The organism is Nocardiopsis listeri NBRC 13360, from assembly GCF_001570765.1.
Lineage (GTDB): Bacteria > Actinomycetota > Actinomycetes > Streptosporangiales > Streptosporangiaceae > Nocardiopsis > Nocardiopsis listeri.
The window spans coordinates 1-57369 of sequence record NZ_BCSH01000019.1; the positions used below are offsets into that span (position 1 = coordinate 1).

General features: G+C 68.9%; 47 protein-coding genes and 3 tRNA genes (1 of these 50 only partly in view). 19 read left to right on the forward strand and 31 right to left on the reverse strand.

From position 1 onward, the window contains the following. Positions 1-34 precede the first annotated feature (34 nt). Genes NLI01S_RS06675 through NLI01S_RS06685 form a run of 3 tightly spaced genes read right to left on the reverse strand, consistent with a single transcriptional unit; the run spans position 35 to position 1743 of the window. The gene (locus NLI01S_RS06675; RefSeq protein ID WP_067600874.1) at positions 35-490 is read right to left on the reverse strand and encodes a hypothetical protein; all 456 of its coding nucleotides are present in this window, start codon (positions 488-490) and stop codon (positions 35-37) included. A gap of 12 nt (positions 491-502) precedes the next feature. After that, a complete protein-coding gene (locus NLI01S_RS06680) occupies positions 503-1279 on the reverse strand; it encodes a PhzF family phenazine biosynthesis protein (RefSeq protein WP_067601034.1) in 777 nt (258 codons plus the stop codon). A 23-nt stretch (positions 1280-1302) separates the two neighbouring features. Then, positions 1303-1743, reverse strand: coding sequence for an Lrp/AsnC family transcriptional regulator (locus NLI01S_RS06685; protein WP_067600877.1), 441 nt, complete (start codon positions 1741-1743; stop codon positions 1303-1305). Between the two features lie 131 nt (positions 1744-1874). Between NLI01S_RS06685 and NLI01S_RS06690 the strand changes: the two genes are divergently transcribed. Genes NLI01S_RS06690 through NLI01S_RS06700 form a run of 3 tightly spaced genes read left to right on the forward strand, consistent with a single transcriptional unit; the run spans position 1875 to position 5295 of the window. Continuing rightward, on the forward strand, positions 1875-2972 hold the full coding sequence (locus NLI01S_RS06690) for a thiamine pyrophosphate-dependent enzyme (RefSeq protein ID WP_067600881.1): 1098 nt from the start codon (positions 1875-1877) through the stop codon (positions 2970-2972). After that, positions 2972-3985: an alpha-ketoacid dehydrogenase subunit beta gene (locus NLI01S_RS06695; RefSeq protein ID WP_067600884.1), complete on the forward strand. Its 1014-nt coding sequence runs from the start codon at positions 2972-2974 to the stop codon at positions 3983-3985. The genes NLI01S_RS06690 and NLI01S_RS06695 overlap by 1 nt, the downstream gene beginning before the upstream one ends. Further along, entirely contained in the window at positions 3982-5295 is a 1314-nt protein-coding gene (locus NLI01S_RS06700; RefSeq protein ID WP_223809140.1) for a dihydrolipoamide acetyltransferase family protein, read from the forward strand. The genes NLI01S_RS06695 and NLI01S_RS06700 overlap by 4 nt, the downstream gene beginning before the upstream one ends. A gap of 73 nt (positions 5296-5368) precedes the next feature. Here the strand turns inward: NLI01S_RS06700 and NLI01S_RS06705 are convergent, their stop codons facing one another. From NLI01S_RS06705 to NLI01S_RS06715, 3 genes are all read right to left on the reverse strand, one after another. Beyond that, on the reverse strand, positions 5369-6253 hold the full coding sequence (locus tag NLI01S_RS06705; RefSeq protein ID WP_067600891.1) for a hypothetical protein: 885 nt from the start codon (positions 6251-6253) through the stop codon (positions 5369-5371). 714 nt (positions 6254-6967) lie between these two features. Further along, positions 6968-8206, reverse strand: a complete 1239-nt coding sequence (kynU, locus tag NLI01S_RS06710; protein ID WP_067600894.1) for a kynureninase — start codon at positions 8204-8206, stop codon at positions 6968-6970. A gap of 61 nt (positions 8207-8267) precedes the next feature. Continuing rightward, the gene (locus tag NLI01S_RS06715; RefSeq protein ID WP_084392373.1) at positions 8268-9179 is read right to left on the reverse strand and encodes a tryptophan 2,3-dioxygenase; all 912 of its coding nucleotides are present in this window, start codon (positions 9177-9179) and stop codon (positions 8268-8270) included. A gap of 203 nt (positions 9180-9382) precedes the next feature. Here NLI01S_RS06715 and NLI01S_RS06720 point away from each other — a divergent pair, with 203 nt between their 5' ends. Then, positions 9383-9850, forward strand: a complete 468-nt coding sequence (locus NLI01S_RS06720) for an Lrp/AsnC family transcriptional regulator (RefSeq protein WP_067600897.1) — start codon at positions 9383-9385, stop codon at positions 9848-9850. Further along, positions 9847-10149: a DUF4031 domain-containing protein gene (locus NLI01S_RS06725; RefSeq protein WP_067600899.1), complete on the forward strand. Its 303-nt coding sequence runs from the start codon at positions 9847-9849 to the stop codon at positions 10147-10149. The genes NLI01S_RS06720 and NLI01S_RS06725 overlap by 4 nt, the downstream gene beginning before the upstream one ends. Positions 10150-10203: 54 nt before the next feature. Here NLI01S_RS06725 and NLI01S_RS06730 read toward each other — a convergent pair whose 3' ends face one another. Both NLI01S_RS06730 and NLI01S_RS06735 read right to left on the reverse strand, forming a co-directional pair. After that, a complete protein-coding gene (locus tag NLI01S_RS06730) occupies positions 10204-10869 on the reverse strand; it encodes a response regulator transcription factor (protein ID WP_067600902.1) in 666 nt (221 codons plus the stop codon). A gap of 54 nt (positions 10870-10923) precedes the next feature. Next, the gene (locus NLI01S_RS06735) at positions 10924-12531 is read right to left on the reverse strand and encodes a sensor histidine kinase (protein WP_067600904.1); all 1608 of its coding nucleotides are present in this window, start codon (positions 12529-12531) and stop codon (positions 10924-10926) included. Positions 12532-12627: 96 nt separating this feature from the next. Between NLI01S_RS06735 and NLI01S_RS06740 the strand changes: the two genes are divergently transcribed. Next, the gene (locus tag NLI01S_RS06740; protein ID WP_067600906.1) at positions 12628-13881 is read left to right on the forward strand and encodes an MFS transporter; all 1254 of its coding nucleotides are present in this window, start codon (positions 12628-12630) and stop codon (positions 13879-13881) included. A gap of 34 nt (positions 13882-13915) precedes the next feature. Here the strand turns inward: NLI01S_RS06740 and NLI01S_RS06745 are convergent, their stop codons facing one another. Continuing rightward, positions 13916-14686 (reverse strand): DeoR/GlpR family DNA-binding transcription regulator, encoded by a 771-nt coding sequence (locus NLI01S_RS06745; protein WP_067600908.1) that lies wholly within the window; start codon positions 14684-14686, stop codon positions 13916-13918. Between the two features lie 229 nt (positions 14687-14915). On the opposite strand from NLI01S_RS06745, the gene NLI01S_RS06750 reads away from it, so the two are divergent. Then, positions 14916-15692 (forward strand): glycerophosphodiester phosphodiesterase, encoded by a 777-nt coding sequence (locus NLI01S_RS06750; RefSeq protein WP_067600910.1) that lies wholly within the window; start codon positions 14916-14918, stop codon positions 15690-15692. 233 nt (positions 15693-15925) lie between these two features. Further along, positions 15926-16546 carry a TetR family transcriptional regulator gene (locus tag NLI01S_RS06755; protein ID WP_067600912.1) on the forward strand — a complete coding sequence of 207 codons (621 nt, stop codon included), beginning with the start codon at positions 15926-15928 and terminating at the stop codon, positions 16544-16546. Positions 16547-16584: 38 nt separating this feature from the next. On the opposite strand, the gene NLI01S_RS06760 is transcribed toward NLI01S_RS06755, so the two are convergent. Both NLI01S_RS06760 and NLI01S_RS06765 read right to left on the reverse strand, forming a co-directional pair. After that, on the reverse strand, positions 16585-18513 hold the full coding sequence (locus NLI01S_RS06760) for a GDSL-type esterase/lipase family protein (RefSeq protein WP_067601047.1): 1929 nt from the start codon (positions 18511-18513) through the stop codon (positions 16585-16587). Between the two features lie 420 nt (positions 18514-18933). Further along, a tRNA-Ile gene (locus NLI01S_RS06765) sits at positions 18934-19007 on the reverse strand. Between the two features lie 262 nt (positions 19008-19269). Here NLI01S_RS06765 and NLI01S_RS06770 point away from each other — a divergent pair. Together NLI01S_RS06770 and NLI01S_RS06775 are read left to right on the forward strand one after the other, a co-directional pair. Then, entirely contained in the window at positions 19270-20262 is a 993-nt protein-coding gene (locus tag NLI01S_RS06770; RefSeq protein ID WP_067600914.1) for a malate dehydrogenase, read from the forward strand. A gap of 155 nt (positions 20263-20417) precedes the next feature. Further along, complete coding sequence (locus NLI01S_RS06775; RefSeq protein ID WP_067600916.1) at positions 20418-22913, forward strand: DEAD/DEAH box helicase; 2496 nt, start codon at positions 20418-20420, stop codon at positions 22911-22913. A 43-nt stretch (positions 22914-22956) separates the two neighbouring features. Here NLI01S_RS06775 and NLI01S_RS06780 read toward each other — a convergent pair whose 3' ends face one another. Then, positions 22957-23442: a dCMP deaminase gene (locus NLI01S_RS06780; RefSeq protein ID WP_067600918.1), complete on the reverse strand. Its 486-nt coding sequence runs from the start codon at positions 23440-23442 to the stop codon at positions 22957-22959. A gap of 2 nt (positions 23443-23444) precedes the next feature. After that, positions 23445-24143 (reverse strand): RibD family protein, encoded by a 699-nt coding sequence (locus tag NLI01S_RS06785; protein WP_067600920.1) that lies wholly within the window; start codon positions 24141-24143, stop codon positions 23445-23447. Between the two features lie 531 nt (positions 24144-24674). On the opposite strand from NLI01S_RS06785, the gene NLI01S_RS06790 reads away from it, so the two are divergent. Then, positions 24675-25562 (forward strand): SAM-dependent methyltransferase, encoded by an 888-nt coding sequence (locus NLI01S_RS06790; RefSeq protein ID WP_067600922.1) that lies wholly within the window; start codon positions 24675-24677, stop codon positions 25560-25562. Between the two features lie 127 nt (positions 25563-25689). Here the strand turns inward: NLI01S_RS06790 and NLI01S_RS06795 are convergent. Further along, a tRNA-Asn gene (locus tag NLI01S_RS06795) sits at positions 25690-25762 on the reverse strand. A gap of 58 nt (positions 25763-25820) precedes the next feature. Further along, positions 25821-25893 (reverse strand) — tRNA-Asn (locus NLI01S_RS06800). Positions 25894-26053: 160 nt separating this feature from the next. On the opposite strand from NLI01S_RS06800, the gene NLI01S_RS06805 reads away from it, so the two are divergent. Next, complete coding sequence (locus tag NLI01S_RS06805; RefSeq protein WP_067600924.1) at positions 26054-26386, forward strand: hypothetical protein; 333 nt, start codon at positions 26054-26056, stop codon at positions 26384-26386. Between the two features lie 2 nt (positions 26387-26388). Further along, positions 26389-26931 carry a hypothetical protein gene (locus tag NLI01S_RS06810; RefSeq protein ID WP_067600926.1) on the forward strand — a complete coding sequence of 181 codons (543 nt, stop codon included), beginning with the start codon at positions 26389-26391 and terminating at the stop codon, positions 26929-26931. 34 nt (positions 26932-26965) lie between these two features. On the opposite strand, the gene NLI01S_RS06815 is transcribed toward NLI01S_RS06810, so the two are convergent. The 7 genes from NLI01S_RS06815 to ppdK all read right to left on the reverse strand — a co-directional run bounded on the left by NLI01S_RS06815 (position 26966) and on the right by ppdK (position 40028). Further along, a complete protein-coding gene (locus NLI01S_RS06815; protein ID WP_067600929.1) occupies positions 26966-29878 on the reverse strand; it encodes an FAD-binding and (Fe-S)-binding domain-containing protein in 2913 nt (970 codons plus the stop codon). Between the two features lie 57 nt (positions 29879-29935). Further along, positions 29936-31279, reverse strand: a complete 1344-nt coding sequence (locus tag NLI01S_RS06820; protein WP_067600932.1) for a glycoside hydrolase family 18 protein — start codon at positions 31277-31279, stop codon at positions 29936-29938. Between the two features lie 116 nt (positions 31280-31395). Then, complete coding sequence (rpoD, locus tag NLI01S_RS06825; protein ID WP_084392376.1) at positions 31396-32514, reverse strand: RNA polymerase sigma factor RpoD; 1119 nt, start codon at positions 32512-32514, stop codon at positions 31396-31398. A 71-nt stretch (positions 32515-32585) separates the two neighbouring features. After that, complete coding sequence (gene dnaG, locus NLI01S_RS06830; protein WP_067600935.1) at positions 32586-34460, reverse strand: DNA primase; 1875 nt, start codon at positions 34458-34460, stop codon at positions 32586-32588. Positions 34461-34765: 305 nt separating this feature from the next. Continuing rightward, complete coding sequence (locus tag NLI01S_RS06835) at positions 34766-36016, reverse strand: deoxyguanosinetriphosphate triphosphohydrolase (RefSeq protein ID WP_067600938.1); 1251 nt, start codon at positions 36014-36016, stop codon at positions 34766-34768. A gap of 23 nt (positions 36017-36039) precedes the next feature. Next, positions 36040-37059, reverse strand: a complete 1020-nt coding sequence (locus tag NLI01S_RS06840) for a YdcF family protein (protein WP_067600941.1) — start codon at positions 37057-37059, stop codon at positions 36040-36042. Positions 37060-37334: 275 nt separating this feature from the next. Then, positions 37335-40028: a pyruvate, phosphate dikinase gene (gene ppdK / locus NLI01S_RS06845; RefSeq protein WP_067600944.1), complete on the reverse strand. Its 2694-nt coding sequence runs from the start codon at positions 40026-40028 to the stop codon at positions 37335-37337. A 433-nt stretch (positions 40029-40461) separates the two neighbouring features. Here ppdK and trhA point away from each other — a divergent pair, with 433 nt between their 5' ends. Further along, the gene (trhA, locus tag NLI01S_RS06850; RefSeq protein WP_223809141.1) at positions 40462-41184 is read left to right on the forward strand and encodes a PAQR family membrane homeostasis protein TrhA; all 723 of its coding nucleotides are present in this window, start codon (positions 40462-40464) and stop codon (positions 41182-41184) included. Positions 41185-41407: 223 nt separating this feature from the next. On the opposite strand, the gene fdhD is transcribed toward trhA, so the two are convergent. The 4 genes from fdhD to NLI01S_RS06870 all read right to left on the reverse strand — a co-directional run bounded on the left by fdhD (position 41408) and on the right by NLI01S_RS06870 (position 48254). Further along, positions 41408-42253 carry a formate dehydrogenase accessory sulfurtransferase FdhD gene (gene fdhD, locus NLI01S_RS06855; protein ID WP_067600950.1) on the reverse strand — a complete coding sequence of 282 codons (846 nt, stop codon included), beginning with the start codon at positions 42251-42253 and terminating at the stop codon, positions 41408-41410. A 205-nt stretch (positions 42254-42458) separates the two neighbouring features. Further along, positions 42459-43847, reverse strand: coding sequence for a glycine--tRNA ligase (locus tag NLI01S_RS06860; RefSeq protein ID WP_190318379.1), 1389 nt, complete (start codon positions 43845-43847; stop codon positions 42459-42461). A gap of 195 nt (positions 43848-44042) precedes the next feature. Beyond that, complete coding sequence (locus NLI01S_RS06865; protein WP_067601053.1) at positions 44043-44336, reverse strand: antibiotic biosynthesis monooxygenase; 294 nt, start codon at positions 44334-44336, stop codon at positions 44043-44045. Positions 44337-44510: 174 nt separating this feature from the next. Further along, positions 44511-48254, reverse strand: a complete 3744-nt coding sequence (locus NLI01S_RS06870; RefSeq protein WP_067600956.1) for a CDP-glycerol glycerophosphotransferase family protein — start codon at positions 48252-48254, stop codon at positions 44511-44513. Between the two features lie 482 nt (positions 48255-48736). Here NLI01S_RS06870 and NLI01S_RS06875 point away from each other — a divergent pair, with 482 nt between their 5' ends. From NLI01S_RS06875 to NLI01S_RS06890, 4 genes are read left to right on the forward strand one after another with little or no spacing between them, the layout of a single operon-like run. Continuing rightward, positions 48737-49087: a DUF6703 family protein gene (locus tag NLI01S_RS06875; protein ID WP_067601056.1), complete on the forward strand. Its 351-nt coding sequence runs from the start codon at positions 48737-48739 to the stop codon at positions 49085-49087. Positions 49088-49147: 60 nt separating this feature from the next. Then, positions 49148-49999: a metal ABC transporter ATP-binding protein gene (locus tag NLI01S_RS06880; protein ID WP_067600959.1), complete on the forward strand. Its 852-nt coding sequence runs from the start codon at positions 49148-49150 to the stop codon at positions 49997-49999. Beyond that, positions 49992-50885 carry a metal ABC transporter permease gene (locus NLI01S_RS06885; RefSeq protein WP_067600962.1) on the forward strand — a complete coding sequence of 298 codons (894 nt, stop codon included), beginning with the start codon at positions 49992-49994 and terminating at the stop codon, positions 50883-50885. Before NLI01S_RS06880 ends, NLI01S_RS06885 begins: the two co-directional genes overlap by 8 nt. Beyond that, the gene (locus NLI01S_RS06890; protein ID WP_067600965.1) at positions 50882-51259 is read left to right on the forward strand and encodes a Fur family transcriptional regulator; all 378 of its coding nucleotides are present in this window, start codon (positions 50882-50884) and stop codon (positions 51257-51259) included. The genes NLI01S_RS06885 and NLI01S_RS06890 overlap by 4 nt, the downstream gene beginning before the upstream one ends. A gap of 82 nt (positions 51260-51341) precedes the next feature. Here the strand turns inward: NLI01S_RS06890 and NLI01S_RS06895 are convergent, their stop codons facing one another. From NLI01S_RS06895 to recO, 4 genes are all read right to left on the reverse strand, one after another. After that, the gene (locus NLI01S_RS06895; RefSeq protein WP_067600968.1) at positions 51342-52181 is read right to left on the reverse strand and encodes an SGNH/GDSL hydrolase family protein; all 840 of its coding nucleotides are present in this window, start codon (positions 52179-52181) and stop codon (positions 51342-51344) included. Between the two features lie 140 nt (positions 52182-52321). After that, positions 52322-53083: an SGNH/GDSL hydrolase family protein gene (locus NLI01S_RS06900; RefSeq protein WP_067601059.1), complete on the reverse strand. Its 762-nt coding sequence runs from the start codon at positions 53081-53083 to the stop codon at positions 52322-52324. Positions 53084-53115: 32 nt separating this feature from the next. After that, positions 53116-53943: an isoprenyl transferase gene (locus NLI01S_RS06905; RefSeq protein WP_067600972.1), complete on the reverse strand. Its 828-nt coding sequence runs from the start codon at positions 53941-53943 to the stop codon at positions 53116-53118. Then, positions 53940-54671 (reverse strand): DNA repair protein RecO, encoded by a 732-nt coding sequence (gene recO, locus NLI01S_RS06910; RefSeq protein ID WP_067600975.1) that lies wholly within the window; start codon positions 54669-54671, stop codon positions 53940-53942. The genes NLI01S_RS06905 and recO overlap by 4 nt, the downstream gene beginning before the upstream one ends. Positions 54672-55035: 364 nt before the next feature. Between recO and NLI01S_RS06915 the strand changes: the two genes are divergently transcribed. Further along, positions 55036-55920 (forward strand): CAP domain-containing protein, encoded by an 885-nt coding sequence (locus tag NLI01S_RS06915; RefSeq protein ID WP_223809142.1) that lies wholly within the window; start codon positions 55036-55038, stop codon positions 55918-55920. Positions 55921-56004: 84 nt separating this feature from the next. Here the strand turns inward: NLI01S_RS06915 and leuA are convergent, their stop codons facing one another. Further along, positions 56005-57369, reverse strand: the 3' portion of a protein-coding gene (leuA, locus tag NLI01S_RS06920) for a 2-isopropylmalate synthase (protein WP_067600978.1). The gene runs 336 nt beyond the window's last position; 1365 of the gene's 1701 nt are visible here — the last part of the coding sequence; the start codon falls outside the window, past its right edge; its stop codon occupies positions 56005-56007.

The following is a 57369-nucleotide window of genomic DNA, read 5'->3' on the forward strand; positions in this document are numbered from 1 at the left end:
CCCACACACCCGACACCTGCCCGACGACCCCTGGTCAGCCACCGACGGTGCCAGCGGTCTCAGCGGTACCGGCGATAGCGGCGCGGAACGCGCGGTCGTGGTCGTCGACGGGCGCGTCCTCCAGCGACGCGACGAACACCGCCACGGCCCGACCACCACTCACCCGGAGTTCCTCCGACACCTCCACCCAGTGGTGATAGTTGGGGTGTTCCATCTCGGTGCATCCCACGGCCGGGGACAGGCCGGCGATGGCCGTGTCCAGCTGCTCGGGGGTGAGCTCGTAGGTGGCGGTCCCGCAGGTGTGCCCGCAGGCACGTCCCAGGGCGATGGCGGGGAGGAGGCGCTCACCGACGTTGATCAGGGTGAAGGTGGTCTCGCCCCCTCGGTGCACGCCGACGGCGTAGGCGGCGGGTCGCTCCCAACCCGGGTGCTCCTCTTCCATACGGGTGAGACCGGCGACGATCTCGTCCCTGGTGTTCCACTGCTCCATGGGGGATCCTTTTCAGACCTTGAGGTCGCCGGTCGCGACGGAGACGGCGTGCCCGCCGATGTGGACCCGCTCACCACGCCAACGCAGCAGCAGGTCGCCACCGCGCGCGGAGGCCTGGTGGGCGGTGAGTTCGGTGCGGCCCAGGCGTTCGCCCCAAAAGGGCGCGAGCACGGTGTGGGCGCTGCCGGTCACCGGGTCCTCCGGTACACCGGAACCGGGGGCGAAGAACCGCGAGACCATGTCGTACCGGTCACCGTGCGCGGTGACGATGATTCCCCGCGCGGGGATGTCGCGCAGGCTGTACAGGTTCGGTGCCAGGCCTCGGACAATGGCTTCGTCGGCGACCTCGACGAGGAGGTCGTCGGTTCCGCCGCGACCGACCCACAGGGGCTCCACGCCCAGGTGTTCGGCGAGTCCTTCGGGGGCGTCGATCTTCTCGGCCGGTCGTGAGGGGAAGTCCAGCCAAAGCCGCCCGTCCTCGGCGGTCACGGTGAGGGGACCGCTGCGGCTGCTGAAGCGGTAGGGCCCCTCGACACCGAGTTCGGTGAGCACGTGTGCCGTGGCCAGGGTCGCGTGCCCGCACAGGTCGACCTCGACTTCGGGGGTGAACCAGCGCAGTTCACGCGTGCCGTCGGCCAGGGGTCGGGTGAAGGCGGTCTCGGAGAGGTTGAACTCGGCCGCCACCCGCTGGGCCCAGGCCTCGTCGTAGGGGCCGTCCACGACGAGTACGGCCGCGGGGTTGCCGTTGAAGGGTCGGTCGGTGAAGGCGTCGACGACTCGATATTCCATACCTTCAGGGTAGGACGTGGCGGTCACTGTAGATGTGGCTCGTCCAGGATGAACATGGTCTGGGTGCTCTTGACCTCGGGCAGGCGTTGGAGGCGTTCGAGGACGAACGTGCGCAGCGCCGCGGCGTCGGTGACGCGTACGAGGAGGAGCAGGTCGACGTCGCCGGAGACGAGGGCGGCGTGGTCGACCTCGGGAATGTCGCGCAGGTATTCGCGGAATCGCTCCCAGGAGTGCTGTTCGATGCGCACCGACACGTAGGCGGACAGGGCTGTGCCGTACTTCTCGGGGTCGATGACGACGGTGAATCCCCTGATCACCCCGTCGTTGCGGAGGCGTTCGAGTCGAGAGTAGGCGTTGGCCCGGGAGATGTGCGCGCGCTCGGCGACGGCGCGGATCGACATACGACCGTCGTCGCGAAGGAGGGCGATGATCCGACGATCGGTGTCATCCAGCTGCACGGCCATGTGTCTTACCTCATACCGTCCAGGTGATGGACATTAGATGTTCTGTATCGAGGGACACCGTGCCGGGCAATTCGTCCAGCATCGGCGTGGAGGGATCGACAATATGGGGTGATTCGGCTCATATTCAAGACATGAAGCACACCGATGAGCGAACTCGTCCGGTTCCTCCCCTGCCCTCCCAGGAACCGGTGCGCCTCGTGGACCGACACGGCGTCCGTCGCGAACACTCCTCGTTCACCGTTCCAGACCCCGCCATGCTCGCCGAACTCCACCGGGCGATGGTCATCGGACGCCGCTTCAACCAGCAGGCCGGCACCCTCGCTCGCCAGGGACGGCTCGCGGTCTACCCGTCCTCCACAGGGCAGGAGGCCGCGCAGGTGGGCGGGGTGCTCGCCCTGGGCGAACGGGACTGGCTCTTTCCCAGCTATCGCGACAGCGTCGCCATGCTCACGCACGGCGTGGACCCGGTGGAGACGCTCACCCTCTTCCGCGGGGACTGGCACTGCGGCTACGACCCGCACCGTTACCGCTGCGCCCCGCAGTGCACCCCGTTGGCCACCAACGCCTCGCACGCCGTCGGCCTCACCTACGCCGCCCGGCACAAGGGCCACGACGTGGCCGCCCTGGTCCTGATGGGTGACGGGGCCACCAGCGAGGGCGACACCCACGAGGCCTACAACTTCGCGGCCGTGTGGAACACCCCGGTGGTGTTCCTGGTCCAGAACAACCACTGGGCCATCAGCGTGCCGCTGCACCGGCAGAGCGTGGCTCCCACCCTGGCCCACAAGGCGGTGGGATACGGCATGCGCGGCTACCACGTGGACGGCAACGACGCCGCCGCCGTGCACTCCGTGGTCGCCCACGCCCTGACCGAGGCCCGCGAGGGCGGCGGCCCGGCCATCGTGGAGGCGCTCACCTACCGGGTCGACCCGCACACCAACGCCGACGCCCCGCAGCGGTACCGCGACGACGGCGAGGTGGAGTACTGGGTCGAGCGCGACCCATTGATCCGCATGGAGACGCTGCTGCGCAACGAGCAGATCGTCGACGACGGACTCCTGGAGGTCTACGAGCGCGACGCCGAACGGATCGCCACCGTGGTCCGCGACCGGATGGCGGGCGAGGACCGACTCGACCCCGCGTCCCTGTTCACCGACGTCTACGCCGAAGTCCCGCCGGTACTGGAGCGACAACGGAACGAGCTCGCCGAGGAGTTGCGGGAGGTCTGATGGCGCACACGTTCCCCACCTCCGAGACCACCATGGGCGCGGCCCTGAACCGTGCCCTGCGCGACGCCTTGGCCGCCGACCCGGACGTGCTGGTCTACGGCGAGGACGTCGGTCCCCTGGGCGGGGTGTTCCGGGTGACCGACGGGCTGACGGCGGACTTCGGCGAGGAACGCTGTTTCGACTCACCCCTGGCCGAGTCGGGGATCGTGGGCACCGCGATCGGGATGGCCGCGTACGGGCTGCGCCCGGTGGTGGAGATGCAGTTCGACGCCTTCTCCTACCCCGCGTTCGAGCAGGTCACCTCGCACCTGGCGAAGATGCGCAACCGGACTCGCGGCGCGGTGACCCTACCCGTGGTGATCCGCGTCCCCTACGGCGGTGGGATCGGCGGGGTGGAACACCACAGCGACTCCTCCGAGGCCTATTACACGCACACTCCCGGACTGCGGGTGGTCACCCCGGGCACGCCCGCGGACGCCTATTCGATGCTGCGCGAGGCCATCGACTGCGACGACCCGGTGCTGTTCCTCGAACCGAAGCGCCGCTACTGGGCCAGGGAGACCGTCGAACTGCCCGTGCGGACCGAACCCATGCAACGTTCGGTCGTGCGACGGTCCGGCTCCGACGCCACCCTGATCGTCTACGGACCCATGGTGGCCACCGCGCTGGAGGCCGCCGAGGCCGCCGCCGGCGAGGGGCGCGACCTGGAGGTGGTGGACCTGCGTCAACTGGCCCCGTTCGACGACGCCACCGTGACCGCTTCGGTGCGCCGGACCGGCCGCGCCGTGGTCGTGCACGAGGCCTCGGTCTTCGGCGGTTACGGAGCCGAGGTCGCCGCGCGCGTCACCGAACAGTGCTTTCACCACTTGGAGGCCCCGGTGCTGCGCGTGGGCGGATGGGACGTTCCCTATCCCCCGCCGAAACTGGAGGAACACCACCTGCCCGGGGTCGACCGGATCCTGACCGCCGTGGACCGTTTGCAGTGGGAGTCCGAGTGGGTGGAGGGCCGGTGAACACCTTCGAACTCCCCGACCTGGGTGAGGGATTGACCGAGGCCGAGATCGTGTCGTGGCTGGTGAACGCGGGTGACGTGATCGTCGTGGACCAGCCGGTCGTCGAGGTGGAGACCGCCAAGGCCACCGTGGAGGTCCCTTGTCCCTTCGGTGGCGTCGTCACCGAACTGCACGGAGCGATCGGCGAGGTCGTCGCCGTCGGCGCTCCGCTCATCTCCGTCGTCCCCGCCCGACCCTCCGGGGCGGGTGGCGACCCTCGGACCACCGTGCCGAGCACACGGGAGGCCCCGGACTCCGTGGGCGGCAACGGCGCCGCCGACCACAGCACGGATTCGGGTGCGGTCCTGGTGGGCTACGGCACGGGAACGGGCGCGCGGCCCTCGCGTCGCGCCGCCCGCGGGTCGGGCGGGCCGCATCGGTCAACGGCGATCGACGGCCCGTCCACGACCTCCGATGGGCCGACCAGGGTGGTATCGCCCCTGGTTCGACGGCTGGCGCGGGAGCACGGCGTCGACGTGTCCGCGCTGCGCGGCAGCGGGGAGAACGGGCTGGTGCTGCGCCGAGACGTGGAGTCACGGATCCCTTCCGCCCGACCATCTCGCACGCCCGAGGAACCCGGGGTACACCGCGCGCCGTTGCGGGGCGCGCACCGGACCATGGCCGAACGACTGTCGCGTTCACGCCGGGAGATCCCTGAGGCCACCGTGTGGGTGGATGCCGACGCCGGCGCGATGATGGAGCTACGTTCGCGACTCAACGAGGCGGCGCCGGACCGACCGGTGAGCGTGCTGGGTCTTATCGCCCGCTTCGCGCTGCTGGGTCTGGCCCACTTTCCCGAACTCAACGGTCACTTCGATACCGAACGCGGTGAGACCGTGCGCTTCGACGCGGTGCACCTGGGGTTCGCCGCGCAGACTCCGCGCGGCCTGGTGGTCCCGGTGCTCGCCGACGCGCACCGTCTCACCACCCGTGGGTTGTCGGCGCGGTTGGGTGAGCGCGCCGAGGCCGCGCGCTCCGGTTCCCTCGGCCCCGGCGAGTTGTCCGGCGGGACCTTCACGGTCAACAACTACGGGGTGTTGGGGGTGGACGGCTCGGCGGCGGTGATCAACCATCCCGAGGTGGCGATCCTCGGCCTGGGCCGGATCCTGCGTCGCCCGTGGGTGGTGGGCGAGGACGTGGTGCCGCGTCCTGTGGTGGAGCTCACCTTGGCATTCGACCACCGTGTGTGCGACGGCGGTGTCGCGGGCGGTTTCCTGCGCTGGGTGGCCGACTGCGTGGAGCGTCCCGAACTCCTGCTCGGCGACCTGTGAGAAAGGGCCGCGCGGTGTGCGCGGCCCTTCCTCTGCCCACTCTCCGGTGAACCGTCCGGGGTGGTGGTCTTGGTTACTCGTCCTTGCCACGCAGACGATCGATGATCGAGGCGATGCCGTGACGGCCCTCGCTCTGGGCCATGAGTCCCTTGCCACTGTCGTCGGTGACGCCGGCGTGGGCGCCGGAGGGACGACGGATCCAAGCGAAGGCCAACGCGATGAGGATGGCGGGGATGATCGCCAGGGTCAGCAGGCCCGCGGCCGAAGGGGTGCCTTCGGCGTTCATCAGTCCGAAACCGGACAGGTCGTTGGCCGCGGTCTCGGCGGTGACGCCGTCGTCCGAACCCTCGTCCTCGGAGGTCGCGGAAGCGGCGTCCTGCTGCTCCTCTTCCTCGGCCTCCTGCTCGTCCTGTTTCTCGGAGGAGTCCTCGGACTCTTCCTCGGCCTGCTCCTCCTCGGCCTGTTCCTCTTCGGCCTCTTCCTCGTCCTCTTCCTCCTGGGGCAGGTGCTCCTCGGGAACCGGGGCGACGGCGTCCTCGCACTTGTTGTCGGGCTGCTGGAAGGGGTGTGGGGCGCCCTCTTCACCGTTGCCGTCGCCCCACTCGGTGATGAAGTACTCGACCTCGGCGTGACCGTTGCCGCCGTTGACGACGAGGCTCTCGTCGTTCCACTCCTCGCCCATCATGTCGGCGAAGGTCTTGCCGTCGATGTCCAGGAGGACGTCACAGTCGTTGGAGGGCTCACCGGGACCGCGGTCGCCGATGAAGAACTCGTGCTGCTCACCCTCGTACTCGATGTAGCCCTCGGTACCCAACGGCCAGCTGGGGCTGGAGAAGAGCCCCTTCTGCATGGGCTCGCCACCTGCGGGAGCACCCGTGTCACCGTTGATGCCGGAACCGTCGTCCCAGAAATAGGTCGCGGTGACTTCGCCGTACTGGATGGGAGTGTCGTTGCTCATGGATTATCAGCCAGGTTGGTGACAGGGCCGAGAAGGCCGCCCAGGACAGGTCGGGGCACACGGGGGCACGCGGAGCGGCACCCGGTGGGTGAGATCAGGTCATGGGGCTTCCCGCGTCGCCTGCGGCGAACGGCGGGTGGGAACGGGGGTCCGGATCGGCTCCGCCGTAACAGCCGGCACTTGGATTCGCGCGGCTCGTTCCCTGAGACGAAAAGAAGGCCTCGTCTTCCCTTCCGGCCTGTGGCCGGTCAAGGGCTCGGCACCGGCTCGTTAAAGATCAATAACGAACCGGTCACGAAGGACACTAACCCAGCGGTTGGCAAAGTACCGAAGGATTCTGGGTAAAATGACGGTTAGTATTCGTGAAATTACCTTATGACGCCACCCGACAAAGGGCCTGAAACCACGAAAACCCCCTGGCGCCAGGGGATTCGGGGACTGAACGAAGGTGGCGAAGGGGGTCGATAGTGACCCTCGCCATAAACCGAGACGCATGGCGCGAGAGCACCGAAAACCCCTCCCAAAGCCCTCATACCGGCCGGTAGGTCACGACACGCCGCACACGTCGGGCTTGGTTTCGGAAGGTGCTGTCGTGGTAAAGGCCACGCAAGTCTGTGACGGCCCGGGGTCAGGTCACATCGATCGAGGTCCATCGGACGTAAAGAACTCCCCGGTGGCTCGTCCCACCGGGGAGTCGAATCCCGGTCATCCGGGTCAGGTCACCTGTGACCTCCGGTTGAAGCGCTCGTCTCGCCACTCACCCGACTCCACGACCTCCACCAGGTGTGCGGCCGCGTCGAAGACGTCCACGTAACGCAGGTACAGCGGCGTGAACCCGAATCTCATGACGTCGGGGGCCCGGAAGTCACCGATCACGCCGCGTTCGATCAGCGCCTGCACGATCGGGTACCCGGCGCCCTCCACCGGTTCGAGCAGGGCCACCTGGCTGCCACGACGGTCGTGTTCGGCCGGGGTGATCGAGGACAGTCCCACCGAAGCCGCACGGGCCAGGAACAGGTCGGTCATGGCCAGACTCTTGGCCCGCACCCGTGCCATGTCGGCCTTGGCCCACACGTCCAGCCCCGCCTCCAGCGCGGCGTCCGCCACCAGGGGTTGTGAGCCGCTGAGGAACCGGGAGACGCCCGGGGAGGGCTCGTATTCGGGGGTGAAGTCGAAGGGGCGGGCGTGACCGTGCCAGCCGCTCAGCGGCTGCTCCGCCGTGGTGTGGTGGCGACGGGCCGCGTACAGGAACGCGGGCGCTCCGGGACCGCCGTTGAGGTACTTGTACGTGCACCCCACGGCGAAGTCCACGCTCTGACCCGAGAGGTCCATGGGGACGGCTCCGGCGCTGTGGCACAGGTCCCAGACCACCAAGGCGCCGTGTTCGTGGGCCAATCGGGTGATGCCGGCCATGTCGCGCAGCACACCACTGCGGTAGTCCACGTGGCTCAGCAGCACCACGCCCACGTCGTCCCGGGCGAGTTCGACTGCCAACGCGGGGCCGTCCGGGTCGATCCGGCGCTGGCGGGCACCGGTCAGGGAGACGGCGCCCTCGGTGACGTACAGGTCCGTGGGGAAGTTGCCCGCCTCCCCCAACACGACCGAGCGGTCGGACAGGCGCAACGCCGCGACCAGGCACTTGAACAAATTGGCGGAGGTGCCGTCGCCGACGATCACCTCGTCGGGGTCGGCGCCCACCAACGGGGCGACCTTCGCGCCCAGGGTGCGCGGCTTGTCCCACCAACCGGCGTCGTTCCAGCTACGGATGAGGTCCCTTCCCCACTCGCGCTCGATCATGTCGGCCACCCGACCGGGGGTGGAACGCGGCAGCGCGCCCAGTGAGTTTCCGTCGAGGTAGATCACCCCTTCGGGCAGGACGAACTCCTCGCGGAGGTGGGCGAGGGGGTCGGCCGCGTCCAGCGCGGCGCACTCCTCACGGGTGGTGGGTGTCATGGGGTCCCGCTTCCTACATAGAGCCGGTGGGCCGGGGTGGTTCGAAATGTTCGGGCCGGCGTCAGACCGTGCTGCGCAGCGACCACAGTTCGGGGAAGACGTCCTTCTCGACGTTGCGGGCCAGCCAGTTCAGTCCGTTGGACCCGCCGCTTCCGGGCTTACCCCCCATGGTGCGCTTCACCGCCATCAGGTGCAGGTGACGCCACCGGGTGACCCGCTCGGCGACGTCCAGCAGTCCCTCGGCCAGCAGGAACAGGTCGTTGCCGGGACGGTCGTCCTCGTAGACCCCGAGCCAGACGCGCTCGACCTCGGCACAGGGTTCGTACTCAGCGGTCCAGTCGCGCTCGGTGACCGTGGTGGGGACCGGCAGACCTCGTCGGCCCAGCAGACGCAGCGCGGCGTCGTACAGACCGGGGCGTTCCAGGACCTCCGCGAGTTCGGCGGCCACGCCGGTCATGCCCTTGTGCGGGCGGATCATGGCGGCGGACTTGTTGCCGAGGAGGAACTCCAGCTTTCGGTAGCCGTAGGACTGGAAGCCCGAGGCCTCGCCGAAGGCGTCCCGGAACCGGTTGAACTGGGTGGGGGTCATGTCGGAGAGCAGCCCCCAGGAGGAGTTGAGCACGTCCTGGACGTTGCACGCGCCGCGAAGCGCGACCAGGGCCGCGGGTACGTCGTCGGTCTCCAGGGCGTCACGTGCCGCCTCCCACCGCCGCTGCACCTGCGGAAAGAGCAGTTCCATCACCTGGGTGGTGACGATGAACGCGGACTCGGCGGGCTCGTCGGTGCGCGGTCGCTCCAGGTCGAGCAGGGTGTCGATGCCCACGTAGTCGACGTAGGGGGTGTTGTGGTCGAAGGCCAGGGTCGGCTCGCCCTTGTTGCTCTCGGCCTTGCGGGCCCGGGCCGTCGCGGCGTCCTCCGTGCCGCCCTCGGCGGGTGCGTAGGGGCACTGCTGGACGGACGTGTTGGAGAGCATGGTCTCTATCCCTCGGGTACGGCGTGGCTTCGGTGTTCGCACGCCCTGCGGCGCCACCGGGTTCCGCCGTGCACGGCGCCGTGAACGTGAGCTCACATGATCGGACATATCACCCAGGGAAGGAATGGCCGATGGCGACGCGGATCCCCCATCGGGTTTACATTCATTACCGGAAAACGATCTCGACCTTGGGAGCGAAAAGTATGACCCCACACACTCCCCTCCCGTTGGACGGCGTTGACCAGCGGATCCTCCACGAGCTCCAACAGGACGGGCGCCTGTCGTTCAACGAGCTGTCCCGGCGCGTCAACCTCTCGGCGCCCGCCGTGGCCGACCGTGTCCGCAGACTCACCGACCGCGGGGTCATCACCGGCTACCACGCACACGTCGACCCGGCCGCCGCCGGACTGCCTGTGACGGCGTTGGTCCGGATGGAGTGCTTCGGCGCCCATTGTCTGCTGCGCGAACGGTCCTCGCTGGAGCTGCCCGAGATCCTCCAGGTCCATCGGGTCACCGGGGACGCCTGCTGCTTCCTGCTCATCGCGGTGCGCTCCATGGAACACTTCGAGGAGGTCATCGACCAGCTCGCCGAGCACGGTCGACCTTCCAGCACCATGGTCATGTCCAGCCCGGTGCCCTGGCGCGCGGTGACCGCACCGGAGGCGTCGTGAGCATCCTGGTCGACAGCCCCGTCTGGCCCGGTCCGCGCGGCTGGTGCTTCGCACACCTGGTCAGCGACGTGTCCCTCGACGAACTGCACGCGTTCGCCCGCGAGCTCGGGGTTCCCGAGCGCGCCTTCGAACGGGACCACTACGACATCCCCGAGCACCTGCACGCCCGGGCGGTGGCGCTCGGCGCCGAACACGTCAGCGGGCGCGAGCTGGTCGCCCGCCTGCGCGCCTCGGGGTTGCGCAGGCCCAAGCACCGGCGAGTGCCCGACGAACGAGGCCGGCCCTCGTCGAAGGTCTGACGCGGCCCTGGTCCGCCCGAGCCTTGGGGCCCTCCCCGGCGGGAGCGGCGCCCGTCACCGGTCGGCGTCACGTTCCACCAGGCCCGCCTCGTAGGCCAAGATGGCGGCCTGGACCCGGTTCTTCATCCCCAACCGGCCGAGGATGGCACTGACGTAGCTCTTGACGGTGCCCTCCACCACGAAGAGCCGTCCGGCGATGTCGGCGTTGGACAATCCCGTGCCGAGCAGAGCGAGCACCTCGCGTTCACGATCGGTGAGTTCGGCCAGACGTTCGGCGGCGGCGGCCTCCCTGGCCGCCCTCCCGGAGCCGATTCGGCTGATCACCTGCCGCGCCACCTGTGGGGACAGGTAGGCGCCACCGTCCGCGACGGCGTGCACCCCGGAGATGAGTTCGCGCGGGTCACCGGCCTTGAGCAGGAACCCGGCGGCCCCGTCACCGAGCGCCTGGGAGATGTACTCGTCCTCGCCGAAGGTGGTCAGGATGACGACCCGAACGTCCGGCGCGATCTTGCGGAGTTCGGCCGTGGCGGCAAGGCCGTCCATCCGGGGCATGCGGATGTCGAGCAGGGCGACGTCCGGGCGGTGGGCGAGGACGAGTTCCACGGCCTCGCGTCCGTCCGCCGCCTCGGCCACCACCTCGATGTCCGGATCGCTCTCCACGATGGCACGCACACCCGCCCGGATCATCGCCTCGTCGTCGGCGAGCAGCACCCTGATCACGAACGTTCCTCCTGGGGGTCGATGGTCCGCGGAAAGCATCCCACAATGGCCCGATCACGGTCCCCGCAACTCCTCCTTGGTGACCAGTACCCCGTCCTCGTAGCAGAGTTGGTAGAGGTCGGCGTCGGCGTCGGACGCTCCCTGATCGACCCGGTACTGGTCACAGTCGGGGTCGGGGGCGGGATCGGTGACCTCTTCGATCCGTGCCGTTTCCAGGTCGATCGGGTAGCCGGGCAGCAGGGGGGCGAGTTCGTCCCGGTCGCGTCCCACCTCGACCTCGGCGTAGTCCTCCGGGGAGAGCGTGGAGTCCGTGAGGACATCGAGGAAGAGCAGGTACCCCAAGACGACCATGGCCATGAGCAACATGATGGGAACGGCGAACAGCGCCACGGACCAGTTCCGGACCCCGCGACGGGCGTTGTCCTGGAGCCGGTCGATCTCCGCGGCGCCGTCGGTGCGGATCTCCTCGTCCGGCACCGCCTCGCCGTCCAGGGGCAGGATCGCGCACACCTCCCAGCCGTTCTCGGTGGGACCGGCCGCGAAGGTGCCGCCGGTCAGTCGGACCCGTTCCCGCAGGCCGGCGAGTCCACGGTGGCCGCTCACCGCTCCCTCGCCGGGAGCGCCCTCGGTGGCGGTGTTGGTGACGCGGACCTCCAACCTTCGGCTGTCGGTGGTGAGCCACACCGTGACCCGCGATTCCGGGGCGTACTTGGCGACGTTGGTGAGGGACTCCTGCACCACCCGGTGGGCGGCACGGTCCACCATCGGGGGTAGATCCTTCATCGGCCCCTCCTGGACGAGCATCACCCGGAGCCCCGAGCCACGGACCCGTTCGACCAACGCGACGACGCTCTCGCCGGTGGGACTGGTGGGCGCCGACCGCTCGCCTTCGTCGTCGTTGAGAACCCCGATGATCTCGCGCAGGTTCCGGGTGGCCGAGACCGCGGTCTCCCGGAGCTCGACCACCTTCTCCCGGTGCCGTTCGTCCAGGTCGCGGGCGACCTCCAAGGCGCCCGCCCGGAGCGCGATGAGGGTGAGTTCGTGGCCCAGGGAGTCGTGCATGTCGCGGGCGATGCGGGAACGTTCGCGCATCCTGGCCTGGTCGGCGGTCAGCCGTTGCTCCCGGCGTGACCGGCGGGCCTGCTCCCACCCGCCCTCGATCAATTCCACCTGTTGGCGGCGGTAGACACCGACCAGCCACGGCACGGCCACGGACAACACGGTCACCAGGAGCGAGAGGATCCAGATCACCGCTTCCTCGCCCATCCCGCTGCGCCACACGTCGGTGAACACCATGACCGCGAACACGATGAGGATCGCCACCGGTCTCGTCTTCGGGGAACGCCGTCCGGCCAGGTAGGACGCGCACGTCAGCACGACCATGTAGGCCGCGAGCAAGTTGCCGAGGATGACGGCCGCGCAGGGTGCGAGCAGCGGATGGAGTCGGCTGAGCAGTACCACCACCACCGGCCCGATGAGCGCGCCCAGGACCTGCCAAGGGCCGACGAGGCCCATCACCGACAACGCGTGCAGTTCGGCGGCCATGAGCAGGTGGAAACCCAGTGTCAGGAAGACGTCGCGTACGACCGCGCTCCGGTCGGGCCAGCCGGGTCCGGGGGTGAGGAACGGGCGTAGCCTGCCGAGGGGATGGGGGTGGTTCATGGGAGGGAACCTACACATCCGCGCGCCCGAATCGGGACTTCGGTGGACCTATCATGGGATGGTTCGCGGCCGAGGGCGAGTACAGAACGAGGGCGGATGTCACCATTTGAAACCCTGCGGCGCATGCACCGGATCGCCGGTTGGCCGTTGCTCCTCGCCACCTTCCTGGCCCGTCTCCCCATCTCGATGACCTTGATCGGGCTCCTCACGCTCGTCACCGTCACCACCGGCAGCGTCGCCGCGGCGGGTCTGATCTCGGGCGCGTTCGCCCTCGGAGAGGCTCTGGGCGGCCCCGTCATCGCCCGTTTCGCCGACCGCCACGGGCAACGCCTCCCTGTCCTGATCACGGCTTTGGTGGACACCGCCCTGATCGCCGCGCTCGTCATCGCGGTGATCGCCGACGCCCCCTTGGCGGTGCTGATCGCACTCGCCGCACTCGGTGGCCTGTGCCTGCCCCAGGTCGGCCCCATGGCACGCACCCGTTGGGTGGTACTGATCCGCAAGGGGCCCGAGCACGGCCTGGAGCGCGAACGCTCGGTGTCGGCCGCCATGTCCGTGGAGGGCGTGCTGGACGAGGCGTCCTTCGTCCTGGGCCCGGCGCTCGTGGGCATCCTCACCGTGACCATGTCCCCCACAGCGAGCGTCATCGGCGCCGCCGTGCTCTTGGGCGTGTTCGGCACCGTTTTCGCCCTGCACCCCACCGCCCCGGCCGGCAGCGCGCCGGTGCCGGGCGGCGGCGGGCGCATCCTTCGCCCGGCCCTGCTGGTGTTGACCGTCCCCATGTTCTGCCAGGGTCTGTTCTTCGGCGGGATGTCCACGGGTGTGACCGCCTTCGCGGACAACGCGGGACACGGCGACCTATCGGGGCTCATGTACGCGGTCATGGGGACCAGCAGCGCCGTGGCGGGCCTGCTGATGGCCTCGTTGCCGGTCGGGTTCACCCTGACCGCCCGCACGCGCGTGGCCGCCGCGGGGTTGGCCCTGCTCACCCTGCCGCTGTACCTGGAACACGGTCCCGCGACACTCGCCGTGACGCTCTTCGCTCTCGGTTTCGCGATCGGCCCGCACATCGTGAGCCTGTTCGGTCTGATCGAGCGGGCTGCTCCGCCCGAACGGCTCTCCCAGTCCATGGCCATCGTGCTGAGCTGCCTGATCCTCGGGCAGGCCCTGGGTTCCATGGTCGCCGGGGCCCTCGCCGACACCCACGGTCACCACGGCGCGTTCGCGCTGGGAACGGCGGGTGGTCTCGTCTCGCTGGCGGTGACCACCCTGGCGATGCGAGGGCACTGGTACAGGCGCCGGAACGAGTCGGCCCCGGAGGCGCCCGCCGCCCCCTCGTTGAGGACGTAGTCGGTGCGCCACCGGGGCCGTCGGGACCGGGAGGTTACTCGCTGGGGACGATCTGGAGACGGATCTCGCTCTCGGTGAGCTCGTCCACCGCCGAACGGGGCAGCCGGTCGTCGGTGACGATCAGGTCGAACTCCTCCAGACGGGCCACTCGGAAGGTGCCGAACTTGCCGTACTTGGTGCTGTCCACCACCAGGACGCTCTTGGAGGCGATGCGCAACAGCTCCTGCTTGGCGATCACCTTGGCCTCGGACGGGGTGGTGGAGCCGCGGTCGACGTCCCAGGAACTGCTCGCGATGAACGCGAGGTCCACGTTGACCTTGCGCAGGAAGTCCGCGGTGAACTGGCCGACCGAGGAGTGGTCCGAGTGCGAGACCACGCCACCGGTGTGGATCAGCTCGATGCCCGGGTACTCCATGAGGTGGCCGACGACGTTGAAGTCGCTGGTGATGACGGTCAACCCCACCTTGTCGGTGAGTAGCGGCACCATCTGCAACGTGGTCGTGCCCGCGTCCAGGTAGATGGTGAAGTTCTCGCGCACCAGGTCGGCGGCGGCGCGCGCTATGGCGCGCTTGGCGGGAACCTCCAGCTGGGCCTTGGCCAGGTAGGAAGGTTCGCTCTTGAGACGGGCGGCCAGGCGCACCCCGCCGGTGACCGACAGGACCTTGCCGTCGTTCTCCAGGGCCTGGATGTCCCGGCGCACCGTCATGTGGGACACGGACAGCATCGACGTGAGCTCGTTGATACTCAGCACATGGCGCTCCTGGAGGAGTTTGAGGATGTGCTCTCGCCGTTGGTCCGGAATCATCGTTCGCCTCACACTCGGGGCCTGCCTGAGGGTGCCGTGCCATCACGACACCCGATAACAAAGTTTCCCAGTTCCTCGCGGTCGGAACGGACCGACGCGACGTGACAACGCTCGCACTGGGCCCGTATGGGACCCGTCCATGCGTCCACAAGCCCGACGGGGACGGTCTTGGTAGGCGTTTTTCCTGTTTGCGCCACGTGCGGCGCCGGTTTTTGCGACCCTTGGACACATGACGTTGTCCATCGCACTACGCGGAGACACCGCACGCTACCCGGGTAACACGCTGCCGGCCCTACGTTCAGCCTTGCGCGGCGGGGTCGACCTGGTCAAGATCGACGTCCACCTGACCGCGGACGGGTATCCCGTCCTGGTGGACGAACGTGTCGTGACCGTCCCGGGTTCCCAGGCTCGCCAGGTGGGTGAACTGACCCTGGCCGAGCTCGCCGCCGCTCGCGAGGACGTGGAGCGGCGTGTCCCGACACTGATGGAGGTCCTGGCCGAGTTCTGCGGCCGGGAGGCTTCCCCGCTGATGATCGACGCGCTCACACCCGAGGCGGCCCTGGCCGCCGACAAGGTGTTGCGCGAACACGGTTTCGTCGACCAGGCCCTGTTCACCGGACCGGTGGAGGTGCTCCGGGCGCTGCGCGAGCACGGCCCGAGCACGCGGCTGATGTTGGCCTGGGATCTGCCGGGGACCCCACCGCAGGACCTGCTGCGTTCACTGCGTCCCACTTTCCTGGGCACCCACCACACCCTGTTGGACCGGGAAACGATCGGTGAGATACACCGTTCCGGTCACCGGGTGGTCGCCTGGACCGTGAACGAATTCCCGGAGATGGCACGGCTCATCGGAATGGGAGTGGACGCTCTGGCCACCGAACGCGTCGATGACCTGGTGTCGTTGACCACCGGCCGGGCGCAGGCGCCTCCGATACCCGTAGAAGCCGATTCCGGTGCCCTTCCCCCCGTTGCCCCCGGGGCGGCCGGCCAGAATCGGGTTCCCTGAGGATCCGCAGGTGTCAGGGGTGGAGGGAGGGGTCCGTCCACCCCTGACAAAAACACCGAAAGGAACATAGACCACTTCGACCGAAACATCGTCAACATACGTATCGTCAACTCGACATTTCTCATCGAGTTTCGCCGTTCCACCCAATCCGCCACCCCTTCGGCGATATCCTTGGCACCCTTCCCTTAAAGTCCCTTAAAGGCGTACGACGACCGACTGAGATAACCAGAGCAATGACGGCCGACCTCTCCCCTCACGCCCTGCGCACCACGGCCCCCGTCCTGGAACGCGCCGCCCGCCTGTTCGACGAACACGGCTCTCGCGGCATGCCCATGTCCGTCCTGACCCAACGGCTCGCCGTCGAGACCGACATCGACGCCGCCGACCTACGACGTGCCTTCCCCACACGTTTGGACCTGATCCACGCGGTCGTCCTGCACGCCACCCACGAGCACGTCCAGGACCGGCTGGCCGCCGACGATCCGCGTGCGAGCGCCACCGAACGCATGGCCGGCCTCGTCCGCGGCCACATCACCGGTGGTTGGAAGCACCGCACCGCCCTCGCGCTCAGCCGCGAACTCATGCCCACTCTGCGCGCCATCGACCCCGCGCGCTACCGGGAACTCGCCGGTCTGTACCGCGCCCTACGCGAACGCGTGCGGGAGATCGTCCTCGCCGGGGTCACCGAAGGCCGCTTCATGGTGACCGACACGGGCGGGGCCGCCGACAAGGTCCTGGAGACATTCGACTCACTCGTGCACTGGTACGAACCCGAGGCCGGGCTGAGCCTGCGGGACCTGAGCGAGGTCTACGTCGACCTGGTCATCCACCACCAACTGGGCTGCCCTCGGTGAACCGTGCGGCCTCCGCCCCGGGCCGCCCCACCTCCGGGTCACACCCCGAGCAACTCGTACAGGTCCACCGACTCGGCGATCGCGCGCAGACCCGCGTCGTTGGGGTGCAGGTGGTCACCGGAGTCGTATTCGGGCCGCATCCGCGTCGGAGACTCCGGGTCGCGCAACACCGCTTCGAAGTCCCACACCCCGGTGAACGACGACTCCGGGTCGTAGGCCTGTTCACGCAGGTAGGAGTTGACCCGGCGCCGTTGTTCCTCCACCGTGGCCGTACAACGCGGCGATCCGGCACACGGCGCCAACGTCGACACGAACACCCGCACGTCGTGCTCCCTACCCATCCGCGCCAGCCGGTTCAGACCCGCGATCACCTCCTCGGAGGAGGCGCCCCAGCGCAGGTCGTTGATGCCCGCGAACACCACCACGGTGCCCACGCCGCTCTGCGAGAACACGTCCCGTTGGGCCCGGTGCAGCATGCTCACACCGTTGGCGTAGACCGAGACTCCCTCACCCGGGTAGCCGTCGGCCGTGACCCTGTTGCCCGCCACCCCAAGGTTCAGCACGCCCGGGTCGGGCAGGTCCCGGCTCGCGTGCAGGCGCTGACCGAGCACGTCCGGCCAGCGCCGGTGGGCGTCCCTGGTCGAACGGATGCCGTCGGTGATGGAGTCCCCGAAGGTCACCACCGAGCCAGGACCGTCCGCCACCTCGATCCCGGTGAGGAAGGGCCATTGGTCCACCACACCCGTGTAGGGCTCACCCGAGCGGTCCAGGGTCTGGTCTCCGCTGCCCGGGGGGCTGGTGTAGTTGGTGTCCACCGCCGCGTAGTGGATCGGCGCCGACCGCACCTGTTCGGGCAGGTGGATGCTGACCAGGGCATCGGTCTGCGGTGGCAGCAGTATTTCCACGGGGTCGCTGAACAGGCGACCGCCGGCGGGGATGACGGCACCGGGCGCCCCGTCGAAGGTCAGTGGGACGGCCGCGCCGTACGTGGCCGGGCCATCCCCCTGTAGGGAGATGGACGCCGCTCCGATGGTGACCGGACGCGCGGCGAAGGTGTTGTCCAACCGCACGCGCACCTTGTGGCCGCCGGTGGTGGAGCGCACCGCCAGGCGCAGGGTCTGGTCCTCCCAGGGGCCGACCTCGGCGTATCCGGAGGTGGCTCGCGCCCAGGTTCCGGTCCACTCCTGTCCCGCCGGGCGCCCGCCCACGGAGAACACGTGCATGTTCGCTCGGGGGTCGGCGACCTCGGGCATGACCACGTGGTCGACCTCACGGCCGGGGTCCAAGGGGATCGAGCGCGCGTACAGGCGCACCGAACCGATGGCGTCCTGCCCGAAGCCGGTCGAGAAGTTCGCGTAGGGAAGGGTCAGGGCGGCGTCTCCGGCGGGGCCGGCCGCCCACTCCGGAACCACCAGGTCGAACTTGTGCTCCTCGCCATCGGTGTAGACCACGCTGCCCACACCGCGAACGTCGGCCCCGGTGCCGTCGGTGCGGGTCCCGGTGGCCAGGAAGGTCACCGAGTCCATCCGGGTGGGGACGTCGGCCAGGGCGAGTCGTTGACCTTCGGCGATCATGTGGTCGGGGCGTCCCTCCCCATAAGCGGGCAGGCTCAGCTCGGTGTCCAGCAGGGTGACCTCTCCACCGGGGAGCCAACCGGCGGATTCGAGCGTGCGCGCGGACAGGCTGTTGCCCGCGCCGTCGAGATCGCCTCCGTCGGCGTCACCGTCCTCGGAGACACCGGTTCGGTCCAGCAGGGCGGCCAACGGGAGGGCGTCCGAGCGTTCGGACTCCGGCACGGAGCGGTAGGTCACCTCGAAGGCGTCCTCAGGACCGATCCCGGTCAGCAGGACCGCGCCCGCCACGGCCACCGCGAGCAAGCGCAGAGTCTGGACGAGTCGGAGGCGTCGCCGCCCCGTTCGTGTCGATCGACCTCCGTCCACCCCACGCCTTCCCCCCGGTCGCACCATGTCCTTCGACCCGTCCGACGTACTCGTCCCGGCGTTGGTCGCCGAGACCTGGGACACGTCGGTCCCCTCGGGTCGGCGGCCAGTTTAGGGGGAGATCGGGGGTGCCGGCCCGCCCCTCATCGGTAGCGACGGACGGACCCAACATGTATCGATTCCGAACGGCCTTTCGGTTTTGCTCGAGAAATCCCCCATATGCATAAACGGGAGAACCATTCGGACAAAGGTCGCGGAAGTCGAGAGAGTTGCCTGATACTACCCAGAGCGACCGTTTCGGGAGAGTCGGGAACAACGACGACCGAACGACACGGGGTCGACCGCCCTGACCTGTGCCGCGCCGGTCCGTGGTCACTCGGATAACAAGAAAAGCGCCGCTGGCCCGTATCCGCAGGCCGGCGGCGCTTTTTGCGTGCGGGGAAGGGGTAGGCCGGGCAGGACTCGAACCCGCGACCCAGGGATTATGAGTCCCCTGCTCTAACCAACTGAGCTACCGGCCCTCCACCGTTGGCAAACGTCATCCTAACAGGGTACGTCCGCCGTTTCCGCGCCCGAATCCGTTACCCGGCAGGGGTTGCCCGACCACCCGGAACACGCCCCGTGGCGACTGACCCGACCTTGGTCACGGACATGGAAGACGGGCGGTCTAGGGTGGGTTGGTGCGGTGCTCGCCAGGCCGTACCCCCTGGGCCCGGCGCCGGAACCGCTTCGAACCCGTTGGTAACATCGCGGGTCGCACATCGTCGTCAGGAGAGTTCACGCATGTCCAAAGCACCCGTCAACGTCACCGTCACCGGCGCCGCCGGCCAGATCGGCTACGCCCTGCTGTTCCGGATCGCCTCCGGTCAGCTGCTCGGCGCCGACACCCCGGTGAAGCTGCGTCTCCTGGAGATCCCCCAGGCGGTCAAGGCCGCCGAGGGCACCGCGATGGAGCTCGACGACTGCGCCTTCCCCCTGCTCTCGGGCATCGACATCTTCGACGACGCCAAGAAGGCCTTCGAGGGCGCCAACGTCGGCCTGCTGGTCGGCGCACGTCCCCGCGGCAAGGGCATGGAGCGCGGTGACCTCCTGGAGGCCAACGGCGGCATCTTCAAGCCCCAGGGCGAGGCCATCAACGCCGGTGCCGCCGACGACGTCCGCGTCCTGGTGGTCGGCAACCCCGCCAACACCAACGCCCTCATCGCGCAGAACCACGCTCCGGACGTTCCGGCCGAGCGCTTCACCGCGATGACCCGTCTGGACCACAACCGCGCGCTCACCCAGCTCGCCAAGAAGCTCGGTGTGTCGATCAACGACATCAAGAAGCTCACCATCTGGGGCAACCACTCCGCGACCCAGTACCCGGACCTGTTCCACGCCGAGGTCAACGGCTCCAACGCCGCCCAGGCCGTGAACGATCAGTCGTGGCTGGAGAACGACTTCATCCCGACCGTCGCCAAGCGCGGCGCCGCGATCATCGAGGCCCGTGGCGCGTCCTCCGCCGCCTCCGCCGCGAACGCCGCCATCGACCACGTCCACGACTGGGTCAACGGCACCCCCGAGGGCGACTGGACCTCCGCGGCCATCCCCTCCGACGGCTCCTACGGTGTGCCCGAGGGCATCATCTCCTCCTTCCCTGTCGTGTCCAAGAACGGTGCTTGGGAGATCGTGCAGGGCTTGGAGATCGACGAGTTCTCCCGCGGCCGCATCGACGCCTCCGTTCAGGAGCTCGTCGAGGAGCGCGACACCGTCCGCAAGCTCGGTCTGGTCAGGTAGGGCCTTCGCGAGTACGAACGGCGGGCACCTCCCATGGGGTGCCCGCCGTCGTCTTCGGACCTTGGTGTTCGGGCCGCCGGTGAACGGTCATACCCCACGATCGTCGCGAGGGGGGTTCGGGAGCGGGCAGTATAGAGACCGTGAGTCTCATCGATGTGCTTCCGGCCGAACCTGAACCCGATACCCTCTTCGAGGCTTTCGCTTCGTGGGCCGAGGAGCGGGGCCTCACCCTCTATCCACACCAGGAGGAGGCCTTGATCGAGGTCGTCTCCGGGTCCAACGTCATCCTCAGCACCCCCACCGGTTCCGGCAAGAGCATGGTCGCCACCGGTGCCCTCTTCGCCGCCCTGGCACGGGACGAGTGCGCCTTCTACACCGCGCCCATCAAGGCGCTCGTGTCGGAGAAGTTCTTCGACCTGTGCAAGATCTTCGGCACCGAGAACGTCGGCATGATGACCGGTGACGCCTCCGTCAACGCGGACGCCCCCATCGTGTGCTGTACGGCCGAGGTCCTCGCCCAGATCGCCTTGGCCGAGGGCAAGGACGCCGACATCAACACCGTCATCATGGACGAGTTCCACTTCTACGCCGAGCCCGACCGCGGGTGGGCGTGGCAGGTGCCGCTGTTGGAGATGCCGCAGACCCAGTTCGTGCTGATGTCGGCCACCCTCGGCGACGTCACCCGTTTCGAGGAGGACCTGGAGAAGCGCACGGGCAGGTCCACCTCCGTGGTCTCCTCCGCCGAGCGCCCCGTCCCCCTCTACTACGACTACCGGGTCACCCCGCTGCACGAGACACTCGAACAGCTCCTCGGCGAGGGCGACGCCCCCGTGTACATCGTGCACTTCACCCAGGCGCAGGCGGTGGAACGCGCACAGTCGTTGACCAGCATCAACATGTGCACCAAAGAGGAGAAGGCGAAGATCGCCGAGGAGATCGGCAACTTCCGCTTCACCACCAAGTTCGGTCGCAACCTGTCCCGGTACGTGCGGCACGGCATCGGCGTCCACCACGCCGGGATGCTGCCCAAGTACCGGCGTCTGGTGGAACGGCTGGCCCAGGCCGGGCTGCTGAAGGTCATCTGCGGCACCGACACCCTGGGGGTGGGCGTGAACGTGCCCATCCGCACCGTGCTGTTCACCGCGCTGAGCAAATACGACGGGGTGCGGGTGCGTAGGCTTCGGGCCCGCGAGTTCCACCAGATCGCCGGACGCGCCGGCCGAGCCGGGTTCGACACCGTCGGCAACGTCGTCGCCCAGGCGCCCGAACACGTCATCGAGAACGAGAAGTCCCTCGCCAAGGCGGGCGACGACTCCAAGAAGCGCCGCAAGGTCGTGCGCAAGAAGGCCCCGGAAGGCTTCGTCACCTGGGACGAGGCGACCTTCCACAAGCTCATCGAGGCCGAGCCCGAACCCCTCGACTCCCGCTTCCGGGTGAGCAACGCGATGCTGTTGAGCATCATCGCCCGCCCCGGCAACTGCTTCGCGGCGATGAAGCATCTGCTCACCGAGAACCACGACGACCGCAAGGCCCAGCGCAAGCACATCAGCGAGGCCATCGCGATCTACCGTTCGCTGTTGGACGGCGGCATCGTGGAGACCCTGCCCGAACCCGACGAGCAGGGACGCACCGCCCGACTCACCGTCGACCTACAGGCCGACTTCGCGCTGAACCAGCCCCTGTCGACATTCGCGCTGGCGGCGCTGGACCTGCTCGACGTGGAGTCGACCACCTATCCGCTCGACGTGCTCACCATCGTGGAGTCCACCCTGGACGACCCGCGGCAGATCCTCGGCGCGCAGCTCAACAAGGCCCGTGGTGAGGCCGTCCAGCAGATGAAGATGGACGGCATCGAGTACGAGGAGCGCATGGAGCTGTTGGAGGAGGTCGACTACCCCAAGCCGCTGGAAGAGCTCCTCGAACACGCCTACGACGTGTACCGACGAGGCCACCCGTGGGTGGGCGACCACCCGCTGCGGCCCAAGACGATCGCCCGCGACATGTACGAGCGCGCGATGAACTTCGTAGAGTACGTCGGCCACTACGAGCTGGCCCGCTCCGAAGGGCTGGTCCTGCGCTACCTGGCCGGCGCCTACAAGGCCCTCAACCAGACGGTGCCCGACGACGCCAAGACCGAGGAACTGCGCGACCTCATCGAGTGGTTGGGCGAGCTGGTCCGTCAGGTCGACTCCAGCCTCCTCGACGAGTGGGAGAAGCTCACCAACCCCGAGGACGAGGTCGAGGGCGAGGACGAGGCGGAGGTCGAGGAGAAGGTCCGCCCGGTCACCGCCAACGCCCGTGCCTTCCGCGTCTTGGTGCGCAACGAGATGTTCCGCCGCGTGGAACTGGCCGCCCGCCGCCGCTACGGCGAACTCGGCAAGATGTCCGAGGACGACGAATGGGACGGCGAGGAGTGGGCCGAGGCCTTGGAGGCCTACTACGCCGAACACGACGAGATCGGTATCGGCCCGGACGCGCGCGGCCCGAAGATGCTCCAGATCGAGGAGGAGAAGGACGTGTGGCGGCTCCGCCAGGTCTTCGCCGACCCCGAGGAGCACCACGACTGGGGCATCAGCGCCGAGGTGGACCTGGCCGCCTCCGACGCCGAGGGCCGGGCGGTCGTCCACGTCATCGACGTGGACCGGATGTAGTCCGGTCTCGGCAGGCGGTGTTCCGGCTCGCGTGGGGGCCGGTTCAGTGGATCAGGTGGGCGTTGACCTCCCGCACGTGGGCGGCGAGGTCGGGGCGTTCCACCACGACCCGACCGGCCGCGGCCAGGCGTTCGGCGCCGTCGCAGTCCACGAACACCTCGGGTTCGCGCCAGGCCAGCACCACCCGCGGGAGCGAGGTGTCCAGGATCAGGGCGCTACAGGATCGGGGCCGGGAGGCGCGGGCGCTGCACGGTTCCAGGGAACTGTAGATCGTGGCCGTGGCCAGCCGGAGGTCGTCGCGGTCCACGCCTCGCAGGGCCACCTCCTCGGCGTGGTCGTGGGGGTCGTCTCGGCGGGAGTACCCCTGGCTCAGGACCAGGCCGTCGGCGGTGACGATCACGGCGCCCACGGAGTAGGCGGTGTCCGACGGCGGGCAGGAGCGGGACAGCGTGACCGCGTGTTCCAGCCAATGGGTGTCGGCGTCGCCCTCGGCGGGGTCGGGTCCGCGCGTCGCGTGTGCCATGGTCATCATCATTCCTCCGGGGCGAGACAGTAGCGCAGGACGGCGACCTCGCCCAGGGCGCGGGCCTCCACCAAACGCATGGGCTTGTGCGGGGTGTAGGGATAGGCGCCCGGCCGGACGAAGCTCGGGGCGTCCTCCCGCCCCACGAAGAAGGGGGCGACGGCCAACCGCAACTCGTCGACCAGCCCCGAGGTGAGGAAGAGGGTGTGGATGTGGCCGCCGCCCTCGACCAGGAGACGTTCGACCCCGCGATCGGCGAGGTCGGTGAGGATCCCCTGGACGGTGGGCGGGTCACCGGCGTCGACGACGTCCACGGGCGGGTGGGCCTGGGGCCGCTCCGAGAGCAGTCGTGTGGCGGTGTGCACGCCCGTTCCCCCGGTGTACACCACGGCGCCGGCGTCACCGGTGGCGAAGAACCGGGCCTTCGGGTCGAGGTCTCCACCGCGGGTGACCACGGCCTTGAGGAGGTTCTCCGTGCGTCCCTGTTCGCGGCGGCGCTCGCGTAGGACCGGTGAACGGACCAGCAGACGTGGGTTGTCGGCCCGCAGGGTGCCCGCGCCGACGAGGATGGCGTCGCATCCGGCGCGCAGTTCGTCGATCTCGGCGAAGTCGGCCTCGTTGGACAGCCGGAGGCGTTCGGGTCCGGTGTCGTCGATGCGCCCGTCGACCGACATCGCGCAGCTCAGGATGGTGTAGGGACGGTCCATGCACTCAGGCTAGCCGGACCCGGTGCGGAGCCGGGCGAGGACATCTGCACGGCGCGTTCCCTTCCCTGCGTCGTACATTTCATGAGGGGTTCGGGACCACGTCGAACGAATACGGTCGGGCTCTTCGGTGGTGGATTCTCGCTGGCAGTGGGCGGTTCCGCTAATTGATCGGGTCAATTCCTTTAGGGTGGCGGAGTATTTTCACCATGGCCGTTACCTGCATGAGCTCCCATGGTCGCCCGTTGGCGGCCGTTGGTGACCGAGTGCCCGGGTCGTTCGGCGCCCCGGATCCCCGGTGGCCCGTGGTCTCCGCCCACACCCCTGAGCCCATTCCTCTCATAATGGACATTAGGCATAAAAACACAGGAGACCCCAGGTCGAACCCTACCCACAGGACCGGGCTCTTCGAGGTCGACCTCGGGCGGCGTTTTTTTACCACATGTATCCTGGACTCGGTTAACAACCAGGCGAACTCCGAATACAATCCTGGGAGTCGGCCACACTTCCCCACCTCAGAACAAGAGGACGGCGATGTCTCGTTTCACTTCCCCCGATTTCCTGAGGCAGGCGGGGGAAAATCACGTTCGGGCGGAACCCCCGCCGCCCGTCAACCTGACCAGGGCCAGCGTCAGCCGGCTGCACTCCTTCCACCTCAAGGGCAAGGACCACTTCGAGGTGGATCGGGAGTTCGCCGCCCAGGCCGACCGGGTCGCGCCCGGCTTCGTCGACCTCGTTCTGGGGGAACGCGCCTTCCAGCAGCGCGCCGTCCGGCACATGGCCACCGATCTGGGCATCACCCAGTTCCTCCACGTGGGGGCGGGTCTGCCGGCGCCGGGTGACCCTCACCAGATCGCCCAGGAGGTCTCTCCCGAGGCCCGCGTCGTCTACGCCACCTCCGACCCGATCGTCCTCACCCACCACCGTGCCCTGACCCGCGACGGCCGCACGACCACCGCCGTGCCCGTCGGTCTGGAGAACCCCGCGCGACTGCTGCACGACCCCGAGAGCAGCCGCTTCCTGAACCTGGAACGACCGGTCGGCCTCCTGCTCACCGGTGCGGTCTCGCACACCCCGAGCGCAGAGGCCGCCGCCCACAACATCGCCACCCTGCGCGACGCCCTCGCCCCCGGCAGTCACATGGTCCTCAGCCACTACTGTCGCCCCGATCCCGTGCGCCACCCCAAGGACGCACGTCGCGCCGAACAGCTGGAACAACTGTTCCTACAGCGACTCGGTCACGGCCACTGGCGTACGGAGGAGCAGATCACCGCGTTCTTCGACGGGTGGGAATCGGTTCCGCCCGGCCTGCTCCAGGCCCAGAAATGGCGCACCATGCCGGTGGCTCCCCCGATCCCGGGCAGCTACCAGATGCCGCACCGCAACCGTCGACTGATCATCGGTGGCATGGGCCGCATCTGACCGCGACACCCCCGTACCCGCGTTGGAGCCCCAAAGGACCGGCAGCGGACGGGGGCCGCGTTCTGTTCGCTTCCACCCCGCACACGACGAAGGCCCGCCGGATTCCTCCGACGGGCCTCGCTCACCGCTCCCGCGACTGGACTCGAACCAGTAACCTGCCGGTTAACAGCCGGCTGCTCTGCCGATTGAGCTACGCGGGATCGCGTTCGGGTACAAGCCTAGCGCCACCTCGAAAGGGACGCGAACCGTTGTCCACAGCTCCCGCGACTGGACTCGAACCAGTAACCTGCCGGTTAACAGCCGGCTGCTCTGCCGATTGAGCTACGCGGGATCGCGCTTTTCCCGGGGCCCTTCGGGCCTCGGCGACATCACTAGACTAGCGCGCTCGCGGAGTGCTCGTGACCGGTGTCGGCCCGTGTGGTGGGGACCACGAGGCGGTAACGTCGGGAATGGACCACTCCGACCGTCACCAAGGCTGTAAAGAGGGACCCATGCGCTATCGGATCACATTCGTCGCCGGACTGGCCATCGGCTACGTCCTGGGCGCCAAGGCGGGCAGGGCCCGCTACGAGCAGCTCACCCGCACCGCGCGCAAGGTGGCCGACAGTCCGCTCGTGCAGGAGGTCGCCGGGCTCGTCGGCGCGCAGGCGAGCAACGCCGGCCGCGCCGTCTACGACAAGGCCGTGGACAAGATGCCCATCACCTCCGTGCGGGACTTCCTGTCCCGCCCCACCGAGGAGGAGTCCGAACTGCTCGAGTGGGAGGCCGGCACCGTCAACGGGACCGCGCCCGAGCCCCGCACCGGACCCGACCGGGACCTGTGAACATGGCGTGGTTCGGACGGGGCGACGTACCCGCCCAGATCCGTTCCCGGTTGGAGCGTGGCGAACGCGTGCTCGCGCACGCGCCCGTCGCCGCTCCGGCCGGGACCGGGCCCTCCCCCGAGGGGCGGCCATCGGTTCTGGTGGCCGCCACCCGCTCCCTGTACCTGCCCGACGGTCACGCCGTCCGCTGGCAGGACATCGACCAGGCCAAGTGGGGCACCGAGGAGCTGAGGTTCATCGAGGAGGGGCACGGTGAGCGCACCGTACGGTTGCGCACCGAGCTGACCGGCGGCGTCGTCGACTATCGACGGATGGCCGAGACCGTCGCCGAGCGGGTCACGTCCAGCATCCTGGTCAACCGCTTCGTCCCGTTCCCCTCCCCCGGCTCCACCGAGGGTTTCCGTCTGGTCGCCAGGCGTGCCCCGCTCGGCAGCGAGATCGACTGGCGGGTCCACCTGGGCGAGGGCCTGGACCCGAACGACCCGCGTCTCTCCGACGCCGTCTCCCGGGCCCTGGCCCTGATCCGCGAACAGATGGGCGTCTAGTGCCGCGTCAGTCAAGGTCGACCCCGTCGCGGCACTAGTCCGACTTACCGAGCGCCCGGGCGAGGACCTCGGCCAGGTGCAGGGCCCGGCGGCCGGTCCCCTGTTCGATCTGGGTGCGGCAGCTGTACCCGTCGGCCAGCACCAGGGTGTCCCGCTCGGCCTCGCGCACGCGCGGTAGGAGTTCGCGTTCACCGATGGCGCTGGAGACCTCGTAGTGCCCCTCGGTGAACCCGAAGTCTCCGGCCAGGCCGCAACAGCCCGAGTCCAGGACCTCGCCGTCGATGCCGGCGCGGGCGATGAGCTCCCGGTCGGCGTCGAATCCGCTCACCGCGTGCTGGTGACAGTGCACCTGCGCCAACGCCGAGGCGTCCACCCGCGGCGGGATCCAGTCCGGGGCGTACTCGTTCAGGAAGCCCGCGAAGGTGTGCGTCGCGTTCGCCACCCGACGGCTCTCCTCCCCCGGCAACAGCTCCACCAGGTCGTGCTTGAGCGCCGCCGTGCAACTGGGCTCCAGGCCCACCACCGGCAACCCCTGGGAGACCAGGGGGGCCAGGGCCGACACCGCCCGGCGCATCACGGCCCTGGCCACGTCCAACTGTCCGGTGGACACCCAGGTCAGCCCGCAGCACACCTGTCCCTTGGGCAGCACCACCGAGAACCCGGCGTCCTCCAGGACCCGGACCGCGCTCGTCAGCACCCCCGGGTTGAGCAGGTTCCCGAAGGTGTCCGGCCACAGCACCACCTTGGGGCCGCCCTGGCGTCCCTCCCCCCGGTTCAGTCGCCGTTTGAAGGCCCTGGTGAAGGTGGTGCGCGCGAATGCCGGCAGGTCGCGTTGGGCGGCCACCCCGGCGGCCTTCTTCGCCAGGGACGAGACCCCCGGAAGCCGCGCCAGCCGGTTGGTCTCGGCCGGCGCCAGCGACGCCAGACGGGCCAGCACCGGCAACCACCCCATCGAGTAGTGCGCGGCCGGCCGCACCCGGCCCCGGTAGTGCTGGTGTAGGAACTCGGCCTTGTAGGAGGCCATGTCCACGTTGACCGGGCAGTCGCTCAGACAGCCCTTGCAGGACAGGCACAGGTCCAGGGACTCGCGCACCTCCTCCGACCGCCACCCGTCGGTGATCACCTCGCCGTTGGCCATCTCGAACAACAGGTGGGCGCGCCCGCGCGTGGAATGCTTCTCCTCCTGGGTGACCTGGTAGCTGGGGCACATCACCCCGGGCCCGCTCTGCCTGCGGCACTTGCCCACGCCCGAGCAACGGCGCAGCGCCTTGACGAAGTCCCCGTCGTCCTCGGTGTAGGCCAGCGTGGTCTGGGAGAGCAGCGGCAGTTCGGGACGCAGATCGGTGGCCACGCGCACATCGGCGTCCAGGGGTAGCGGATCGACGATGATGCCGGGGTTCATCAGCCCCTCCGGATCCCAGATCCGTCGGAACTCGGCGAAGGCCTCGATGACGCTGCGCGGGTACATACGCGAGAGCAGCTCCGAACGGGCCTGACCGTCACCGTGTTCCCCGGACAGTGATCCACCGTGGCGGACGACGATCTCGGCGGCCTCCTCCATGAACGCCCGGTACTCGCGCCGTCCCTGTTCGTGGGTGAGCTCGAAGTCGATGCGCACGTGCAGACAGCCGTCGCCGAAGTGCCCGTAGACGAGCCCGTACCGCTCGTGCCTGGCCATGAGGGCGTCGAAGTCGCGCAGGTAGTCGCCCAGGTTCTGCGGGGGCACCGCGGCGTCCTCCCATCCCGACCAGGCCTCGGCGCCGGTAGGGGTTCGGGAGGTGAGTCCCGCGCCCTCCTCCCTGATGCGCCACAACGCCTTCTGGTGGGCGGAGGAGACCACCACGGACGCGTCCCGGGGTCGGCTCTCGTCCTCCAGCGCGGCGATCATCGCCTCGGCGGCCTCGGCCGCGTCCTGTGGGTCCTTCCCGGCGATCTCCACCAGCAGCCACGCCCCGCCCAACGGCAACGGAACCCGGGAACTCGACCCCTGACGGTCCAGGGCCGCGACCATGCGGTCGTTGATGCCCTCCACCGTGAGCGGGGAGTGTTCCAGCAGGGCGGGAACCGCGTCGGCGGCCGACGGCGCGTCGTCGTATCCCAGGACGGCCAGGGCCCGGGCGGGCGGTGACTCCACCAGGCGGACGGTGGCGCCCAGGACCATCACGCAGGTGCCCTCGGTACCGACCAGGGCCGCGGCCACGTCGCGGCCCTTCTCCGGCAGCAGCCGGTCCAGTCCGTAGCCGGAGACGCGACGGCGGAACTCGGGCATCGCGGTGCGCAGCTCGGCGCGGTGGGTCTCCACCAGGCGGGCCAGGGCGGCGTGGACCCGCCCCTCACGGCCGGGGCGTTCGGCCAGTGCGGCGAACTCCTCGGCGGTGTGCTCGGAGCCGACCGTCATCCGGGTGCCGTCGGACAACAGCACGTCCAGGGCGACGATGTTGTCGGCCGTGGTGCCCCAGGCCACCGAGTGCGAGCCACAGGCGTTGTTGCCGACCATGCCGCCGATGGTGCAGCGGCTGTGCGTGGAGGGGTCGGGGGCGAAGGTCAGGCCGTGTTCGGCGGTCGCGGCCCGTAGGTCGTCGAGGATCACCCCGGGTTCGACGGTGGCGGTGCGCGAGGCGGGATCGACCTCGACGACGCGCCGCAGGTGGCGTGAGGTGTCGATGACCACGCCGGTGCCGATGGCGTTCCCCGCGATGGAGGTGCCGCCCCCGCGAGGGATCACCGATACCCCGTGCGCGGCGCAGGCACGGACCGCGGCCACGCAGTCCTCGACCGTCTCGGGGATGACCACGGCCAGGGGGACGCGGCGGTAGTTGGAGGCGTCGGAGGTGTACAGGGCGAGGGTTCCCGCGTCCAGGGCCACGGTCCCCTGGACGGAATCCTCCAGGTCCCTGCGCAGGGCGGCGAGATCGGGTCGTGCGGTGGTGCTGCTCGGGTCGGCCATGGGATCAGCGTGGCGTGACGCACGTCGTCCTGGCAACCACGCCGCGCGACCATCGGTTCACCGCGTCGGCGCGGATCCCTCCAGGGACTCGTCCATGACGCGTACCAGGTCGCCGTCGGCGTCCATGTCGAGGTTCCAGACCATCATCCCGGCCAGACCCTCCTCCCGCACGTACTCGCCCTTGAGGGCGATCACGTCGGGGTTGTCGTAGGTCCACCACTCGTCGCCGTCGTAGATCCAGTAGGAGCCGGCCTCCTCGTCGAGGAAGCGGCGCCCCTCCATCTCCTCCAGCTCGTCGAACGGGCGGGTCGGGCCGTCGTAGTCGTCGTCCGCAGGCCCCTCGGCGGTCTGGTCGCGGCCGTCCTCGTCCGCGGGCACACCCTGCCAACCGCGCCCGAACGCCGGAATGCCCATGACCAACCGGTCGGGGTCGGCACCCAGATCCAGGTAGCGGCGGACGGCCTGGTCGACGCTGTTGGCCTCGTCGTCGTATTCGGGGACGTGGAGGTTGGAGTGGTGGGCGGTGCTCTCGCTCCAGGGACCGGAGAAGTCGTAGCCCTGCACGGTGGCGAAGTCGACGTGGTCGAAGATCTCCGCCTCGTAGGTCTGGCTCTGGGAGGCCCCACCGGGCAGGGACGCGGACAGGATGTACTCCTGGCCGGTCTCGGCGGAGAGTTCGTCCATCTGGCGGCGGAACTCGGCCAGCAGGAGGGTGAAGCCGGCCGGATCGTCGGGGTGTTCGACATTGGAGGCGTTGCCCTGGCCGCCCGGCCACTCCCAGTCCAGGTCGATGCCGTCGAAGACACCCGAGGCGGCCCCGTCTCCGCCTTGGGGTTCGTCCCCGCGCACCGGCAGGTTCCCGCGCAGCCACAGGTCGAGGCAGGAGGACACGAAGGCCTCTCGGGACTCCTCGGTGCGGGCGGCGGTGGAGAAGTGCACCGACCAGTTCCATCCGCCCAGGGACAGGCTCGCGCCCAGGTCCGGATACAGGGCGCGTAGTTGTCGGAGCTGGTTGAGGCTGCCGGCCAGTTCCTGTTCGTACTCGTCGGCCTCCCCGTTGACGCTCTCGTCGGCGTCGTAGCGACGCTGGTACAGCTCCCAGGGTTGATCGTGGTCGCCCTCGGGGATGTGACACAGGCCCTCGGGGTCGATGTCGCCGAAGGCCCACATCAAGCGGGTCAGGTGTTCGGGGGCGCCGCTCTGTCTGAGCCGTTCGACGGTGAATCCGCGGTTGGCCACGTTCCAGTCGGCGAAGTAACCGATGCGTTCGAGCGGTCGCTTGTTCAGGAGCACGATGCTCCCCACGATGAGTACGACGGCGACGACGGCCGCTCCCACCACCAGCAGCGGACGCCGCCCGGGGGACGGTCGGGGCCTGAAGGGTGTCGGCAGGGCGTTCACACCACGACCGTAGGGGCAGGAGCGCGGTGGGGGTGGTGGTTCGTCCCATGTCGGCCACATGAGGCCGTTCCCGGACGTTGGGGAACCCGGGGCGGTCCCCGGACGTTGGACCGAGATCAACCGCCGTGCAGGAAGTCCTTCAGGGCGCCGGCCCGCGAGGGGTGGCGGAGTTTGGCCAGGGTCTTGGCCTCGATCTGCCGGATGCGTTCCCGGGTCACCCCGAACTCCCGGCCCACCTGCTCCAGGGTGCGCGGATGATCGTCGACCAGCCCGAACCTCAGTCGGATGATGCGCCGTTCACGGTCGGACAACTCGCCCAGGATCACCCGCAACCGTTCCTGGAGCAGGCTGAAGGCGGCCGCCTCCACCGGTATGACGGCGTCGGAGTCCTCGATGAAGTCGCCGAAGTCGGACTCCTCCACTCCGATGGGGGCCTGGAGGGAGACCGGTTCGCGGGCCATGCGCTGGATCTCCAGGACGCGCTCTCCGCCGAAGCCCGCCGCAGCGGAGATCTCGGCGAGGCTGGGTTCACGGCCCAGTTGCTGGTGCAACCGGTGCTGGACCCGGGTGATCTTGTTGATGATCTCCACCATGTGCACGGGGATGCGGATGGTGCGCGCCTGGTCGGCGATGGCGCGGGTGATGGCCTGGCGGATCCACCAGGTGGCGTAGGTGGAGAACTTGAAGCCCTTGCCGTGGTCGAACTTCTCCACGGCGCGAATGAGCCCCAGGTTGCCCTCTTGGATCAGGTCCAGGAACATCAGGCCGCGCCCCATGTAGCGCTTGGCGATCGACACCACCAGGCGCAGGTTCGATTCGATGAGACGCCGTTTGGCCCGGTGGCCCTCCTCGACCAGTTCGGTGAGTTCCTCCGCCGTGCAGAACCCCTCCTCGGGGTCCCTGCGTCCGGCGTACAGACCCGCCTCGATCGCCTTGGCCAGGTCCACCTCGTCCCGCGCGGTGAGCAGGGGCACCCGGCCGATCTCCCGCAGGTACATACGGACCAGGTCCGAGCCTGAGCGGCGGCCCTGGTCGAGGACTACGGGCGTCTCCTCCGGTTCGGCCACCTCCACCCCGACGCGGGACAGGCCGGAGATCGTCCGGTCGAGGGAGTCGGGTGGCGCGTCCAGACGTTCCAGCGCGGACGCGACCTCCCCACGACTGACCGTTCCCCGACCCGAGTCGGGGAGAAGTGGGACGACCTGGCGAATGGACGGTATTTCCTGGGACACGATCGTGGGAGCCACCCGTACATTGTGCCCACAATGCTAGCGAAATGGGGAGAACCATTATTGTCACCCCCGTGCTACATGCCCTCGATCCCCGACTCCCTCAGTGCGCGTTTTTGCTGGCCGAGCTGCATGAGTTCGGCGAAGACCCGGTTGAACTCCTCCGGCTGAGCGGCCTGATCGATACGGTGCAACTCGGATTTGAGGTTTGCCTCGCGCCGATTGATGGAATGAGTCTTGATTGTGCTCAACATTATTCCTGAGGAATGTTCGTCGAGTTCTCCATAGAACTTGATCTCCTCTACACCGAGGCGTGTGACGAAATCGCGTTGGAGATCGTTGGGCGCCGCCTCGCGCAGAACGATCGGCCAGTGCTGGGGATCTCCCGCGGCGGCCACACCACCCTGCTCCCGGATGATCCGTAGCACCGCCTGGTGCTGGGGGACGGTGAAGTCCTCCTCCCCCAGGGCGTCGAAGCCCACGGCCAGGTGCGGTTGCTGGATCGCGAGTTTGAGCGCCTGGCGTTCGCGCTGCACCGACGGGTCGGCCAGGTCGTAGGGGGCCTCTCGGGCGTCCGGGGTGGGCGTCACGGGGGCCGGGGCGGCAGCGTGTCCACGGCCTCGGCCCATGTGCTGGCGGACCCGGCGCAGCACGAAGGCCTCGTCCATCAGCCCGAGCCAGCGGTCCAGGTTCTTGCCGTAGGTGAGGCGCACGCCCTCGTCGCGGATGCTGGCGACCACGGGCGCGGCCGCGTCCAGGGCGGCGATGCGGCCCTCGGCGTTGGTCAGGTCGTAACCCTCGACGATGGTGCGGATCATGAACTCGTACAGCGGGCTGGCGCCGTCGACCAGGTCGGCCACCGCCTGGGGCCCCTGCTGGAGTCGCAGGTCACAGGGGTCGAGACCGTCGGGTTGGACGGCCACGAAGGTCTCCGAGGTGAACCCGTGTTCCTCGGCGAACGCTCGCACGGCCGCCTTCTGCCCGGCCTTGTCCCCGTCGAAGGTGAACACGACCCGGCCGCCCTGGTTGGAGCGGCCCAACAGCATGCGGCGCAGGATCTTGAGGTGGTCCTCGCCGAAGGAGGTTCCGCAGGTGGCGACCGCCGTGGTCACCCCGGCCTCGTGGCAGGCCATGACGTCGGTGTAGCCCTCGACGATGACCGCCTCGCCCTTGCGGGAGATCTCCCGTTTGGCCAGGTCCAACCCGTACAGCAGGCGCCCCTTGTGGAAGATGGGACTCTCGGGCGAGTTGAGGTACTTGGGGCCGTCCTCGCTCGGGTCCAGCTTGCGCGCGCCGAAGCCGACCACCTCTCCGGTGACCTCACGGACCGGCCACAGCAGCCGGTTGCGGAAGCGATCGTAGGCGCCGCGTCGCCCCTGACCGGCCAGGCCGCCCTCGATGACCTCGGCGTCGGTGAAGCCCTTCCGACGCAGGTGGTCCACGAGGCTCTGCCAGCCCGCCGGGGCGAAGCCCAACCCGAACTGTTCGGCGTGCACCCGGTTGAATCCGCGCTCGTCGAGGAACTGCCTCGCGGTCACCGCGGCCGGGGTCAGGAGTTGCTCGGCGTAGAACTCCGCGGCGGCCTTGTGCGCGTCGAGCAACCGTTGGCGTTTGCCCTCGTCCCGCCTGGGCGTGCTGCGCCCACCCTCCTCGTAGCGCAGTGTGAGGCCGGTCTGCCGAGCGAGCGTCTCGACCGCCTCAACGAAGCTGAGGCTGTCGATCTTCTGCACGAACGAGATGACGTCCCCGCCCTCGTTACAGCCGAAGCAGTAGTAGAGGTTCTTCGACGGGGTGACGTTGAAGGAGGGCGACTTCTCGTCGTGGAAGGGGCACAGCCCCTTGAGGGAACCGCCTCCGGCGTTGCGCAGCTGGAGGTACTCGCCGATGACGTCGGCGATGGGGGTGCGCTCGCGTACGAGTGCGATGTCTTCGTCTTTGATCCGTCCTGCCACGGTTTTCAGCCTAGTTCGCTCCCGAGGCGGTCCGGCCACTCCCTCCGGGTTCGCACCGACGCGACCGCGGTGTCACCGGCTATTCGGTCCCCTCCGATTCGGGTGGACGTGCCGGGGAGCGTTCCTTCTCTTCCCCCGGGAGGCCCCCTTGCCGGATCCGCGGTCCGGGCCCGACCACGCCCGATGGGGTGACCACCCGGTACCGGCCCTTCAGCACCCCCATGGTGATGCCGACCTACGGGCCCGTGGCGAAGGCGTTGCGGGAGATCCGCGGCTACCGGTGACCGGGCCCGGCGGCTCCGGGCTCAGCCCAGGAGCCGCTTGTGCAGGGCCGAGGCCGAGGTGTCGGTGAGTGAGGCGACCTGGTCGATGATCACGCGCAGCGCGGCGGCGTCGTCGGGCGCGGTCTCGTACGGGACCTGGAACAGGGGTTCGAGGGCCCCGGGAGCACCGTGCCAGAGGACGTCGACCAACTCGGTGAGGACGCGACGTTCCTCGACCTGGTAGCGGCGCGCCTCTTCGCGGTCCATCACGAAGTGCGCGGCCATGGCCTTGAGCAGGGCGCACTCCAGGAGGGCGCGGCGGGGCACGATGAGGTCGGCGCCGTAGCGGGTGAGCGCGCCGGGACCGTAGGCCTCGCGGGTGGCCAGTTCGGCGGCGCGGCAGAACCGGCCGATGAGTTCGCTGGTGAGGTTCTTGAGCCCGGCCAGGGAGGCGAGGTCTCCGGTGAACTCGCGGGGCCAGATCGGCTCGGCGAGCAGGGAGAGGTAGGCGTCCTCCAGTTCGGTGGCTTCGGCGTCGCAGTAGTGGGCACCGGCGATGCGCACCACCTCGGCGCGTTCGACCGGGTCGCGCAGGGCCGTCATGCGCACCATCCCGGCGTGCATGGCGTCCTCGACGTCGTGCACCGAGTAGGCCACGTCGTCCGCCCAGTCCATGACCTGGGCCTCGAAACAGGTCCGACCGGTCGGCGCGCCCTTGCGCAACCAGGTGAACACCTCGACGTCGTCGGGGTAGCAGTTGAATTTGTGGGTGTCGCCGCCCTCCCCTCGCCCCCAGGGGTACTTGACGGTGGCGTCGAGGGTGGCGCGGGTGAGGTTCAGTCCGGCGCTGCGGCCGTCGGGGTCGACGACCTTGCCCTCCAGTCGCATGAGCAGGCGCAGGCTCTGGGCGTTGCCCTCGAACCCGCCGCAGGCCGCGGCGGCCTCGTCGAGGGCTCGTTCGCCGTTGTGCCCGAAGGGCGGATGTCCCAGGTCGTGGGACAGGCAGGCGGCCTCGACCAGGTCGGGGTCACAGCCCAGCGCCTGTCCGAGCTCTCGGCCGATCTGGGCGCACTCCAGTGAGTGGGTGAGTCGGGTACGCGGGAAGTCGCTGACTCCGGGCTGTACCACCTGGGTCTTGGCCGAGAGCCGGCGCAGCGCGGAACTGTGCAGGACACGGGCGCGGTCGCGCTCGAACGGACCACGTCTTCGGCTCTTGCGGGATTCGAGGGCGAAGCGTTCGGTGTCGTCGGCGGTGTAGCCGCGGTCGGTGGCCTCTCCCGGGGTGGTCGTCATGTTCGTGACCCTACTCGCCGAGGTCAGGCGGCGTTGACGCGGAATTCGCTGCTGTCATTGAAGATCCAGTAGTACCAAAGGGAAGCGGTCTCCCTGGTGATGTACCAGAGTTGGGTGCGGCGTTCGATGACGGCGGGCCCCGAACGTGCGGGCGAGGTTCCCGCCTCGATTCCGAAGTCGGAGGCCATCACCTTGGAGCGCAGGCTGTGCCAGGGGTCGGAGACGAGGATGGCGGTCTCCCACTCGTTGGCCTCGTACACCTCCGAGACCGCTTGGAAGCTCTGGAGGGTGTCCCTTCCTTCCTCGACCGCGACGACGTGGTCGGCGGGGACTCCGACGTCCAGCAGCCAGTTCCGTCCGGCGGTGGCCTCGGTGAAGTTGTCGTCGGGCTGTTTGCCTCCGACCGTGACGATGACGGGGGCGACCCCGTCCAGGTAGAGGGCCTGGGCCTGGCGCAGTCGTGCCTCGAAGACGGGCGAGGGCACTCCGTTGTACTGGCTGGCGCCGAGCACGATGATCGCGTCGGAGGCCTCGCGGTCGTCCTGTCGCGCCGTGTACCAGACCCAACCCCAGGTCGCGGGTGGGATCGCCAGGGCGACGAGCAGGACCAGCGTGATGATCCGGCCCAGCCGGAAACGGCGACGCTTGCGTCGTCGGGGTCGGGGCCTGGGCTCGGGGTCCTCGTCCAAGGGCCCGCCGCCGTAGGGCCCGTCGTCGTAAGGTTCGTCGTCGTAGGGATCGGGAGGCGGGTCCGGCGGGCGCTCCTCACGGGAACGGGTCCGGGGCCGGGACCTGGGCCGTTCCCGCACGAATTTGCGGGTGAACTTGTCCGGTTCGTCCGCCGAGTCCCCGCCGGACGGCGGCTCGGCCCGACCGAACTCCTGGGTGGGCTCGGTGTCCTGGGCACGGGTGAAGGCTCTGGTGGCCTCACCGGAGGAGGCGAGATCACCGCGGGAGAAGACCTGGGTGGCCTCGTCGTCGGTCGAGCCGCCCGTGGAACCGTCCCACGCCTCGTCGCCGCGATCGTCGCCGACCATTCGCACCGGCTCACCTCCACACAATCGTCACCGGGCCATCTGTCCCCGATTGGGACGTCCCGCGCCCTCCGCTGGTTCGCGAACCCCACGTGAACGTGGTGAGGAGGGTGTGGGAGTGCCGGAAGCGTCGGCGGGGAGACCGTCGCGGCCGCCAGAATACATCACGACAAGGTCACGGCACCGGTTCGCGCGAGGCGGCCCCGCACACCGAGTGTAGTCACGAAACGGCCCGTGGGAACGCCTCTGAACAGGCGTCACCACGGGCGGTGACCCGGAGCACGTCAGTGGGCCCGCCCGGCGGCGCGACCGGCCTCCAGGCGGGCCACGGGGACCCGGAACGGCGAGCAGGACACGTAGTCGAGCCCGACCTCGTGGAAGAAGTGCACCGATGCGGGGTCGCCGCCGTGCTCACCGCACACACCCAACTTGATGCCCGGTCGGGCGACTCGCCCCTCCTCGACGGCGATGCGGATGAGCCGACCCACCCCGTCCACGTCCAGGGACTCGAACGGAGAGACCCCGAACACGCCCTTCTCCAGGTAGGCGGAGAAGAACGACGCCTCGACGTCGTCGCGGGAGAACCCCCACACGGTCTGCGTGAGGTCGTTGGTACCGAAGGAGAAGAACGCGGCGTTCTCCGCGATCTGACCCGCGGTGAGCGCCGCCCGTGGCAGCTCGATCATGGTGCCGACGGGGAAGTCGAGTTCCATCCCGTTCTCCTCGCCGACCTCGCGCAGCACCCGTAGGGCGTCGTCGCGGATGATCTCCAGTTCCTGGACGGTGCCCACCAGCGGGATCATGATCTCCGGCCGGGGCCGCCCGCCCTCACGGATCCGGTCGACGGCGGCCTGGGCGATGGCGCGCACCTGCATGGTGAACAGGCCGGGCACGACCAGGCCCAGGCGCACACCGCGCAGGCCCAGCATCGGGTTCTGCTCGTGCAGCTTGTGCACGGCCTGTAGGACGCGCAGGTCGTTCTCGTGGCTCTCGCCGCGGGCCTCGGCCACGGCCACGCGCACCGACAGCTCGGTGATGTCGGGCAGGAACTCGTGCAGCGGTGGGTCGAGCAGGCGCACGGTGACGGGCAGGCCGTCCATGGCTCCGAGGATCCCGTTGAAGTCCTGGCGTTGCAGGGGCAGCAGGGCTTCCAGGGACTCCTGCTGCTCCTGCGGGGTGTCGGCGAGGATGAGGCGTTCCACCGACTGGCGACGGTCGCCGAGGAACATGTGCTCGGTGCGGCACAGGCCGATGCCCTGTGCCCCCATGCGGCGGGCGCGGGCGGCGTCCTCGGGGGTGTCGGCGTTGGCGCGCACGTACATGCGGCGAGCGGCGTCGACGTAGTGCATCATCCGGTCGACCGAACGCACGAGGTCGTCGGCCTGGTCGGAGGCGGGGTCGATCTCGCCCTCGAAGTAGCGGACCACCGGGGAGTCCACGACGGGCACCTCACCGAGGTGGACCCGACCGCTGGCGCCGTCGATGGAGATGACGTCGCCCTCCTCGACCACCTCGCCGCCGGGCGCGGTCATGCGCCGGTTCTTGGTGTCGATGTCGATCTCCTCGGCGCCGCAGACACAGGTCTTGCCCATGCCTCGGGCCACGACGGCGGCGTGCGAGGTCTTGCCGCCTCGGCTGGTGAGGATGCCCTCGGCGGCGATCATGCCTTCGAGGTCGTCGGGGTTGGTCTCACGGCGGCACAGGATGACCTTCTCGCCGCTGCGCGACCACTTGACGGCGGTGTAGGAATCGAAGACGGCCTTGCCGACGGCCGCGCCGGGAGAGGCGTTCATGCCACGGCCCAGGAGGTGGAAGTCGTCACCCACGGCGACCTTCTCGTCGAAGCGGGGGAACATCAGCTGGGCGAGCTGGTCGCCGGTGACCCGCTGGACGGCCTCCTCGAGTGTGATCATGCCTTGGTCGACGAGCTGGTCGGCGATGCGGAAGGCCGCGGCGGCGGTGCGCTTGCCCACTCGGGTCTGGAGCATCCACAGCTTGCCGCGCTCGATGGTGAACTCGATGTCGCACAGGTCGCGGTAGTGGTTCTCGAGCTTGTCCATGATGCCCATGAGCTCTTCGTAGCTGTGGGCGTCGATGTCCTCCAGGTCGGTGAGGGGCACGGTGTTGCGGATGCCCGCCACCACGTCCTCGCCCTGGGCGTTGCGCAGGTAGTCGCCGTACACTCCGGATCGCCCGGTGGCGGGATCGCGGGTGAAGGCCACTCCGGTGCCCGAGTCCATGCCGAGGTTGCCGAAGACCATGGAGCAGACGTTGACGGCGGTACCGAGGTCGGCGGGGATGCGTTCCTGGCGGCGGTAGAGGACGGCGCGGGGAGCGTTCCAGGACTCGAAGACGGCCTTGACGGCCAGGGTCATCTGCTCGCGCGGGTCGGTAGGGAAGGGCTTCCCGGTCTGGTCGGCGACGATCTCCTTGAACCGTTCGACGAGCCTGCGGAAGTCGGCGGCGTCCAGGTCGAGGTCGTCGGTGACGCCCTTCTCGGCCTTGAGTTCGTCGATGGCGGCCTCGAAGAGTTCGCCATCGATGTCCAGGACGGTCTTGCCGAACATCTGGATCAGACGGCGGTAGGAGTCCCAGGCGAAACGCTCGTCGCCACCCTGGATGGCCAGTCCGACGACGGACTCGTCGTTGAGGCCGATGTTGAGGACGGTCTCCATCATGCCGGGCATGGAGAAGCGCGCGCCCGAACGTACGCTCACCAGGAGCGGGTCGTCGGGGCTGCCGAGTTCACGGCCCATCGTCTTCTCCAGCTCGACGAGGTCGGCCTCGATCTCCTCGTCCAGTCCGGCGGGCATGGTGCCGCTGTCGAGGTAGTGGCGGCACGCCTCGGTGGTGATGGTGAAGCCGGGGGGAACGGGGAGACCGATGTTGGTCATCTCGGCGAGGTTGGCTCCCTTGCCCCCGAGAAGATCCTTCATGTCCTTGTCGCCCTCGGTGAATTTGTAGACGTACTTGGTCACGGGGGTGCTCCCTCGGTCTCTCGGCGACCCGGCGTTCCGGGCCGGCCCCTGAATCTGGGCGCGACTCTATCCACATCCGGCAAAAGCGACCCTCCAGACACCACCACTTCATGACATATTCGCAGGTCAAAGCCTCTAAAGAGGTCTACACCAATGGTCTATTGATTGACAAGTGCGCCCACCTCGACCTCCTCGGGATCGGCGCGCATCGACAAGACGAACCCACTGGTCAAGGCCGTGCGATCACGGCAGGACCCGACCATGTCGGTTCCACCATCGGCCCCGGAACCACTTCCCCGCCCCGGCCGCCACTCCAGGCCCATACTGTGCGGGGCGACACAGCTCTACCTTCAAGTAACCTACGCTTCCGTAAGTTAGGCTTCACTCGGACCCGTCAAGGGGCGGGCCCGGACCGGGCAGAAGGGTGCGCGACGTGACCAAGAGGCAAGGGCGGGTGGACACCGAGGCGAACGCCTCCGTGCCCGAACGGGCCGCGACGGCCGCCGGTGACCTGTTGGAGGCCGTCAAACCCAAACTGCGCGGTTGGCTGCACCTGGGCACCGCCCCGCTCGCGCTCGCCGCCGGCGTGGTCCTGGTGGCGCTCTCCCCCACCCTGCCCGCGATGCTCGCCGCCGCGATCTACGCGCTCAGCTCGGTCCTGCTCTTCAGTACCTCGGCCGTGTACCACGTGGGCCGCTGGTCACCGCCCGCCCAACGTGTACTGCGGCGGATGGACCACTCCAACATCTACCTGATCATCGCCGGCACCTACACGCCGTTCATCGCGCTGGTCCTGGACGGCACCCTGCGCGTGGCCATGCTCGCCCTGGTCTGGGGCGGGGCGATCGCCGGGGTGACGTTCAAGCTCCTGTGGCTCAACGCCCCGCGCTGGCTCTCCACCGCCCTGTACCTGGCCATCGGTTGGGTGGCGGTGCTGTTCATCCCCGACCTGGTCAACGGCACGCACCCGGCCACGTGGATCCTCATCCTGGTCGGCGGCGTGCTCTACAGCGTCGGCGCCGTGGTCTACGGGCTCAAGCGGCCCGACCCCGCGCCCCGTTGGTTCGGCTTCCACGAGATCTTCCACTCGCTGACCATCGCGGCGTTCGTGTGCCACTACATCGCGGTGTCCTTCGTCGTGTACACGTCGGGCTGATCCGCCCGACGGCCGGCGATGACCACTTCCGGCCGACTCGTCACGATTCGCTTACGCAGAAGGACAACGGGCCCCGAACAGCCCGGAACCCCCGCGCCCTACCGCTACCTTGTTACCGGTTCCCGCGGTCGTGTGCGGCCCCGGGTTCCAGGAGGCGACCGGAAACCAATCCCCCCGGGTCCGGTCGTCTCTGCATTCCTCGGGAACGTGTTCCTCGGGACCGTCAGGCCACCGGGGAGGCCGCCTCGATCAGCACCCTCTCCCGGCCCGCGTAGACGTTCATCGACTCCCCGCGCAGGAACCCCACCAGCGTCATCCCCGCCTCGGTCGCCAGGTCCACAGCGAGCGAGGACGGCGCCGAGACCGCCGCCAGTGTCGGGATCCCCGCCATCCAGGCCTTCTGGACCAGCTCGAACGAGGCTCGCCCGGACACCATCAGCACGCTCTCCCGCAGCGGCAGACGTCCTTCTCGCAGGGCCCACCCCACCACCTTGTCGACGGCGTTGTGCCGGCCCACGTCCTCACGCACCACCAACAGCTCTCCCTCGGTGGTGAACAGCCCGGCCGCGTGCAGGCCACCCGTACGGTCGAACACCCGCTGGGCCTCGCGCAACCGATCCGGCAGTCGCGTCAGCGTCGACGACCCGACCCCCGCCTCGTCCTCGGTCACCGACCACGTGGCCTGGGTACGCACCGCGTCCAGGCTCGCCTTGCCGCACAGGCCACAGGAGGAGGTGGTGTAGAAGTTGCGCTCCAGTGAGGTGTCCGGCGCCGGGACGTGCGGGGCCAGGGACACGTCGAGCACGTTGAAGGTGTTGGAACCGTCCTCGGTGGCGCCCGCGCAGTAGCGGATGACCCGTACGTCCTCGGTGTGGTGGACCACGCCCTCCCCCACCAGGAACCCCGCGGCCAGATCGAAGTCGTTGCCGGGGGTGCGCATGGTGACCGTGAGCGGGGAACCGTCGATCCGTACCTCCAGCGGCTCCTCGGCCACCAGGGTGTCCGCCCGCTCGCTCACCACGCCGTCCCTGATCCGCAGAATCCTCTGGCGTGTGGTGACCCGTCCCATGTGCCCCCCGTTCCGACGCCGGTCCGCACCGGTCGTGTGTCCGCGTCACGTTACAACCGTCGGGCCGACAGGTACAGATCGGCTCCCATCGCACCAGGGCATTTCGGGTGGGACGGGCAGGGACGAACGTCCCCGATCCCTCCGACGAGAAGGGCCCCGTGCTCCACGAACGCGGAGCACGGGGCCCGAGACAGCGATGTACCGATCAGCAACCGGGCAGGCGCTCCACCAGGTACATCTCGACGTTGTCCAGCGACACGCGCTCCTGCGACATGGTGTCGCGGTCGCGCACGGTCACCGCGTTGTCCTCGAGGGTGTCGAAGTCCACCGTGACGCAGAACGGGGTGCCGATCTCGTCCTGGCGACGGTAACGACGACCGATCGCACCGGCGTCGTCGAACTCCACGTTCCAGCGCTTGCGCAGCGCGGCGGCGAGCTCACGGGCCTTGGGCGACAGGTCGGAGTTGCGCGACAGCGGCAGGACCGCGGCCTTGACCGGCGACAGACGCGGGTCCAAACGCATGACGGCGCGCTTTTCCAGCTTGCCCTTGGCGTTGGGGGCCTCGTCCATGTTGAAGGAGTCCAACATGAACGTCAGCACCGCCCGGTCGACACCGGCCGCGGGCTCGATGACGTAGGGGAAGTAACGCTCGTTGCTCTCCTGGTCGAAGTAGGACAGGTCCACGCCCGAGGCCTCGGAGTGCGTCTTGAGGTCGTAGTCGGTGCGGTTGGCCACGCCCTCCAACTCACCCCACTCGCTGCCCTGGAAGTTGAAGCGGTACTCCAGGTCGACGGTCCGCTTGGAGTAGTGCGACAGCTTCTCCTGCGGGTGCTCGTACAGGCGCAGGTTGTCCTTGGCGATGCCCAGGTCCAGGTACCACTGGTGGCGCTGCTCGATCCAGTACTCGTGCCACTCCTCGTCACTGCCGGGCTTGCAGAAGAACTCCATCTCCATCTGCTCGAACTCGCGGGTCCGGAAGATGAAGTTGCCCGGGGTGATCTCGTTGCGGAACGACTTGCCGATCTGGCCGATGCCGAAGGGGACCTTGCGGCGGGCGCTCTGCTCGACGTTCTTGTAGTTGATGAAAATGCCCTGCGCCGTCTCCGGACGCAGGTAGGCGAGGCCCTTGTCGTCCTGGACCGGGCCCAGGAACGTGCGGAGCAGACCGTTGAACATGCGCGGCTCGGTGAAGGAGGCCTTGGCGCCACAGTTGGGGCAGGCGATCTCGGCCAGGCCCTCGGCGGGCTCGTGGCCGTGCTTCTCCTCGTAGGCCTCGATCAGGTGGTCCGCGCGGTGGCGCTTGTGGCAGGCCTGGCACTCGGTGAGCGGGTCGGCGAACTCACGGACGTGACCGGAGGCCTCCCAGACCTCGCGGGCCAGGATCACACTGGAGTCCAGGCCGACGATGTCGTCACGTTCCTGCACCATCGAACGCCACCACTGGCGCTTGACGTTGTTCTTCAGCTCCACGCCCAAGGGGCCGTAGTCCCAGGCGGCGCGCAGACCTCCGTAGATCTCACTGGAGGGGTAGACCAGACCTCGGCGCTTGGCGAGGTTGACCAGTGCGTCCATTGCCTCTGACTTGGCGGCCATGGGTGACTCTCCATCCGGCTGGCGGTCGGTGGATCGCTGTTCGCGATACATCGTCGTGTGTTGGGAACGCGGATCACGCGCGGAGCCACGGATGTGGCGCACCGGGCGACCGCGTCACCCCAGGCTAGAGCACCCAAAGGACTCTCGGGCACTCCTTTCCCAGGACCGGAGCCGGCCGACCCGCCGCGTATCAGGTCAAGGGGTCTCCACTGCGTGGAGGATCTCGAAGGCGCTGGGCTCGTCGATGGCTCGGGACAGCAGCGGCACGGCGGTGACCTTGACCTCGTAGGAGGACAGGGCGCGACGGTAGAAGCCGGCTCCGTCCCACTCGGTCACGACGGTCCACAGGGTGGGATCGTCGGCGGCACGGCCGATGCGGTGCCACCGGAATCCGGGGCGTTCGGCGAGTACCGCCACGGCGGCGTCGGCGTCGGTTCGGAAGGCCTCGGTGTCGGCCTCGGGCACGGAGTAACGGGTGATGACGATCACGATCCCATTGTGGCCCAGTGGACGGGCCGGGCCGTCCCGGGAGTCCCGGAACGGCCCGCCCACCCTCTGCGCTCGGTCTCGGCCCCCGGGGGTCGCTCGTCAGGCGCCGACGAGGATGAAGAGTCCCTCCGCAAAAGCACCGAATACGGACCAAAGCGCTAGCGGAGGCCCGAATCAAACACCGAACACCCTGTCCACGACCCTGGCGGAGGCCCGACCGTCGTCCAGCGGGCAGAACCGTTCGACGAACGAGCGGTACTTGGCGCTGCCGCGCGCCGCGACCTCGTCGATGTCGAGCAGGGCCTCGATGACGTCGTCGGACTCGGTCAGCAACGGGCCCGGCGCGGTCTCCTCGAAGTCGAAGTAGAAGCCGCGCAGGTTGTCCCGGTAGCCCTCCAGGTCGTAGGTGAAGAAGAGCATGGGACGACCGGTGTTGGCGAAGTCGAACATCATCGACGAGTAGTCGGTGACGAGCACGTCGGTGATCAGGAACAGCTCCATGATCTCCGGGTACAGGGACACGTCGTAGACGAAGTCCTCACCGACGATCGGCACGCTGTCGACCACACGGGGATGGCGGCGCACCAGCAGCACGTGGTCGTCGCCGAGCTTCTCGTACATCCGGCGCAGGTCCAGGTGCAGGTCGAGCTTGTGCTTGCCCCGCGTGTAGTACTTGTCGTCACGCCAGGTCGGCGCGTACAGCACGACCTTCTTGCCCTCGGGCAGGCCCAGGACGCGCCGGGTGCGTTCGGCGATGCGCTCCTTGTCCGCGGAGAAGAAGATGTCGTTGCGCGGGTATCCGGTCTCCAGGATCTCGCCGTCGAAGCGAAAGGCGCTGCGCAGGATCGGTGTCGCCCAAGGGCTGGGCGAGACCAGGTAGTCCCACTGCTGTGTCTCCCAGGCCAGCTTGTCGAAGTAGTCGCGCGACTTGCCCCGAATGTTCTCCACGTCGAAGCCGATGCGCTTGAGCATCGACCCGTGCCAGGTCTGCACGACCAACTGGTCGGGGTGGCGGTGGAACCAGGCGGGCTGGCGGGAGTTGGTCACCAGATAGCGGCTGCGGGCCAGCTCCCGATAGAACTCCTCGCCCCTGTGCCGGACCGGGGTGAGGTCGTCGGGCAGGCGCACCTGCCCATCGGCGACCAGCCACGACATCGGGTAGTCGGCCCAGCCTTGGCGCTCACGCAGCTCCGCGTAGATGCTCTGCGGACTGTCGGAGTACTGACGACCGGTGTAGGTGTCGAACAGGACGCCATCGGTCACCGAGAGTTCGCGCTGGGCCGGGTAGAAGACCTCGCGCAGGCGCCGCTGGGCGAAGGTGCCCCGCTCCACCGGGCGCAGGTCGCTACCGACCTGGATCACCGGGATGCCGCGGTTCTGGTAGGTGAGCGTGTAGGTGCGCTCGGGGCTCTCGGTCTGCGACGGCAGCTCACCGATGATGGCGTCGGCGAACTCCACGCCCACGTCGACGGTGGCCTCCGAGCCCTCGTCGGCGCCCTCCTCCCCGATACGCCCCCACAGCTGGTAGGAGCCGGCCGGCAGGGAGATCTCGCCGGACAGGGTGCGGATACGGGAGGGATCGAAGCGGGTGGTGAAGCGGCCCCCGTCGCGTTCGCTTTCGAGCTCGTGCTCCTCGTCGCGGCCACGGGCCTTGGCGACGATGCGCAGGTCCACCCCGGCGGGGAAGTCGCCGCCCAGCACCAGGGTGCGCTCCCGCCACTCCGCGCTGTCCACTACGGGACGGGCACGACCGGCGCGCAGCTTCAGGTGGCCGGTGGCGCTGCGCAGCACCACGAGTTCCTGCTGGGCCCCGTCGGAGTTGTAGGGGCGTCCGGGCACCTCGTCCGGCAGGATCAGGGGCACCCGGGCCCCCTCCTCCGTCACGAGTTCGGCGTCCCACTCCTCCTGGCGGATCACACCGCCGCACTCGCTCAGGCTCCTGGCGAAGAGCTCGTCGGCGCGCACGCGGGCGCTGAACCGGCCGCCCTCGATCCGGACCGGGTAGGTCAGGCGGGCGGTGCCGGGGCGACGGATCAGGCGCAGACCGGTGGCCTCCGCCGCGGGCGGGGCCAGTAGTTCGCCCTCGATGTGGAGTTCGGCGTCCCGCTTGTCGAAGTGGTGTTCGACCACGCGGGCACGGGCGGGTTCGACGCTGATGAGCAGGTGGCGTTCCCGGCTCCAGTGCGGACGGATCCACATGTCGCCGCCGACGCTGTGGTAGCCGGGGCGCTCGGGTTGACCGGAGACGGGGTTGGAGAGGAACTTGCGCCGGGTCAGGCCGCGGTTGAACACGACCAGTTCGATCTTCCAGTCGCCGGGTTCCCAGGTGCGCGAGGAGCGCAGTCGGCGCGGGTCCACGATGGCGGTGAAGCCCCCATAGTCGTGGCGGGCCGCGTCGGGCAGGTCTGGCAGTCGGTACTCGGCGGCCAAGCGGACCTGGACGGGTACGCGGATGCGTCGCTTGGTGGCGGTGTTGACCGCGAAGGCGACGATGTGCTGGTGCCACCGTTTGTGGGCGCGCAGGTGACGGATGCCGACGCGCCCCTTGATGTGCAGGCGCCCGTCCTCCCAGTGGAGGGCCTCGGTCTTCTGCCGGACCTTGATCTCGTCCTCGAGCCGGTAGATCTCCCGGGGCACGGACTTGGTCTGGTCGTCGGTCTCGAAGAAGGGGTAGCGGATGTAGTAGCCCAACCCCTGACGGACGGCGGGCGCCTTCTTGATCTCGACGCTCTTGGCGAAGGTGGCGACCTCCAGCACGTCCTGGGAGCGGCGCTTGCGCACCAGGTGGTACAGGAGTCGGTTCAGGACCGACAGACCGCGCAGCAGGGACGGGGAGACGTGGTCCAGGTAGGCGTTGACCAGGTCCATGACCGTCTCGCGCACCTGCTCGTCCGCGTCGTCCAGGCGCAAGAGGAGGTTGTGGATCTCACCTTGGAGGAGGGTGCGGTCCCACAGTTCGCGGTCGGTCGCCCCCAGGTCCTCGGCGATCCGGCGCATCGCGGTCAGCCGCCGGTTCAGGACTGCCTGTTCCAACGGCAGCCGGGTGTCGGTGCGTTCGCGCTTGAGCAGCACCGGGGCGGGCAGGACGTCGACGGCGTCGGCGCTCAGTGAGAGTCTCCGGACGGCGAGGTCGTCGTCCTGCGGGTCGACCTCGGGCGAGGTGCGCGAGAGCCAGAACTCCTTGCGCCAGAGCCGATTGCCCAGGGTGGCGTCGGAGACGAGGCCGCCGATGTTTCGGGGGTCCTCGGCCAGGCGGAGACGGCCGCAGAGCCTCTTGTGCGCTTTGGAGGGCGAGGCACCCAACTCGTTGAACCGGTACACGTTGCCGATGACCAGGTCCGAGCGCGTGTCGGTGGCGCTGTGGAGCAGGTGGGCGACCGCGTAACCGGTCAGGGCGTCGGAGCCGGTGAGGAAGAGCAGGTGGCTACCACCGGCCTCGGCCGCGCCGCGTGCGCGGGCCTCGGGGTGGTGCGGCGCCGGTTCCCCGTCCAGGAGCCGAACTCGCAGGCCGGCGGGCGGGGTCCGCGCGAAGACGCGAGCCGTCGCCAGCCCGTCCTCGCGCGCGGAGGCGACGGCCTCGTCGCCCTGCTCGTCCTCCTCGGGACCGGGACCCTCGGAGCCGGCTTCGGGCTCCTCGTCCACGCTGTCCCCGTTGTCTCCATTGTCTTCGTTGGTATCCGGTTCGGTGGTCCGCCCCTCGGGGACCTCCGGATCGGTGGCTTCGTCGACGGTGTCGCCGCCGCCGTTACGGACCGGCACGAGGACGACCTCGATGTCGGTCCCGACGTCGGCGCCGACGTCGGCGGGCGACGCGTCCCCGGTCTGGACCTCGTCTCGTTGACGGGCCAGTGAGTCGAGGCAGTTCTGCAGATGAGGCTCGGTGACGTCGAACGTCACGATGACTGTGGGTTCGGGCACGGAAGTTGACACCCTCCGGAGGGTTCGTCGCGGTGCGACGTGCGGGCACCGTAGTGCGGACGGTCCGCGCTGATCAGACGGTCACTAACTGCATGTAGAAGGTACTTGACCCTTCGTGCACCGAGCCCCGGACAGCGGAAACCGGGGGGAGAGGGGCTGCGAGGAGAGGGCGACGACGCCCACTCCCACGCCGCGGTGCCCTGCGACAGGGTCTGACCCACGAGGTCGGCTTCCTCCCTGGAGGGGATCTCCACTCGACGGTCTTCGGCCTTCGAGTGGTGCCGCACACCTCGCGGCGGCGGCCGGTTCCTGCTTCACTGACATGGGCTTCACCGGCATGGTGTGACCCAGAGGTCTCGGCAGACTGGCACGGATCGCCTACCCGCGCACGCCCGCCACCTGCGGCGGACACGCATGTGAATCTACCAGGCAAGCGGGACGGGACGTCCCGATGGACACGGATGAAGGGGAAACGGGCGACGATGGCCTCTCCCGAGCACGAAGACGAGCGCCCACTTCCCGAGGGGGATTCCCTGTTCACTCCGGGCGCGGGCCGACTGCGCCGCGAGGTGGAGCGGCGCAGCGCGGTTCCACTGGTGTGGTTGCACCAACGTCCTCGCTGGTCGGCGCCGGTGGCGTTGGGCGCCCTGTTCATCGCGGGCCTGATGGCGCCGGGTGTTCCGGGAGCGCTCTGCCTGGCCCTGGTGGTGGTGTTCTTCTCATGGTTGGCGTACCTGACCTGGCCGACCCTGGACCGACGCCGACGGACGCCCCGGGTACTGATGATCCTGGTGGTGTCGGTGTTGGCGGTGGCCCGCGTCCTGGGCTATTGACCCGCGGCGAACCGAACATCAAGTTTTGACAACCATTTTCGTTTTCGCCATAATGTGTGAGTGTCTGACCAGTTCAGCGGGGCGAGGACGAACGCCCCCGAGACCCCGCCCGCCTTCCAGGCCATCGACGCGCACGCCGCCTACGACGGCGTTCCCGTCCTCAACGGCGTCGACCTTCGGATCCCTGCGGGTCAGACCATGGCCGTCCTGGGACCCAACGGTTCGGGCAAGTCGACCCTGATGCGCGCGATGCTCGGCATCGTCCCCCTCACCTCCGGTGAGATTCGGATCCACGGCACGCCGCTACGCCGCTTCCGCGATTGGAAGCGCATCGGCTACGTGCCCCAGCGACTCACCGCCGGTGGCGCCGTACCCGCCACCGTCCACGAGATCGTCGCCTCGGGTCAGGTCGCCCGACGCCGCAGATTGTCGCTATCCACCAAGGCCGACCGCGCCGCCGTCGAGGACGCCCTGGCCGCCGTCGACCTGAGCGACCGGGCCGGCGACGCCGTACGCGAGCTCTCCGGCGGCCAGCAGCAGCGGGTGCTCATCGCCCGCGCGCTGGCCGGACGCCCCGACACCTTCGTCATGGACGAGCCCATGGCCGGGGTGGACGCCGAGAACCAACGGGCACTGGCCCGCGCCATCGCACGCCTGCGCGAACAGGGCAGCACCGTGGTCCTGGTCCTGCACGAGTTGGGGCCGCTGGAGAACGTCATCGAACGCGCCGTGGTCCTGGAGCACGGCCGGCCGATACACGACGGCGCTCCGCCCGAGGCCACCGGTGAGTGCGCGCGTCCCGGTCACGAACACCAGCACCCCCACCCCGATCCCAACGACCCCGACCCCCGCGTGGCGTCCACCGACGTGAACGCGGAGATCGTCCGACTAGAGGTGCCCCACCGTGACTGAACTGCTGCAATACGAGTTCATGCGGCGGGCACTGATCGCCGCCGTACTGGTGGGTCTGGTCACCCCGGTGATCGGCACCTTCCTCGTCCAGCGACGTCTGGCCCTGCTGGGCGACGGCATCGGCCACGTCGCGCTGACCGGCGTGGCGCTGGGTCTGATGACCAGCACCTCCCCGGTGGTGACCGCCGCGGTGGTGGCGACCCTGGGCGCCGTCCTCATGGAGTTGGTCCGGGTCCGCACCCGCACCAGCGGTGACGTGGCGCTGGCGCTGTTGTTCTACGGCGGTATCGCCGGTGGCGTGCTGCTCATCGGGTTGACCCCGGGGGCGAGCAACGCCACCCTGACCTCCTTCCTGTTCGGTTCGGTGAGCACCGTCGCGGAGGAGGACATCTGGGTCGTGGGCGTGCTGGCCGTGGGCGTGCTGGCGATCCTGGCGATCTTCGGCCGGGAGCTGTTCGTGCTCTGCCAGGACGAGGAGGTGGCACGGGCCCACGGGCTACCGGTGCGCTTCCTCAGCATCCTGTTGGCGGTGACCGCGGCGTTGACCGTGGTGATCGCGATGCGGGTGGTGGGCGTGCTGATGGTGAGCGCCCTGATGATCGTCCCCGTCGCCGCGGCGCAGCAGCTCAGCCGCAGTTTCCGTGTGACCATGGGCTTGGCCGTGCTCATCGGCCTGTTGTCCTCGGTGGGCGGACTGACCACCGCGTTCTATTCGGACCTGGCTCCCGGAGCCACCATCGTCCTCCTCGCCCTCGCGGTGTACTGCGTGGCCGTGGTCGCCGGTGGGGTTCTGCGCCGGGCCACCAAGGGCCATGGGGTGGCGCCGCCATCGGGAGACCCCACGGATACGATGCTCCAGACCGATCGGGGGAAGGTGACACCATGAGTACACGACGTGAGGCCGTGCATCAGGCACTGACGGCCTCCTCCGGTTTCCGTAGTGCGCAGGACCTTTACGCGGACCTGCGGGCCGACGGATCCAAGATCGGCCTGACCACCGTCTACCGCGCCCTCCAGGCGCTGAGCGACTCGGGCGACGTGGACGTGCTCCGCACCGACGAGGGCGAAGCCGTCTATCGCGCGTGCGACACCGAGGACCACCACCATCACCTGGTCTGCCGGGTGTGCTCCACCGCGGTGGAGATCGAGGGTCCCACCGTGGAACGCTGGACCGCCGAGATCGGCGCCCAACACGGTTTCACCGGGGTGACCCACACCGTCGAGGTCTTCGGTACCTGCGCCGAGTGCTCCAAGAGCTGACCCGTTCCGCTCGTCTTCATGGGTGAGGCCCCCACCGACCGGTGGGGGCCTCACTCGCGTTCGGAGGGCTCCGGACGCGGGATCAGTCGATGCGGGGGTGCGTGGGCTCGCAGCGTTGCAGGGTGGGGCGCTTGGGGCTCACACCGTCGCCGGAGGAACGACCGGTCAGCCGACGGTGGATCCACGGGACCAGGAACTCCCGCGCCCAGTGCAGGTCCTCGTGGCGGGCGGTACGCCAGTCACGGGGCTCCGGCGGGGGCCAGGGCTCGTTCCAGTCGCCCTCGACCGGCACGTCCAACACCTCGCACACGCGCAGGGCCAGGCGCCGGTGACCCTCCGAGGACAGGTGCAGGCGGTCCCGGTTCCAGGCGCGGTTGTCGTCGAGGACGCGCATGCTCCACACGTCGACGACGTCGCAGCCGTACTTGTCGGCGACGGCCCGCATGTGCATGTTGTAGGTGGCGATCTTGCCGCGCAGGTGGCGCATGACCGGCTGCCAGTTGGTGTCGAAGCCGGTGAAGATGACCACCCGCGCGCCGGTGGCACGCAGTTCGGCCACCATCGACTCGAAGATCGCCACGACCTGATCCGGATCGCCGCCGGGGCGCAGGATGTCGTTCCCGCCCGCGCACAAGGTGACGAGGTCGGGCTTCATCTCGGCCGCGCGCGGCACCTGCTCGTCGCGGATCCGGCGAATGAGGCGACCTCGGATCGCGAGGTTGGCGTAGCGGACCTCACCGACGTGTTCGGCGAGATGTTCGGCCACACGATCGGCCCAACCCCGATAGCGGCCGTTGGGCACACTGTCGCTGTCCGGGTAATGATCGCTCATACCCTCGGTGAAGCTGTCACCGAGGGCGACGTAGGACAGGATGTCCTTGCTCTTCCATTCACCGGAGGAACCGGTCCGCACACCACTCATGGTGTCCGATGATGCAACCCGGGACCCGGGTTACGCGACAGTAGGTTGGTGGTTCGTCACGTTTTGGGGTGGACCTCACACCACGGGCGGTGCACCCTGGGTCGCGCGGGGCGACCACCCGTGGTCCCTGCCGGATCGGGTCAGCGGTCCTTGGTCAGGGGCGTCAGTCCAGGACGTTTGGCGGTCACCGTGTCACCGGAGGAACGCCCGGTCAGGCGGCGGCCGATCCACGGGCCCAGGGACTCCTTCACCCAGTGCAGGTCCTCACGGCGCGCCTCGGCCCAGCGCACCGGCTCGGCCTCGGGCCAGGGCTCGTCCCAGCGATCGGAGGTGGGAACACCGAGGACGTCGGCCACGCGCAGCGCCAACCGGCGGTGTCCCTCCGGGGACATGTGCAGTCGGTCCTCGTCCCAGGCGCGGGAGTCGGTGAGCACGTCCATGGACCACTGGTCGACCACGTGACAGTCGTACTCGTCGGCGATCGCGCGCACGTTCATGTAGTAGCGCGCGAACAGGCCGATGGTGCCGCGCATGTACCCGGTCGCGATGTTCACGCCGGTGAAGAGGACCACGTCGCTACCGCCCTCGCGCAGGCGGGACACGGTGTGCTCCAGGACGCGGGCCAGGCGCTCGGGGTCACCGGCCGGGCGCAGCAGGTCGTTGCCGCCGGCGCACAGGGTCACCAGGTCCGGGGCCATCTCCAGGGTGGGCGGCAGCTGGTCGGTGACGATCTGTCGGATGAGCTTGCCCCGTACGGCCAGGTTGGCGTAGCGGATCTCTCCGACGTGGTCGGCCAGGTGTTCGGCCAGCCGGTCGGCCCAACCGCGGAACACCCCGGAGCCGTCCGGATAGGGGTCGCCCACGCCCTCGGTGAAACTGTCCCCCATCGAGACCAGGGACATCCCAGGCCGGATCAGTGCGTCCTCGCGGTCCTTCACTTCTTCTCCCCCTCGACCGGGTTGGGCACGGCACCTCCGTACCGACGGTCCCGGCTCGCGTAGATCTCACAGGCACGCCACAGGTCGCGGCGGTCGAAGTCGGGCCAGAGCGTCTCCAGGAAGACGAACTCGGCGTAGGCGCTCTGCCACAGCAGGAAGTTGGACAGCCGCTGTTCCCCGGAGGAACGCACGAAGAGGTCAACCGGAGGGACGTCGGGGGCGTACAGCTGCTGGGAGATCGTTTCCTCGGTGATCTTCTCCGGGGACATGCGGCCCTCGGCGACCTGGCGGGCCAGAGCGCGTGCGGCGTCGACGATCTCGGCCTGACCGCCGTAGTTCACGCAGAACTGGAGGGTCAGCGCCGTGTTGTCCTTGGTCATCTCCTCGGCGTCCTTGAGCTCGGAGATGACGCTCTTCCAGAGCATTCCCGCGCGCCCGGACCACTTGACGCGCACGCCGCGGGCGTGCAACTCGTCACGGCGCCGACGGATGACGTCCCGGTTGAAGCCCATCAGGAACCGCACCTCGTCGGGGGAACGCTTCCAGTTCTCGGTGGAGAAGGCGTAGGCGGACAGGTTGGGCACGCCCATCTCCAAGGCGCCCTCGATCACGTCGAAGAGGGAGGCCTCCCCCGCCTTGTGGCCCTCGGTGCGCGGCAGACCGCGTTCCTTGGCCCAGCGGCCGTTGCCGTCCATGACCACGGCGATGTGGCGAGGCACCAGGTCGGCGGGGATCCGGGGGGACCGTGCCCCACTGGGATGGGGGACGGGTGCGGTGTACTCCCGCCGGTCCCGCCCTCCTTTGTCGAAGCTGAACAGGCTCAAGAACGCTCCACATGGCGCAGGGATCGAATTCCGTTCTCCAGGTGCCACTGTAGGTAGGCCGCGACCATCCCACTGCACTCGGAGCGGTGCCTGCCGTCGCTGGCGTCCGCGCTGTCCCAATCGCCTCCGAGCAGGTCGAACATGAGTCGAACCGTCTCGGGGGCGGGGTGCACGGAGCCGTGCGGGCGGCACACCGAGCAGACCATACCGCCGGCGTGCACCGCGAAGGCACGATGTTCCCCCCGCGTTCCGCAGCGCGCGCACTCGGTCAGGGCCGGGGCGTAGCCGGCCACGGCCAGCGACCGCAGGAGATAGGCGTCCAGGACGAGCCTGGAGTCGTGGCTTCCCTCACCCAGGGTACGCAGGGCACCGATGAGCAGGAGGAACTGGCGCAGTGCCGGATCCTTCTCCACCGCGACGACCTTCTCGGCCGTCTCCAACATCGCCGTCGCGGCGGTGTACCGGGAGTAGTCGTGGGCCACGGCCGTGCCGTAGGACCGGACGGTCTCTGCCTGGGTGATGACGTCGAGGGATCGCCCGGTGTGCAGTTGGAGATCGACGTGGGTGCACGGTTCCAGGCGGGCGCCGAAGCGGGACTTGGTACGGCGCACGCCCTTGCCGACGGCGCGCACCAGCCCGGTGCGGCGGGTCAGGAGGGTGACGATGCGGTCGGCCTCGCCCAACTTCTGGTTGCGCAGGACCACACCCTCGTCTCGGTAGAGGCTCACCCCTCCATTGTCGCGGATGTGTCAGACCACCTGGTCGGTCCCCACCGACGCACACGCCCCTGAACTGGTTTATTACGGTTTGGATTCCCTTTTTATGACATTTGCTCTACTCTCACGCGCTAGGGAGTTCCGACGTTCGGGATGTGCCGCCCTTCCCCCTCGGCTTCGCAATGCCCCGACGTCGCACACGCTCCTCCTGACGCGGGCACGGGAACGACCACCTCCGAGACGAATCTCGGGCGGTGAAGTCCCAATCGGGCCGATCTCGGGCCCGGCCCAACCCCCCGCGGGGGTGCCCGCGCGATCCCCGACCCCGCACGGAAGGTACAGCGAAATGGCGCGAGGCCGCCGAGGCAGGCGCAGGATGAGCGCTCGCGAACAGCGCTCGCTCCGCGACCACCCGTCATCGGAGTACGACGATCGTTACGACGACGAGTACGACGATGACTTCGACGCGAAGGGCCCTGGCTCCGCGCGTCGCGGGAAGCGCCGATTGGTGCCCCTGGTCGCCGGGGTCATCGCCGTTCCGGTCGGTCTGACCCTGGCCGGGGCCCTGGTCCTGGGCACGGTCGGCGAGGACGGTTCGGACGAGGCCGATGGCGCGAGCGCCGTCGGCGAGATCGGGGAGGGTGCCGTCGCCGACGATTCCCAGGTCCCCGAGAACGCGCAGGACGACGACTTCTTCGACGAACCGACCGCGAGGCCGGAGCGCGCAGAGCCCTCCGGTGACAGCGGAACGCTCCGCGCGCAGGCGACCGCCACGTTCTCCCCGGAGGACGGCGAGGAGACCGGCGCCGAGGGCGGCGACGGCGGTGGCGGTGGAAACGGCGACGACGGCGGTGACGGAGGCGCCGGTGGCGACGGCACCACCTCCAACGCCGGCGGCCCCCTCGCCACCGAGGTCGTGAACCTGGTCAACAGCGAACGTTCCGCGAACGGTTGCGAACCGGTGCACGTGGACGACCGGCTGACCGCCGCCGCCCAAGAGCACAGCGACGACATGGCCGCCCGTGACTACATGGCGCACGAGAACCCGGACGGGGTGGGCCCCGGTGAACGTGCGAGCCGCCACGGCTACGACTCCTGGGGGGCGGAGAACGTCGCCAAGGGGCAGCAGAGCGCCGAGCAGGTCATGGACGCCTGGATGAACAGCGAGGGCCACCGCAGGAACATCCTCAACTGCGACCTACAGGCCATCGGCGTCGGCGAGGCCGACCGGGCCTGGACGCAGAAGTTCGGCTACGAGTGAGCCGAGGACCACGCGCGACGGGCCGCGTCCCCGATGGGGGCGCGGCCCGTTCCCTCAGTGCCAGGGGTCGGTCTCAGGAGCGGCTCAGACGCGCCCGATGGCGCTGCACATGGCCTTCAGCGAAGCCGTCGTGATGTTGCTGTGGATGCCCACGCCCCACACGACCCTGCCGTCGATCTCGGCCTCCACGTAGGCGGCGGCGCGGGCGTTGCCGTCCTCGCCCATGGAGTGCTCCACGTAGTCGTTGACGCGTACCTTGACGTCGACGTCGGTCAGCGCGTCGGCGAACGCGGAGATGGGCCCGTTGCCGGTGCCCTTCAGCTCACGGATCTCACCGTCGACGCGGGCGTCGGCCTCGATCGTGTACGTGCCGTCCTCACCGGTGCTGGAGCGGTGCGCCAGAACCGCGACCGGGCCCTCGTCGGCCAGGTAGGTCTTGGAGAAGATCTCCCAGATGCGGCCGGCCGGGAACTCGCCGCCCTCGGTGTCGGTGAACTGCTGGATGACCTGCGAGAACTCGATCTGCAGGCGGCGCGGCAGGTCCAGGGAGTGGTCCCGCTGCATGATGTAGGAGACGCCGCCCTTGCCGGACTGGCTGTTGACCCGGATGACCGCCTCGTAGTTGCGGCCCACGTCCTTGGGGTCGATGGGCAGGTACGGCACGTCCCAGGGGTACTCCTCGACGGGGACCCCGGCCTCGGCGGCGCGCTTGTTCAGGTCGTCGAAGCCCTTCTTGATGGCGTCCTGGTGGGAGCCGGAGAAGGCCGTGTAGACCAGGTCACCGCCATAGGGGTGGCGCGGGGCCACGGGCAGCTGGGTGCAGTGCTCGACCGTGCGGCGGATCTCGTCGATGTCGGAGAAGTCGATCTTGGGGTCGACGCCCTGACTGAACAGGTTCAGACCCAGGGTGACCAGGCAGACGTTGCCGGTGCGCTCACCGTGGCCGAACAGGCAGCCCTCGACGCGGTCGGCGCCGCCCATGACGGCCAGTTCGGCGGAGGCCACACCGGTGCCGCGGTCGTTGTGCGGGTGCACGGACAGGACCACGTGCTCGCGGCGCGACAGGTTGCGGCTCATCCACTCGATCTGGTCGGCGTAGATGTTGGGGGTGGCGCGCTCGACGGTGGCCGGCAGGTTCAGGATGATCTCACGACCCGGACCGGGGTTCCATACGTCCATGACGGCCTCGCAGACCTCCAGGGCGAAGTCCAGCTCGGTGTCGATGAAGATCTCCGGCGAGTACTGGTAGCCGAAGTACTCGGTCCGACCCAGGTACTGCTCGGCGAAGCGCACGACGTGGCGGGTGCCCTCGACCGCGATGTCCTTGCACGCCTCCTTGTCCACCTTGAAGACGACGCGACGGAAGGTGGGCGCGGTGGCGTTGTACAGGTGCACGGTGGAGCGCTTGGCTCCGATCAGGCTCTGCACGGTGCGCTCGATCAGGTCCTC

What these genes read in the sequence shown, in the direction of transcription:
- NLI01S_RS06890 (WP_067600965.1), top strand. Translation starts at nt 50,882, where the DNA reads ATGAGTACACGACGTGAGGCCGTGCATCAGGCACTGACGGCCTCCTCC.
- NLI01S_RS06715 (WP_084392373.1), bottom strand. Translation starts at nt 9,179, where the DNA reads ATGCTCTCCAACACGTCCGTCCAGCAGTGCCCCTACGCACCCGCCGAG.
- NLI01S_RS06720 (WP_067600897.1), top strand. Translation starts at nt 9,383, where the DNA reads ATGACCCCACACACTCCCCTCCCGTTGGACGGCGTTGACCAGCGGATC.
- NLI01S_RS06915 (WP_223809142.1), top strand. Translation starts at nt 55,036, where the DNA reads ATGAGCGCTCGCGAACAGCGCTCGCTCCGCGACCACCCGTCATCGGAG.
- NLI01S_RS06895 (WP_067600968.1), bottom strand. Translation starts at nt 52,181, where the DNA reads ATGAGTGGTGTGCGGACCGGTTCCTCCGGTGAATGGAAGAGCAAGGAC.
- NLI01S_RS06805 (WP_067600924.1), top strand. Translation starts at nt 26,054, where the DNA reads ATGCGCTATCGGATCACATTCGTCGCCGGACTGGCCATCGGCTACGTC.
- NLI01S_RS06785 (WP_067600920.1), bottom strand. Translation starts at nt 24,143, where the DNA reads ATGGACCGTCCCTACACCATCCTGAGCTGCGCGATGTCGGTCGACGGG.
- NLI01S_RS06735 (WP_067600904.1), bottom strand. Translation starts at nt 12,531, where the DNA reads ATGAACCACCCCCATCCCCTCGGCAGGCTACGCCCGTTCCTCACCCCC.
- NLI01S_RS06685 (WP_067600877.1), bottom strand. Translation starts at nt 1,743, where the DNA reads ATGGCCGTGCAGCTGGATGACACCGATCGTCGGATCATCGCCCTCCTT.
- NLI01S_RS06810 (WP_067600926.1), top strand. Translation starts at nt 26,389, where the DNA reads ATGGCGTGGTTCGGACGGGGCGACGTACCCGCCCAGATCCGTTCCCGG.
- NLI01S_RS06675 (WP_067600874.1), bottom strand. Translation starts at nt 490, where the DNA reads ATGGAGCAGTGGAACACCAGGGACGAGATCGTCGCCGGTCTCACCCGT.
- NLI01S_RS06790 (WP_067600922.1), top strand. Translation starts at nt 24,675, where the DNA reads ATGTCTCGTTTCACTTCCCCCGATTTCCTGAGGCAGGCGGGGGAAAAT.
- NLI01S_RS06705 (WP_067600891.1), bottom strand. Translation starts at nt 6,253, where the DNA reads ATGAGCAACGACACTCCCATCCAGTACGGCGAAGTCACCGCGACCTAT.
- NLI01S_RS06770 (WP_067600914.1), top strand. Translation starts at nt 19,270, where the DNA reads ATGTCCAAAGCACCCGTCAACGTCACCGTCACCGGCGCCGCCGGCCAG.
- NLI01S_RS06760 (WP_067601047.1), bottom strand. Translation starts at nt 18,513, where the DNA reads ATGGTGCGACCGGGGGGAAGGCGTGGGGTGGACGGAGGTCGATCGACA.
- NLI01S_RS06755 (WP_067600912.1), top strand. Translation starts at nt 15,926, where the DNA reads ATGACGGCCGACCTCTCCCCTCACGCCCTGCGCACCACGGCCCCCGTC.
- NLI01S_RS06745 (WP_067600908.1), bottom strand. Translation starts at nt 14,686, where the DNA reads ATGATTCCGGACCAACGGCGAGAGCACATCCTCAAACTCCTCCAGGAG.
- NLI01S_RS06780 (WP_067600918.1), bottom strand. Translation starts at nt 23,442, where the DNA reads ATGACCATGGCACACGCGACGCGCGGACCCGACCCCGCCGAGGGCGAC.
- NLI01S_RS06690 (WP_067600881.1), top strand. Translation starts at nt 1,875, where the DNA reads ATGAAGCACACCGATGAGCGAACTCGTCCGGTTCCTCCCCTGCCCTCC.
- NLI01S_RS06680 (WP_067601034.1), bottom strand. Translation starts at nt 1,279, where the DNA reads ATGGAATATCGAGTCGTCGACGCCTTCACCGACCGACCCTTCAACGGC.
- NLI01S_RS06900 (WP_067601059.1), bottom strand. Translation starts at nt 53,083, where the DNA reads ATGTCCCTGGTCTCGATGGGGGACAGTTTCACCGAGGGCGTGGGCGAC.
- NLI01S_RS06875 (WP_067601056.1), top strand. Translation starts at nt 48,737, where the DNA reads ATGGCCTCTCCCGAGCACGAAGACGAGCGCCCACTTCCCGAGGGGGAT.
- NLI01S_RS06815 (WP_067600929.1), bottom strand. Translation starts at nt 29,878, where the DNA reads ATGGCCGACCCGAGCAGCACCACCGCACGACCCGATCTCGCCGCCCTG.
- NLI01S_RS06835 (WP_067600938.1), bottom strand. Translation starts at nt 36,016, where the DNA reads ATGACGACCACCCCGGGAGAGGCCACCGACCGCGGCTACACCGCCGAC.
- NLI01S_RS06740 (WP_067600906.1), top strand. Translation starts at nt 12,628, where the DNA reads ATGTCACCATTTGAAACCCTGCGGCGCATGCACCGGATCGCCGGTTGG.
- NLI01S_RS06860 (WP_190318379.1), bottom strand. Translation starts at nt 43,847, where the DNA reads ATGGCCGCCAAGTCAGAGGCAATGGACGCACTGGTCAACCTCGCCAAG.
- fdhD (WP_067600950.1), bottom strand. Translation starts at nt 42,253, where the DNA reads ATGGGACGGGTCACCACACGCCAGAGGATTCTGCGGATCAGGGACGGC.
- NLI01S_RS06750 (WP_067600910.1), top strand. Translation starts at nt 14,916, where the DNA reads ATGACGTTGTCCATCGCACTACGCGGAGACACCGCACGCTACCCGGGT.
- kynU (WP_067600894.1), bottom strand. Translation starts at nt 8,206, where the DNA reads ATGACACCCACCACCCGTGAGGAGTGCGCCGCGCTGGACGCGGCCGAC.
- NLI01S_RS06695 (WP_067600884.1), top strand. Translation starts at nt 2,972, where the DNA reads ATGGCGCACACGTTCCCCACCTCCGAGACCACCATGGGCGCGGCCCTG.